Origin of the sequence: Nocardiopsis trehalosi NBRC 14201, assembly GCF_001552555.1 — a bacterium.
GTDB classification, from domain to species: domain Bacteria; phylum Actinomycetota; class Actinomycetes; order Streptosporangiales; family Streptosporangiaceae; genus Nocardiopsis_B; species Nocardiopsis_B trehalosi.
Genome location: NZ_BCRK01000007.1, coordinates 1 through 57,671 on the forward strand (window position 1 = coordinate 1; position 57,671 = coordinate 57,671).

A 57,671-nucleotide genomic window follows, 5' to 3' on the forward strand; every position below is an offset into this window, starting at 1 on the left:
GGGCGGGAAGGGGCGGGGCCACCGCCCGCGCCCCTTCCCGCCCGGAACCGCGGGGTCCCGCGGCGCGCTCCCGTCGGGACTAGCCCTTCAGCCAGCTCATGAGCGGGCGCAGCTCGGCGCCCACCTTCTCGATCGGCTCGTTCTGCTCCGCCTCGCGCCGCTTGAGGAAGTTGGGCCGGCCGGCGTCGAACTCGGCGACGAGCTCGCGCGCGTAGCTGCCGTCCTTGATCTCGCCGAGGATGCGCCGCATCTCCTCGCGGGTCTGCTCGGTCACGACGCGCGGGCCGCGGGTGTAGCCGCCGTACTCGGCGTTGTCGGAGACCGACCAGTTCATCTTCGAGATGCCGCCCTCGTACATGAGGTCGACGATCAGCTTGACCTCGTGCAGGCACTCGAAGTAGGCGACCTCGGGCTGGTAGCCGGCCTCGGTGAGGGTGCTGAACCCGGCCTTGATCAGCTCGGACAGGCCGCCGCAGAGGACCGCCTGCTCGCCGAACAGGTCGGTCTCGGTCTCCTCGGTGAAGGTGGTCTTCAGCGCGCCGGCGCGGGTGCCGCCGATGCCCTTGGCGTAGGACAGCGCCAGCTCCCAGGCGCCGCCGGACGGGTCCTGCTCGACGGCGACGAGGACGGGCACGCCGCGCCCCTCCTCGAACTGGCGGCGGACGAGGTGGCCCGGGCCCTTGGGGGCGACCATGGCGACGTCGACGCCGGCCGGCGGCTCGATCAGGCCGTAGCGGATGCTGAAGCCGTGCCCGAAGAAGAGGGCGTCGCCGTCGTTGAGGTGCGGGGCGATCTCGGTGGCGTAGAGGTCCCGGTGGATGTGGTCGGGGACCAGGATCATGATGAGGTCGGCCTCCTGGGCCGCCTGCGCCGGGGTGGTGACCCGCAGTCCGGCCTCGGCCGCCTTCTCCCGGCTGGCGGAGCCCTCGGCGAGGCCCACGCGCACGTCCACGCCGGAGTCGCGCAGCGACAGGGCGTGCGCGTGCCCCTGGCTGCCGTACCCGATCACGGCGACCTTGCGTCCCTGGATGATGCTCAGGTCGGCGTTGTCGTCGTAGTACATCTCTGCTGCCACTTCGGCTTACTCCTTGGATTTTCGGTGGATCGGTAGAGGTTGCGGTGGCCGGACCCGCCGAGCGCCGCCCCGGTCCGGCCGTCCGCGTCCGGTCAGGCGCTGCGCTCGATCGAGCGCAGCGAGCGGTCGGTGATCGACCGCGGCCCGCGGCCCAGGGCCACCAGACCGGACTTGACCAGTTCCTTGATCCCGAACGGTTCGAGGTTGCGGATCAGCGCGTCGAGCTTCTCGGGTTTCCCGGTGGCCTCGATGACGACGACGTCGGGGCCGACGTCGACGACGTGCGCCCGGAACAGCTCCGCCGTCTGGATGACGTGCGCGCGGCTGCCGGCGTCGGCCTTGACCTTGGCGAGCAGGAGTTCCCTGCGCACCGAGGCGTCGTTGTCCATCTCGACGATCTTGATGACGTTGACCAGCTTGTTGAGCTGCTTGGTCACCTGCTCCAAGGGGTGGCGGTCGCAGTTGACCACGATCGTCATGCGGGACAGGCCCTCGTATTCGGTCGTGCTGACACTGAGGGAGTTGATGTTGAATCCGCGGCGGGAGAACAGCGCGGACGCCCGGGCGAGGATACCCGGGGTGTCTTCCACGAGGACGGAGAGCGTGTGCTGGCTCATCTGGGGTCGCTGCCTTTCTGCGAAGACGCCGTCTTAGTCCTCGTCGTCCCAGTCCGGCGCCATGTCGCGCGCGTACTGGATGTTGTCGTTGCTGATGCCGGGGCCGACCATGGGCCACACCATCGCGTCGTGGTTGACCGCGAAGTCGACGACCACGGGCGCGTCGTCGACGGCCATGGCCTTCTCGATGGTGGCGTCGATGTCCTCGGCGCGCTCGCAGCGCAGGCCGACGCAGCCGTAGGCCTCGGCCAGCCGGACGAAGTCCGGGATGCGGACCTTCTCGTCGCGGGGGGCGGTCTGCAGGTCGGTGTTGGAGTAGCGGCCCTCGTAGTAGAGGGTCTGCCACTGGCGGACCATGCCCAGGTTGCCGTTGTTGACGACGGCGACCTTGATGGGGATGCCCTCGATGGCGCAGGTGGCGAGCTCCTGGTTGGTCATCTGGAAGCAGCCGTCGCCGTCGATCGACCAGACCGCGCGGCCGGGGTCGCCGACCTTGGCGCCGAGCGCGGCGGGCACGGAGAAGCCCATGGTGCCCAGGCCGCCGGAGTTGACGAAGGCGCCGGGGCGCTCGTAGTCGATGAACTGGGCGGCCCACATCTGGTGCTGGCCGACGCCCGCGACGTAGGTGGCCTCGGGACCGACGACCTGCCCGAGGCGCTGGATGACGCGCTGCGGCGACAGGCTGCCGTCGTCGGCGTCCTCGTAGCCCAGGGGGTAGGTCTCGCGCAGCCGGTCGAGCTGGTGCCACCAGGCGGCGTAGTCGCCCTGCCGGCCGGCCTCCTGGTCGTTGCGGACCGCGACGACCAGGTCGGCGATGACCTCGCGGCAGTCGCCGACGATGGGGACGTCGGCGTGCCGGTTCTTGGAGATCTCGGCCGGGTCGATGTCGGCGTGCACGATCTTGGCGCCGGGCGCGAAGGTGTCGAGCCGGCCGGTGACCCGGTCGTCGAACCGGGCGCCCAGGGCGACGATGAGGTCGGCCTTCTGCAGGGCGCCGACGGCGGCGACCCCGCCGTGCATGCCCGGCATGCCGACGTGCTGGGGGTGGCCGTCGGGGAAGACGCCGCGCGCCATGAGGGTGGTGACGACCGGCAGGCCGGCCAGTTCGGCCAGGACCCGCAGTTCGCGGGCGGCCCCGGCGCGCAGGACGCCGCCGCCGACGTAGAGGACGGGCCGGCGGGCCTCGGCGATCATCCGCGCCGCCTCGCGCACCTGCTTGCCGTGCGGCTTGGTGACCGGGCGGTAGCCGGGCAGGTCGAGCCGCGTCGGCCAGGAGAACGCGGTGGAGGTCTGGAGGGCGTCCTTGGCGATGTCGACGAGCACCGGGCCGGGGCGGCCGGTGGAGGCGATGTGGAAGGCCTCGGCGATGGTGCGGGGGATGTCGGCGGCCTCGCGCACCAGGAAGTTGTGCTTGGTGATCGGCATGGTGATGCCGCAGATGTCCGCTTCCTGGAACGCGTCGGTCCCGATGGCGGGGGTCGCGACCTGGCCGGTGATGGCGACCATGGGCACGGAGTCCATGTGGGCGTCGGCGAGTGGGGTCACCAGGTTGGTGGCACCGGGGCCGCTGGTGGCCATGCACACGCCCGGGCGGCCGGTGGCGTAGGCGTAGCCCTCGGCCGCGTGGCCGGCCCCCTGCTCGTGGCGCATGAGGATGTGGCGCACCGCGGCGGAGTCGTAGAGGGGGTCGTAGGCGGGGAGGATGGCCCCGCCGGGAATCCCGAAAACCACGTCGACACCGGCGTGCTCCAGTGACCTGATGAGCGACTGGGCTCCGGTCATCTGCTCGGTCATGTCCAAGATCCTTCGGAGAGGGCTCGTCGTCGGGTGTGTCTGGCAACAAAAAACCCCCCACCGCCGGAATGCGGTTGAGGGGAGCGCGCAGCGGATGACTCGATCAGCGGGCTGCGCGCCGACCAAGTACGAGAATCAGGAAGTTGCTCTGCACGTTGTCAACCATGGCCGAGGGAGCGCCGCCCCGTCAACCGAATCACCGCTTTGTCTCATTGTGTGAGATGTGACGCTCAGCATACGAGTGCGTCCCAGCTCACGAATCGGGACGTAATACTCCGTCAACGCGCCGTCGACGCCCCGTCACACGGCCGGCACCCGCCCACCGGACCGGCCTCCGGGGCGGCGCGCCCCGGAGGCCGGCCGCTACAGCGGGAGGCCGGCCTCGCCGCCGACCAGCGCCTCGACGCCGCCCGCCACCATGGGCCGGGCCACCAGGTAGCCCTGGCCGTACCCGCAGCCCATGGTGCGCAGCTGCTCCAGTTGCTCGGGGCGCTCGATGCCCTCGGCGATCACCTGCATGCCGAGGTCCTGGCCGAGCCGGATGATGGTGTGGGTGAGCAGGGTCACCGTGCCGTCGGAGCCCAGGTCGCCGATGAACGAGGGGTCGATCTTGATGGCGTCGACCCGCAACTGGCGCAGGTGCGCCAGCGACGCGTAGCCCATGCCGAAGTCGTCGATGGCCAGCCGGACCCCCAGGCGGCGCAGCTCCGCGAGGCGCTCGACCGCCTCGCCCGGGTTCTCCAGCAGCACCTCCTCGTCGACCTCGACGGTGAGCACGCCCGCCGGCAGCCCGCTCTCGGCCAGCACGCCCGCCACCGTCGCGACGAACCCCGGCTGCAGGATCTGCTTGACCGACAGGTTCACCGACAGCGCGATGTCCCACTCCGAGGCCCGCCAGACCGCGACCTTGGCGCACGCCTCGCGCAGGATCCACTCGCCCAGCGGGGCGATCAGCCCGGACTCCTCGGCCGGGCCGATGAACGCCTCGGGCATCACCAGCTCGCCGTCGCGCCGCCAGCGCACCAGCGCCTCGACCGCCGTCACCTGCGAGCTCTCCAGGTCGACCACCGGCTGGTACTCCAGGACGAAGTCGCCGTTGGCGAGCGCCTGGCGCAACCGGGTCTGCAGCTCCAGCCGGCCCACCACCCGGGCGTGCATGTCGGCGGCGTAGATCTCCAGCCGCCCGCCGCCGCCCTGCTCCTTGGCGCGGGCCAGGGCCATGTCGGCGTTGCGCAGCAGCTCCCCGCTGTCCATGCCGTGCTCGGCGAACGCCACGCCGGCGCTGGCGGTCAGCACGACCTCGCGGTCGGCCACCTGGAACGGCTCGGCGCTGATCACCCGGGCCAGCCGCTCGGCGAGGTCGACCACCTGCTGGGCGTGCGCCCCCTCCTCGATGAGGACGGCGAACTCGTCGCCGCCCCACCGGGCGAGGGTGACCCCGGAGTCGGTGGTGGCGCGCAGCCGCCGCGCGGCCTGGGCGAGCAGGTAGTCGCCGAAGGTGTGCCCGGCGGAGTCGTTGACCGCGGTGAAGCCGTCGAGGTCCAGGAAGATCGCCGCGACCTCGCCGGTGGGCGCCCCCTCGGACCGCTCGCGGCGGGCCAGCACCTCGCGGCCGCGCTCCTCCAGGTAGGCGCGGTTGGGCAGGCCGGTGATGCCGTCGTGGAAGGTCAGGTGGTTGACCTGGTCCTCCAGCGCCACCTGGGCGCTGATGTCGCGGGTGGTCACCAGCAGCCGGTCGGGCTCGCCGGGCTGCTCGTAGAGCGACGCGGTGGACTCGGTGTGCCGCCAGGTGCCGTCGCCGGAGCGCACCCGGACCCGCAGGTGGATGCCCTCGCCCGCGCCCCCCTGGAACGCCGCCATGGCGGCGCCGACCTGCGGCAGGTCCTCGGGGTGCACGATGGCGGTCACCGGTTCGGCCAGGATGTCGTCGAGGCGGTACCCGAACGCCTCGGCCGCGCCCGGGCTGACGTAGAAGATCCGGCCGTCGTAGTCGAGGATGAGGATGACGTCGCCGCTGTTGCGCGCCAGCTCGTGGAAGTGCCGCTCACGCGTCGAGACCATGCGGGTCAGGGTGGCGTTCTCCTCCAGCAGCCCGCTCACCCGCACCAGCAGCACCAGGACCGCCGAGCCCGCGGCCAGCGGCAGCACCGGCGCGACCCCGTCGAGCCGCAGCCCGCCGATGGTCAGCACCACGGCGGCCACGGCGAGCGCCCCGGACGCCGCGATCTCCGGCGCGAAGCGGTACAGGCCGCGCCCGGTGATCCGCCGCGGCGGCGCCCCCGCGCGGTCGCGGATCAGCCACGGCAGGCTGCCCAGCAGCGCGAACCCCAGGAACCGCACCGGGTACTCGATGCCCCCCGCCAGCGCCACCCCGGTCAGCCGGCTGACGGCGCCGATCAGGTCGGCGCCGCAGATGATGACGAACGCCCCCATGGCCAGCAGCACCGCGCGCCGCGTGCTGTGCGGCGAGGTGAACACCAGCGGCCCCAGCAGGCAGAGCACCGCGATGTCGGCCACCGGGTAGACCAGCGCGAACGCGAGGAAGCCCGCGCCCTCGCCGAGGTCGCTGTAGAGCGGGGCGAACAGCAGCAGCCACACCACCGAGAACACCGCGGCCGCGCACACGTAGCTGTCGGTGAAGTGCCGCATGGCCGTGCGGACCCCGCGCGGCAGCGGCGCGAACCGGACGAACCCCAGGACGAACAGCGGCAGCGCGAACAGCATGAACAGGTCGCCGAAGGTCAGCGACACCGCCGCGTTGGTGCTCAGCAGCCCGGTGACCGCGTAGGTGACCGCGCCGGCGCACCACGCCAGGGCGGCGAAGCCGAGGAAGCGCAGGGCGGCGGCGCCGTCGGCGCCGTCGGCGTTGGCCTCGCCGTCGGCGGAGGTGGCCGCGCGCCGCCGGGCGGAGTAGAGCAGCGACACGGCGGCCGCGCCGGCCGCGAGGGCGGTCGGCCAGCTCCCGAGCCGGGTGGTCAGGGACATCCCCCCGGAGCCGACGAGCGTGCCCAGGGCGTAGAGCAGGGTCACGACCACGATGGCCGCGGGCCAGAGCCGGGATCCGGGCTTCATCGCCGGCCTCCGCTCGATGGGGTGGAGGCGGAGCGGCGGGGGCGTGCCACCGCGACGACGGCCGTGTTCATCTCGTGTGGGGTGCGGCCGCCTCGGCGCTGGAACCGGGATGGCGGCACCCGCCTCCTTCCGGGGTGGGCTCCCGGCGCGGGCACGGGCGCGTGCCGGCGGCCGGGGCGGGGCGGGACCGCGCGGCGCGGACGGAGGCGCGGCGGCGGTGCCGCGGCGCCGGGGCCGGGTGCCGGGCGGTCGGGTGGGCTGTGGCCTTCGACGTGCACCTCCTCCTGCGCGCGGGGCCCGTGGTGGGCGGGCCCGCTGTGCGCCGGCGCACCCCGGTGGCCCGGGGCCGCCTCGTCGTCGGGGCGGCGGCGGAGCGGACGGCCGGGCGCGGTCCGGGCCGACGGGCCGGTCCGCGCGCGGTGCGCCGGTGGGCCGCCCGCCCCGGACCGGGGCGCCGGAGCCGTCCGGGGCCCCGCCCGAACAGGCTATTTCGCCAAGGTCACGCGCAGGTAGAGATGCAGCGGAGACATGGTGACGATACGCTCACCCGCTGTGACCGGCGGGGGTCGGACCCCCGGTCACGCGGCTCCCAGCCGCTCCAGGATCATCTGCCGGGCGCGGCCCGCGTCGGCCTGGCCGCGGGTGGCCTTCATCACCGCGCCGACGAGCGCCCCGGCCGCGGCGACCTTGCCGCCGCGGATCTTCTCGGCGACGTCGGGGTTGTCGGCGATGGCGCGGTCGACGGCGGCGCCGAGGGCGGAGTCGTCGCTGACGACCTTGAGGCCGCGGGCCTCGACCACCTGGTCGGGGTCGCCCTCGCCGTTGAGCACCCCCTCGACCACCTGGCGGGCGAGCTTGTTGGTGAGCGTGCCCTCGGCGACCAGCGCCGCGACCCGCGCCACCTGGGCGGGGGTGATGGGCAGGGCGGCGAGTTCGACCTCGTTCTCGGTGGCCCGGCGCGACAGCTCGTTCAGCCACCACTTGCGGGCGTCGGCCGGCGGCGCGCCGGCGTCGACGGTGGCGGAGACCAGGGCGATGGCGTCGGCGTTGACGAGGTCGCGCAGCTCCTCGTCGGTCAGCGACCACTCGGCCTTGACGCGGGCGCGCAGGGCGGCGGGCAGCTCGGGCAGGCCGGCGCGCAGCTCCTCGACCCAGGCGGGGTCGGGCGCGACGGGCACGAGGTCGGGGTCGGGGAAGTAGCGGTAGTCCTGCGCCTCCTCCTTGCTCCGGCCCGCGACCGTGCCGCCGGTGTTCTCCTGGAAGTGGCGGGTCTCCTGCACGACCCGCTGCCCGGCGTCGAGGACGCCGGCCTGGCGCTCGATCTCGGAGCGCACCGCGCGCTCGACGGAGCGCAGCGAGTTGACGTTCTTGGTCTCGCTGCGGGTGCCCCACTCGGTGGCGCCGACGGGCATCAGCGAGACGTTGACGTCGCAGCGCAGCGAGCCCTCCTCCATGCGCACGTCGGAGATGCCGAGGGAGCGGACGAGGTCGCGCAGCTCGCTCACGTAGGCGCGGGCCACGAGCGGGGCGAGGTCGCCGGTGTGCTCGATGGGCCGGGTGACGATCTCCAGCAGCGGGATGCCGGCCCGGTTGTAGTCGACGATCGAGTACTCCGCGCCGTGGATGCGGCCGGTGGCGCCGCCCACGTGGGCGGTCTTGCCGGTGTCCTCCTCCATGTGGACGCGCTCGATCTCGACCCGGAACTCGCGGGGGCCGTCGGGGGTGTCGACGGTGACGTCGAGGTGGCCGTCGCTGCACAGCGGCTCGTCGTACTGGGAGATCTGGTAGTTCTTCGGCATGTCCGGATAGAAGTAGTTCTTCCGGGCGAACCTGCACCATTCAGCGATCGAGCAGTTGAGCGCCAGCCCGAGCCGCACGGCGCTCTCGACGGCGGTGCCGTTGACCACCGGCAGCGCGCCGGGCAGGGCCAGGCACACCGGGCACACCTGGGTGTTGGGGGCGGCGCCGAACACGGTGGCGCAGGAGCAGAACATCTTCGAGGCCGTACCGAGCTCGACGTGGGTCTCCAGCCCGAGCACCGGCGCGTACCGGCGCATGGCGTCGTCGAAGGCCACCGGAGCGGGGGTCCCGTCCGTGGCAGGGTTCCTCGTTACCGCGCCAACCATCGCCGCACAACCCGTTTCCGTGTCCGAAGCCCCCGCCGCGCTCTGCCTCGCCGCCGGGGGCGCCCACCAGGATCCGTGCCGCACCGACTCCGGGGGCACCTCCGCAAGCCTACCGATGCCGGGGCCGGGGCGGGCACGAACCCGCGCCGGGCCCGCCGTGACGCGGGCCATCCCGGCCCGGTGCGCGCACCAGGTCACAGCACGCACACGATTCGACGTCGCTCGGGCGCACCTTCGAGGCGCTGCGGCACCGCGCGGTTACCCTGGAGAACCGGCCGCACGTCCGCGGCCCCATCCCCCATTCCTTCTCCGCCTGGAGTGCGTCCGCCCATGCCCCGTCTTCTGCGGCGCTGCGCCGCGGTGCTGTGCGCCGCGGCCGCCATCGGCGCGGGCGCCGTCCCGGCCTCCGCCGCCGAGGGCGTCATCCGGGTCGACCCCGCCCCCGTCGCGGGCGCCCCCGTGCGCCTGGCCGACGGCGTGTCCGCCGAGACCGCCCTGTACCGCCTGCTCGTCGACGGCGCGGCGTCGGTACCCGCCTACGGCGCGGCCCTCGGTGACGGCGTCGACGTCGGCGCCGCCTACGACGAGACCGCCTGGACCGCGCCGGCCGCACCGACCCCCGACCCGGGTCCGCTCACCTGGATCGTGCGCAACTCCTATCCGCGGCTCGACCTGGACCGGCTGCGCGCCGAGAGCGGGGTGCCCGGCCTGACCGAGGAGGCGGCGATCGCCGGCACCCAGGCCGCCGTCTGGCACTACACCGACGGCACCGACCTGGCCGCCGCGGGCGGCGGCAACGCGCCCGAGGTCCGTGCCCTCTACGACCACCTCGTGGCCGGCGCGGTCGTCCACGGCGCCGCCACCGCCCCGCCGACGCTGTCGGTCACCCCCGAGCGCGTCGAGGGCGCCGACCCGGCCGACCCCATCGGTCCGCTGACCGTGCGCACCACCGCGGCCGGCCCGGTGGCGGTGTCGGTGCGGGGCGCCCCGGGGGTGCGGCTGACCGACGCGGAGGGCGCGGAGGTCACCCGGGTCGCCGACGGGGCGGAGTTCGAGCTGCGCGTCGACCCCTCCGTGCCCGAGGGGGTGGCCACCGTCTACGCCAGCGCCGAGGACGCCGCGGTGGCGCCCGGTCTGCTGTTCACCGGCCGCGACGGTGTGCAGACCCGGCCACTGGTGACGGCCGGCTCCGCCGTCGCCGAGGCGACGGTCGCGGTGACGGTCGACTGGAGCGCCGCCGCGCCCTCACCGCCGCCCGCCGCCGAGGCGCCGTCCCCCTCCCCCGCCGCGCCGACGGAGTCGCCGTCGGCCCGACCAGAGCCCGCGGCGACGCCGAGCGCCGCCGCGGGCACCGACGGCCGCCGCCCCGAGGGCGGGCTCGCGTTCACCGGCACCTGGGCGGGCGGTCTGCTGGCCATCGGGGCGGGGCTCCTGGCGGTCGGCGCCGCGGCGATGTACGCCGGGCGCCGGCGGCGCTGAGGCGCCGGGGCACGTCACCGGGGGTGGCCGCCGTTCGGTCGGCCCTGCGGAAGGGCGCCGGAGCGGTCCGTAATAGAGTCCGACCGGAATTCGGCGGAGCCCGACAGGGCACCAAGGCCAGAAGGGCAGTGATGCCCGCAGGGGCGCCCGGAAAACCGACAGTGACGAACTATTCAGTGTCAATTCGCTGAAGCCGGTTGGAAGCCCGGAATCGGGTCGCTAGTATCTGGCGGTGCGGTAGTTGACCCCACGCCGTCGCGGCCCCCGCTACCGCGACACGGCGATCAACGCATCACGCCCCCTGGCGTCCGAATCACCTCATTGGCCGAAACCGCACCGGACCTCGTGGAACACACCGCGCGTTCGCGGATGACCACACCGGACGGCCACAGCCGCACCCGTCCGACGTGACGGAACGGCATTGTCCGGTTCCCCTAACATCACCGGGACACAATTTGATCGACACACGACTCCCCCACTCGCGCCGCGGTCGGCGCGTCCTCGCCGTCGCCGCCGCCTCCACCGCGGCCGCCCTGGCGTTCGGCTTCACCGCCGGTCCGGCGTTCGCCGACGGCGCCAAGGGCACCTACACGGACAACGCCCTCAACGGCCCCTCGGTCAAGACCGACCAGGGCGAGGTCAGCACGTCGCTGTTCAACCTCAAGCTCGAAGACGGCACGGTCCTGCAGACCTACTGCATCGACTTCGAGACCGACATCCGCAAGAACGCGGCGTACCAGGAGGACGCCTGGGCGAACTACCCGGGCAAGGGCGCCTTCACCGAGCCCGCCAAGGTCCACTGGATCCTGCAGAACAGCTACCCGACGCTGAGCGCCGCCGACCTCGCGGCGGCCGCCGGTGTCGACGGCCTGAACGACCGGCAGGCCATGGCCGCCACCCAGGCCGCCATCTGGCACTTCAGCAACGGCGTCAACCTGCTGGACGACAACAACGCGAAGGTCAAGGCGGTCTACGACTACCTGATCGAGAACGCGCAGGACCTCCCGCAGACCAGCGAGCCCGACGCGTCGCTCTCGATCACCCCGGCCACCGCCGAGGGCACCGCCGGCAGCACCATCGGCGAGTTCACGATCGAGACCAGCGCCGCGTCCGTGCCGCTGAACGTCGACGCCCCCGACGGCGTCGAGCTGGTGGACCTGGAGACCGGCGAGCCGGTCACCGAGGCCTCCAGCGGCGACAAGCTCGGCTTCGAGGTCCCCGCCGACGCCGCGCCGGGCGAGGCGTCGGTGTCGGCCTCGGTCTCCGCCGAGGTGCACGCCGGCCGCCTGTTCAAGGGCACCGAGGACAAGCCGACCCAGACCCTCATCACCGCCGAGAGCGGCGAGGCCGAGGTCAGCGCCGCCGCGTCGGTCTCCTGGACCGAGGGCACCCAGCCCTCGCCGTCCCCGAGCCCGAGCACGCCGCCGAGCGAGTCCCCCTCGCCCAGCCCGACGCCGAGCGAGACCCCCTCGCCCAGCCCGAGCGAGACCCCGGACGACCGGCCGACCCCCGATGACGACGAGGACCTGCCGCTGACGGGTGCCGCCATCGGCGGGCTCGTCGCCGCCGGTGTCGCCGCCGTCGGTGCCGGTGCCGCCGCCATGTACCTGAGCCGCAAGCGGCGGGGTGCCAACGGCGACTCCATCGACGGGTAGTACCCGCCGGACCCCCGCCTGAGCGGGGGAACGGCGACGCCCGCCGCAGCGCTGCTGCGGCGGGCGTCGTCATGTCCGGGGCCCGCGCGGTCGGCCGGCCCGGTCCCCGCGGGGGCCGGGCCGGCCGCCGGTCACACCGCCATGGGGCTGCGCGCCAGCAGGGGCCCGCCGTCGCGGTCGGCGAGCGCCGCCTCGACGGCCGCGCCCACCCGGTAGGCGCGGTCGTCGGCCAGCGCCGGGGCGAGGATCTGCAGCCCCACCGGCAGGCCGTCCTCGGGCGCCAGCCCGCACGGCACCGACAGCGCGGCGCTCCCCGCCAGGTTGGTCGGGATGGTGCACAGGTCGGCGAGGTACATCGCCATGGGGTCGTCGGTGCGCTCGCCGATGGGGAACGCCGTGGTGGGCGTCGTGGGCGAGACCAGCACGTCGACGTTGGCGAACGCGGCGTCGAAGTCGCGCTTGATCAGCGTGCGGACCTGCTGCGCCGACCCGTAGTAGGCGTCGTAGTAGCCGCTCGACAGGGCGTAGGTGCCCAGGATGATGCGCCGCTTGACCTCGGGGCCGAACCCCTCGGCGCGGGTCAGCGCCATGACCTCCTCGGCGCTGCGCGTGCCGTCGTCGCCCACCCGCAGGCCGTAGCGCATGGCGTCGAACCGGGCCAGGTTGGACGACGCCTCGCTGGGCGCGATGAGGTAGTAGGCGGCGAGCGCGGCGTCGAAGCTCGGGCACGACACCTCGACCACCTTGGCGCCCAGCGCCTCCAGCAGCTCCACCGCCTCGTGGAAGCGGCGCAGCACACCGGGCTGGAAGCCCGCGCCGTCGAACTCCCGGATGACGCCGACCCGCATGCCGGCGACGTCGGCGCGCCGGGCGGCCTCGACCACCGGCGGGACCGGGGCGTCGACGGAGGTGGAGTCGCGCGGGTCGTGGCCGGAGAACGCCTCGTGCAGCAGGGCGGCGTCGAGGACGTTGCGGGCGAACGGACCCGGGGTGTCGAGCGACGACGCGAACGCGATCAGGCCGTAGCGCGACGACCCGCCGTAGGTGGGCTTGGCGCCGACGAGCCCGCACACCGCGGCCGGCTGGCGGATGGACCCGCCGGTGTCGGTGCCGGTGGCCAGCGGCGCCTCGAACGCGGCGACGGCCGCCGAGGAGCCGCCGGAGGACCCGCCGGGGATGCGGGAGAGGTCCCACGGGTTGCGGGTGGGGCCGTAGGCGGAGTTCTCGGTGGAGGAGCCCATGGCGAACTCGTCCATGTTGGTCTTGCCGAGGATGACCAGGCCGGCCTCGCGCAGCCGCGCGGTGACGGTGGCGTCGTAGGGGGGCCGCCACCCTTCGAGGATGCGCGACGCGGCCGTGGTGGGCATGTCCTTGGTGCTGAACACGTCCTTGTGGGCGACCGGGACGCCCGCGAGGGGGCCCAGCTCGGCGCCGTCGGCGCGGCGGGCGTCGACCGCCCGCGCCTGGTCGAGCGCGGTGTCGCGGTCGACGTGCAGGAACGCGTTCACCTCGGGGTCGACCTCGGCGATGCGGTCGAGGTAGGCGGTGGTGGCCTCGACGGAGGAGGTGTCGCCGGCGCTGATGGCGGCGCCGAGTTCGGCCGCGCTCATGCGGATGAGGTCGGTGGCGGTCACTCCTCCTCCCCCAGGATGCGCGGCACGCGGAAGCGCTGGTCCTCGACCGCGGGCGCGCCCGCCAGCGCCTCGTCGGGGCTCAGCCCCGGCAGGGCGACGTCGGCGCGGTGGACGTTGGTCAGCGGCAGGGCGTGCGAGGTCGGCGGGATGTCGCCCTGGGCGACCTCCTGCACCTTGGCCACAGCCGAGAGGATCTCGTCGAGCTGGGCGGCGAGCCGGTCGAGCTCGTCCTCGGGCAGCGCCAGCCGCGACAGCCGGGCGAGGTGGGCGACCTCATCGCGGGTGATGGCGGACATGTTCAACAAACCGTTTCTTCGGTGGATGCGGACGCGTCAATCCTATGGCCGCCCGGTGCGGGGCGTCGTCGGACGCGGGGCGGCGCCCGCCGCCAGCGCCGCCTACACGGCGCCGCCTACACGGTGCCGGAGGGCTCCTCGGCGCGGCGGCCGCGCCCGAGGTTGCGCAGCAGCCAGCCGGAGACCTCGGCGGCCTCCAGCGGCGGGGCGAAGAACCGGCCCTGCGCGGCGTGGCAGCCCATGGCCCGCATGGCCTCGGCCACGGCCTCGGTCTCGACGCCCTCGGCGACGGCGCGCATGCCCAGCGTGCCGACGAGGTCGACCGCGGACTCCACGATGACCCGGCCGTCGGGGTCGGCGACGCTGCGGCGGACGAAGGACTCGTCGATCTTGATCTCCTCGACCGGCAGGCCCTTGAGCCGGGCGAGGGTGAAGTAGCCGGTGCCGAAGTCGTCCAGGGACAGCGACACCCCGAGGTCGGCGAGGGCGAGGATGGTGGGGGTGACGGCGTCGGCCTCGGCCACCATGACGCGCTCGCTGATCTCCAGGCGCAGGCCCTCGGGGCTGACGCCGTGGCGGCGCAGCCCGGCGGCGACGATGTCGGGCAGGGTGGGGTCGAGGAGTTCGCGCGCCGAGAGGTTGATCGCCACAGGGATGTGGAACCCCTCGGCCCGCCAGTGGGCGATCCGCGGCAGGGTCTGCTCCATGACCTCGTGGGTGAAGCTGCGCATCAGGTAGGACTGCTCGACCATGGGGACGAACTCCTCGGGCGGGAGCACGCCCCGCTGCGGGTGCCGCCAGCGCACCAGCGCCTCCAGGCCCACCGCGCGGCGGTCGGCCAGGCTCACCTTCGGCTGGTAGAACATCTCGAGCTCGCCCTCGACCAGGGCCCGCCGCAGCTCGCCGAACAGGCTGAGCCGGGCGGTGGAGTTGCGGTCCTTGTGCGGCGCGTACAGCTCGACGCCGGTGCGCCGCTCCTTGGCGACGTACATGGCGACGTCGGCCCGCTGCATGAGGAGTTCGAAGTCGGGCGCGTGGTTGGGGTAGAGCGCGATGCCGACGCTGGCCTCGATGTCGAAGTCCATGCCGTCGAGCCGCATGGGCTCGGCCAGCGACACCCGCAGCCGGGTGGCGACCTCGCGCGCCGACGCGGCGTCGCGCACCTGCGGGAGCAGGACCGCGAACTCGTCGCCGCCCAGGCGCGCCACCAGGTCGCCGGGGCGGACGCTGTGGGTGAGCCGGCGCGCCACGGTCTGCAGGAGGCGGTCGCCGGTGGGATGGCCGAGGGTGTCGTTGACCTCCTTGAACCGGTCGAGGTCGAGCAGCAGCAGGCCGACGCGCTGCTTGCGCTGCTCGGCGTCGGCCAGCGCCTCCTGGGTGCGCACGATGAGCAGTTTTCGGTTGGCCAGCCCGGTGAGCTCGTCGTGGTTGGCCTGGTGCTCGCGCTTCACCGACAGGGTGGCGCTGGTGTAGAGGGCGACCAGGGGCAGCGAGAACAGCGGGACCAGCCACACGGAGTGGGCCATGGCGACCACGACGAGCGGGGCGAGGCTGAGCAGCACCCCGTTGACGAAGAGCCGCTGGCCGAGGTCCTTGCCGAGCACGGTGTGCAGCGGCGCCCGTTCGTGCATGGCGATCGCGCACTCGACCAGCACCAGGTTGGTGATGAAGTAGGCGGCGGTGGCGAGGGCGACGACGAGGAGTTCGGGGCCCTGCGGCACCCACGGGACCGGGACGGGGCCGGGGGTGAGCACGCGCAGGACGAAGTCGGCGCCGCCGAAGGCGAGCACGTACTGGGCGATGTTGAACGCGGTGCGGTGCGGCGCGTGGCCGCGCGCGATGCCCGCGATGACCGTGGCGACGGCCTGCACCACCCCGGCGACCGGCAGGCCGTAGGAGATGAGCAGCGCGAAGGAGAACGGCAGCGAGGTGGGGGCGCCGCCCTCGGAACCGGTGTGGGGGGTGGCGATGGGGCGGAGTTCGCCGAGGATGACCATGCACAGGGTGACCCAGACCAGCGGCTCGCGGGCCAGCTGCTCCAGCCGGCCGACGCCGAAGACGTAGACGGACACGCCGAGGAGCGCGCAGCCCGCCACGGTGGTGCTGGCGAGGTAGAGCCACAGCGGTGTCCCGATCCGGGGTCCCAGGTCCCTGGTGCTGGTGGCATCCAACATAGACGTCCTCAGGGGGTGCTCATGGGAGTCGGCACCGGGCGGGGACGTCCCCCTCCCGGTGCCGCTCCGCGCGAGATCTTCGTTCACGGTCACCGCTCCGGTCACCCCCATGACCGTCGCGGCTCGGCTGCGAGTGTGCGGTGCGCCCGGCCGGCCCTCGATTCAGCTTACGTGGCTTCATCACCGGGTGTCGCCGAACGGGAACTATAAGTGAGGCGCCCGTCGCCTGGGAGAATCGCCCGATTCGATCCAGAATACTGCGACAGGTAGCCTAGTGATCGCACATCGTAGAGGCCAGAGGGCGCGGTTGACCAGCGGCGGGGCCCGGCACCGTGGACCGGGCCCCGCCGCTGGTCACGCGTCCTCCTCCGGGGTCAGCCGCAGCTCCGTGGCCGCTTCCGGCCCTTTGTCCAGCAGGACCTTGAACCCGGCCTCGTCGAGGATGGGCACCCCGGCCTTGACCGCCTTGTCGTACTTGGAGCCCGGGCTCTCGCCGACCACCACGAACCCGGTCTTCTTGGAGACCGAGCCGGAGACCCGGCCGCCCCGGACGGCGATGGCCTCGGCGGCGTCGTCGCGGCTGAAGTCGGTGAGCGACCCGGTGACCACCACGGTCACCCCCTCCAGCGGGCGCGGGCCGGCCTCGGCGGCCCCTTCGTCGGCCATGCGCACCCCGGCCGCCCGCCACTTGCGGACGATCTCGCGGTGCCAGTCGACGGCGAACCACTCGCGGATCGAGCGGGCGATCGTGGGGCCGACGCCGGTGACCGACGCCAGCTCCTCCTCGCTCGCCTGCTCGATGGCGTCGAGCGAGCGGAAGTGCCGGGCGAGGTCCTCGGCCGCGCGCGGGCCGACGTGCCGGATGGACAGCGCCACCAGCACCCGCCACAGCGGGCGGCTCTTGGCCTGCTCCAGCTCGTCGAGCAGCTTCTCGACGGTCTTCTTGGGCTCGCCCTTCTGGTTGGCGAAGAAGGTGACGACCTTGGGGTCGCCGGTCTCGGGGTCGGTCTTGGGCTCCCCGGTGTCGGGGTCGAGCACGTGGGTGCGGATGGGCAGCAGGCGCTCGACGGTGAGGTCGAACAGGTCGCCCTCGTCCAGCAGCGGGGGCTCCTGCGGCTCCAGCGGCCGGGTGAGGGCGGTGGCGGCGACGTAGCCGAGCGCCTCGATGTCGAGCGCCTTGCGGCCCGCGATGTAGAACAGGCGCTCGCGCAGCTGGGCGGGGCACGACCGGCTGTTGGGGCAGCGCAGGTCGACGTCGCCCTCCTTCTGCGCGCCGAGCGGGGTACCGCACTCGGGGCAGGTGGTGGGCATCTCGAAGGCGCGCTCGGTGCCGTCGCGCCGGTCGACCACGGGGCCGACGATCTCGGGGATGACGTCGCCGGCCTTGCGCAGGACGACGGTGTCGCCGATGAGCACGCCCTTGCGGGCGACCTCCTGGGCGTTGTGCAGCGTGGCGTACTCGACCTCCGAGCCGGCCACCCGCACCGGCTCCATGACGCCGTAGGGGGTGACCCGGCCGGTGCGCCCGACGTTGACCCGGATGTCGCGGAGCCGGGTGGTGACCTCCTCGGGCGGGTACTTGTAGGCGATCGCCCAGCGGGGCGCCCGGCTGGTGGAGCCGAGCCGGCGCTGCACCGAGATGTCGTCGACCTTCACGACGACGCCGTCGATCTCGTAGGCGGGATCGTGCCGGTGCTCGGCGTAGTGGTCGACGTAGCCCTGGACCTCGTCCAGCGTGGCGACGACGCGGTAGCGGTCGCTCACCGGCAGCCCCCAGGCGCGCAGCGACTCGTAGGCGTGCGACTGGTGGGTGAAGGCGACCCCCTCGTAGGCGCCCACGCCGTGCACGAGCATGCTCAGCGGGCGGGTGGCGGTGACGCGGGGGTCCTTCTGCCGCAGCGACCCGGCGGCCGCGTTGCGCGGGTTGGCGAACGGCGGCTTGCCGTCGTCGGCCAGGCGGGCGTTGAGCGCGGCGAACGCCTCGCCGGGCAGGAACACCTCGCCGCGGACCTCCAGCAGCGGCGGGACCGGCAGGGTGGAGCCGTCGAGCCGCTCGGGGATGTCCTTGATCGTGCGGACGTTGAACGTGATGTCCTCGCCGACCCGGCCGTCGCCGCGGGTGGCGGCGCGCTCCAGGCGGCCGTCGCGGTACACCAGGTCGACGGCGAGGCCGTCGATCTTCAGCTCGCACAGGTAGGCGTGCACCGCTATCTCGTTCTCGACCCGGTGCGCCCACGCGCGCAGCTCCTCGGAGTCGAACGCGTTGTCGAGGCTCTGCATGCGCACCAGGTGCTCGACCGCGGCGAAGTCGGTGCTGATGGGGGCGCCGACCTTCTGGGTCGGGGAGTCCTGGGTGGCCAGGGAGGGGTGGCGGTCCTCGATGGCGCGCAGCTCGGCCATGAGGGCGTCGTACTCGGCGTCGGAGACCACGGGGGTCCGCATGTAGTAGCGGTAGCTGTGGTCGTCGATCTCGCGGCACAGCTCGGTGTGGCGTTCGCGCACCTCCGCGGGGACCGGATCGACGGAGGTCGACTCTTCGGCGCTCACCCGGGCACGTCCTTTCGTCTCATCGCCGCGGCTCGTCACGCAGCACCCGGGCCGCGTCCCGGCAGGCGGCCAGGGCGGCGCGGGCGTGCGCCGGGGAGGCGCCCGCCAGCCCGCACGCGGGGGTGAGGACCACCGCGCGCGTGGCGAGCTCCGGCGCGAACCCGAGACGGTTCCACAGCTCACGTACTGGTCCGACGGTATCGGCCGGGTCGGACGAAACCGCGCCGGTACTCGCCACCACACCGGTAAAAAGACCGGCCCCGGCCTCGATCGCGACCCCGATGTGGTCGTCGGCGGCGCGGGTCAGCAGGGTCGCGTCGAGGCCGATGGCGCGCGCCCCCGACCGGCGCAGCAGGTCGATGGGGACCCCGGCGGCGCAGCAGTGCGCCATCGGGACCGCCCCGGCGTCGGTGACCGCGCCGAAGAGGGCGCGCAGCCGCTCCTCGGCGGTCACCCGGTCGACGGCGCGCAGCCGGGAGTAGCCGCTGGCGGTGGGGATGCCGCCGGTCAGCACGGCGGGCAGCGACGGCTCGTCGACCTGGACCAGCAGGTCGGCGCCCGGGACGCGGCGGCGCACGTCGGCGACGTGCGCGCGGACGCCCTCGACCAGGGCGGCGCACAGGTCGGCGACCGCGCCGTGGTCGGCGAGCAGCCGCTCGCCCGACCGCAGCTCGATGCCGGCCGCCAGCGTCCACGGCCCCGCCACCTGCACCTTGAGCGGTCCGCGGTAGCCGCCCGCGTGCCGCTCCAGGGCCTCCAGGTCGTAGGAGAGGTGGCTGGCGGCGCGGGTGAGGTCGCGGCCGGGGCGCTGCACGACCCGCCACCCCGAGGGCTGCACCTCGATCGGGAACTCGGGGAGGAGCGCGCCGGTGCGGCCGATGATGTCGGCGCCGGCGCCGCGGCCGGGAAGTTCGGGCAGGTGCGGCAGGTCGGGGAGTTCGCCCAGGACGGTGCGGACGGCCTCGTCGGGGTCGTCGCCCGGGTAGGACCCCACGCCGGTCGCGGCGGTCGCTGGCCAGGGATAGGGGTGCTCGTCGGTCACGAGGCCCAAGGTTAGAGCACCCCCGGCGGCCGCCCGCCCCGCCCGCGCCGGTCAGCCGCGCGCGGCCGCCCCGCTGCCCCCGCCGCCGGGCGCGCGGCCGACGGTGAGCAGGAACGTCACCACGGTGAGGAACCGGCCGGTGCGCGCCCGCTCCTGCTGCTCGGCGGTCCACGCCGCGGCCTCCGCGTCGGTCACCGCACCGGTGGCGCGGGCGGCCGCCGCCGCGCCCGTGGCGACCGGCAGCAGCTCCGGCTCGGTGAACACGGTGCTGTGCGCCTCGACCCGCACGTCCGTGAAGCCGGCGTCGAGCAGCAGCCGGCGGGACGCGCGGGCCGCCCACGGCGCCGCGGTGGACTCGGCGTGGGCGCGCAGCACGCGCAGCGTCAGGTCGCGGTCGGCGGCGTCCATCGCCGTCAGGTCCCAGTCCTGCCCGACGAGGACGGCCGTGCCGCCGGGCGCGAGGACCCGGCGGGCCTCGGCGACGGCGGCGGCCGGGTCGGCCAGCGCGTGCAGGAGGCGCTCGGCGCGGTAGCCGGCCGCGGTCCCGTCGGGCAGGGGCAGGCGGGCGGCGTCGCCGGCGCGGAACTCGGCGCGGGGGGCGCGGGCACGGGCGACGGCCAGCATGTCCTCGTCGGTGTCGACGCCGATCACGCGGACGCCGCGGTCGGTCAGCTCCCGGGCCGCCGTGCCGGGGCCGCAGCCCGCGTCGACCACGAGGTCGCCGGGGCCGGCGGCGAGGAGGTCGTGGCCGCGGGCGCGCAGCGCCGCGGTGTCGGGGCGGGCGTCGACCATGTCGAGCAGGGCCGCGAGCGGGGGCACGGTCGGGTCGGCGGGGTGGGACGTGTCGGGTGCCATGGGGCCTCCACGGGTCGGGCGGCGGCCGCGCGGGCCGCCGGGGCTTGCCGTCGCGGACAGCCTGCGGCTTAATGTCGACGTGAAGTCAACTTCGGACGGGGACCTGTCCATCGGCGAGGTGGCCGCCCGGTTCGGCGTGGCCGCCCACGTGCTGCGGCACTGGGAGTCCGTGGGCCTGCTGGCGCCGCGCCGCGTCGGGGGCCGGCGCCGCTACACGGCCGACGACACCGTGCGCGTGGCGGTGATCCTGCGCGGCAAGGAGGCCGGGTTCGGCCTGGACCGGCTGCGGGCGGTCCTGGCGGCCGACTGCGCCGAGGCCCGGCGCGCGGTCATGGCGGAGCACCTGGCCGAACTGGACGCGCGGATCGAGCGCGCGCGCACGGCACGGGACCTGCTCGCCCGCGCCCTCGACTGCGACCACGCCGACGTGGCCGACTGCCCGCACTTCCGGGAGTTCATCGAGGGGCGGGACGCGGCGGCCGCGCGGGCGTCCGCCGAGGGGCGCGGGCAGGCGCCGCTGTTCGCGCCGCTGGGGGCGGCGGGGTCAGGCTGAGGGGACCCGGTCGCCGCGGGGGGCGGAGCGGGCGCGGCGGCGGCGCAGCACGGCGACGGCCGCGAGGACCGCGAGCACGACGGCCGCGGCGCCCGCCGCCAGGGCCGGCGACTCCAGGAACAGGCGCCACCAGACGGCGACGACCGCCAGCCCGCCGAGGCTGTAGATGGCGGCCCACAGGGCGCAGCCCGGGAGCATGGCGGCGAGGTAGCGGGGGAAGGACATGCGCATGGCGCCGGCGGCGGCGTGCACCGCGGTCTGGATGCCCACCGTGGCGTAGGAGAGCGTGACCACCGGCGGGCCGAACCGGTTGATCAGCCGTTCGGCGCGCCGCAGCCGGTCGCCCAGCCGGGCGCCGAGCCGCGAGCGGTGCAGACCCGCGCCCACCCCGCGGCCGATCCAGTACGTGGCCTGGGTGCGCAGCAGCACGATCACGAAGAGGACGGCGTAGACGATCCAGAAGGGCTGCCCCCTCAGGAACTCGTACTCCATCGCGCCCTCCGCTCCCCGGTCCGGCAACTATGTTATGCCTAACCTAACTTCGGCGACAGGGGAGGTGGGCCGCCCAGCGGGTCGGCCGCGCCACACCCGCCCGGCCGGGCCGGCGCGTGTCGACGCGGACCGGCGCGGCCTCAGCCCGCCGCGGCCCCCTCGGACAGCCGCGCCGTCGCGGAGATGGTGGCCGACCCCAGCACGGTGTCGCCGTCGTAGAGCACGGCCGCCTGGCCGGCCGCCACGCCCGCGGCGGGGGTGTCGAGCCGGAGGGTGAGCACGCCGTCGCGCTCCCAGGCGCGGCACGGGTGGACCTCGCCGTGCGCGCGGAGCTGCACCGCGCAGGCGGTGGGCTCGGTCAGCGGGGCGCAGCCGCTCCAGACCGGGCGCTCGGCGGTGATCTCGTCGACCCGCAGCGACTCCCGCGGCCCCACGGTGACGCTGTTGTCGACCGGCTCGATCGACAGCACGTAGCGCCGGTCGGGCGCCCCGCCGAGGTTCAGCCCCTTGCGCTGGCCCACCGTGAAGCGGTGCGCGCCGTCGTGCGTGCCCAGCACCGCGCCGGACTCGTCCTTGATGGGGCCGGGGGTGGCGCCGAGGCGCCCGGAGAGGAAGCCGGAGGTGTCGCCGTCGGCGATGAAGCAGATGTCGTGGCTGTCGGGCTTGTCGGCCACCGCCAGGCCGCGGCGCTCGGCCTCGGCCCGGACCTCGGCCTTGGTGCAGTCGCCCAGCGGGAACATGGCGTGGTCGAGCTGGTCGCGGCGCAGGACCGCGAGCACGTAGGACTGGTCCTTGGCGAGGTCGACGCTGCGCCGCAGCCGGCCGTCGACCAGCCGGACGTGGTGGCCGGTGCACACCGCGTCGAAGCCCAGCGCGACCGCCCGGTCGAGCACCGCCGCGAACTTGATCTTCTCGTTGCACCGCAGGCACGGGTTGGGGGTGCGCCCCGCCGCGTACTCGGCGACGAAGTCCTGCACCACGTCGCGGTCGAACTCCTCGGCCATGTCCCAGACGTAGAACGGGATGCCGATGACGTCCGCGGCGCGGCGGGCGTCGCGGGAGTCCTCGACCGTGCAGCACCCGCGGGCGCCCGTGCGGTAGGAGCGCGGGTTGGCGGACAGGGCGAGGTGCACCCCGGTCACGTCGTGGCCGGCCTCGGCCGCGCGCGCGGCCGCCACAGCGGAGTCGACGCCGCCCGACATGGCGGCCAGTACACGGAGTCTCTGAGCGGTCATAGCCCTCCCAGCCTATGCGCTCGGGCGACCCGCCGAGGACCGCCGCGCACCCCGCCACCGGTGGCGCGGCCACCGCCGCGCTCTGCGAAAATCGGTGCATGGCTCTGTTCCGTCGCCGTCGATCCCCGCAGTCCGAGTACGCCGTGGCCGTGGACGAGTTCTGGGCCGCGTGGCCCGAACTCCGCGGGCCGCTGGCCGCCGCCGTCGACGCGGGGACCCCCGTCGCCGGCGCGGCCGCCGACCGGCTCACCGAGCGGGTGACCCGCATCCACCCCGCGCTGACGTGGGAGGTGGCGCCCGCCCCCGAGCCCGGCCCGGGGCCGCTCGACGACCTCGGTGACCTCGGCGACGGATCCGACGACCCCGACGTGCTCATGGCGCGCATGGCGGAACTGGACGACCCGCTGGCCTCGCTGGGCGGCTCCCCCGCCTACACGCTCACCCTCAGCGCCGGCCGCGACGACGACGCCCGGGTCCTGGCCGAGCGGTGGGTGCGCGCCGCCCCCGACGAGCCCGGCTGGCGGTTCCGGCCCGCGGTGCCCGCCGACCACGACCGGCTGGGCCGCCCCTACACCTGGGACGGCCACGAGCTGGACCTGGCGCACTGCACGGTCGCGCTCCGGGTCGACCAGCGCCAGGGCCGGATCGAGGCCGGCGTCTACCACCCCGACTTCATGTTCCTGCCCGAGGACGCCCGCGCCGGCGTGGCCGAGCATGTCGTGATGCTCGCCCTGGGCGAGGACGACTACGTGCGCTGGATCGGCGCGGTCGCCCCGCTGGTGGAGAAGCCGCTCGACCCGCTGCCGCCCACCTCCATCCCGGCGGTGGTGCACCAGCTCGGCGGGGCGCTCGGCGGCGGCTGGGTGACCCTCCAGGGGCGGGTGCCGCTGCGCGGCGCCATCCGGATCGCGGTCCGCCGGCCGCTGCACCGGCGCGACTTCCCCGCGCTGAGCCTGTACGTGCACGTGGTCCTGCCCTACACCCACGCCGACGACGACCGGCTGCCCGCCGAGCCCTCGGCGTCGGCGCTGGAGGCGTTCACCGAGCGCCTGCGCGACCTGCTGGGCGACGACGGCGCGCTGTTCGCCCACCAGACCGTCGGCGGGCAGCGGCGGCTGCACTTCTACCTCGACCCCGACTCCGGGGTGCTGCCCGAGCTGGAGGAGGCGGTCCGCTCCTGGTCCGAGGGGCGCGCCGCCCTCCAGAGCCGGCTCGACCCCGAGTGGACGGTCATCACCCAGGTGCTGCGCCCCATCGAGCGCCAGCTCGGCCAGTAGCCGCACCGGCGGCCCGCCCCAGGCGGGCCGCCCGGGCCGCCCCGGCCGCCCGGTTCTAGCGGCGCCGTTCGCGCGCGGCGCGCGCCCGCGCCACGGCCGGGCCGATCGCCTCGCCCAGCGCGGCGGCGTCGCCGTCGGTCGACCCGCGGCCCAGGGAGAACCGCAGGGAGCTGCGGGCGGTGTCGGGGTCGGCGCCCATGGCCAGCAGCACGTGGCTGGCCCGCGCCACGCCCGCCGAACACGCCGACCCGGTGGAGCACTCGATCCCCCGGGCGTCGAGCAGCATCAGCAGTGCGTCGCCCTCGCACCCGGGGAAGGACAGGTGGGAGATCCCGGGCAGGCGGTGCTCCGGGTCGCCGTTGACCACGACATCGGGGACGGCGGCGCGCACGGCCGCCTCCAGGCCGTCGCGCAGCCCGGCCAGCCGGGCGGCGTGCCCGGCGCGCTCGGCGACCGCCAGCCGCACCGCCGTGGCGAACCCGCGCAGCAGCGGGACGGCGAGGGTGCCCGACCGCACCTCGCGCTCCTGGCCGCCGCCGTGCAGCACGGGCACCGGGTCGACGCCGCGCGCCAGCAGCAGCGCGCCCGCGCCCACGGGCCCGCCCAGCTTGTGCCCGGAGACGGTCAGCGCGGCGGCCCCGGTGGCCGCGAAGTCGACGGGTTCGACGCCGACGGCCTGCACGGCGTCGGTGTGCAGGGGGATGCCGTACTCACGCGCGACGGCGGCCAGTTCGGCGACCGGCTGCACGGTGCCGACCTCGTTGTTGGCCCACATGACCGACACCAGGGCGACGCCGCCGGGGTCGCGTTCGATGGCGGCGCGCAGCACGTCGGGGTGGACGCGGCCGAGCCGGTCGACCGGGAGCTCCTCGTACACGGCGCCCTGGTGGTCGGCGGTCCACTTCGCGGGGTCGAGGACCGCGTGGTGCTCGACCGCGCCGACGAGGACGCGCCGCCGGGCGGGGTCGGCGCGGTGCCGCGCCCAGTACAGCCCCTTGACGGCGAGGTTGTCGGCCTCGGTGCCGCCCGCGGTGAACACCACCTCGTGCGGGGTGGCGCCGAGCGCGTCGGCGACGGCCTCGCGCGCCTCCTCGACCACCCGGCGGGCGCGGCGGCCCGAGCCGTGCAGCGACGACGCGTTCCCGAGCCGCCCGAACTCCTCGGTCATGTCCGCGAGCGCCTCGGCGCGGACCGGGGTCGTGGCTGCGTGATCCAGATACACCATGGCCCCCCAAGGATAGGCGGCCCCCGCCCCCGCCCGGCCCGCCGCCCCGGCCGACGGAGAAGTCCGGCGGCACGTGCAACGCCGGGGGCGGCGCCGGACATGTAGTGGCGAACCCCTCCCCCATCCGACGACGAAAGGGACCCCCGTGGAATTCGAGGTCCCCCCGCCCGACCCCCGCCTCCGCGGCTTCGAGCGGATCTACCTCCGCCACCGCGACGACCTCCTGCGCTACGCGCTGCGCCGCACCGGTGGAGCCGACGAGGCGGCGGACGTGGTGGCCGACACCTTCCTGGTCGCGTGGAACCGCGCGGCCGAGCTTCCCGACGACGACTCCCTGCGGCCGTGGCTCTTCGGCGTCGCCCGCAACGTGCTCGCCAACCGGGCGCGGGGCGAGCGGCGCCGCACCCGGCTGGCCGAGCGGCTGCGCGGCGAGCTCGCCGTCACCGAGGCCGTGCCGCCCGCCGATCCCGGCATGGTCGACATCGGCCGGGTCTTCCGCACCCTCCCCGACCTCGACCGCGAGGTGCTCGCCCTCACCGCCTGGGAGGGCCTCGACCCCGCGGGTGTCGCCCGCGCGCTCGGCTGCTCCCGCGCCACCGCCCGGGTCCGGCTGCACCGGGCGCGGCGCCGCTTCGCCCGTGCGCTCCGCGCCGCCGGGCTCACCCCCGCCGGAACCGTTCTCACCCCCGCCCACGCGACGGCCGATTAGAAAGGCCCACCATGACCGCGCCCGAGAAGCTCGACCACACACTGCGCGCCCTGGCCCCCCGGATCGACCGGCTGCCCCCCGCCGACCCCGCCACCGCCGCCGACGCCGTCGCCCTGCTGGCCCGCGACGCCGGCGCCGCCGCCCCCGCACCGCGCCGCGACCGGGTCCGCGCGCGCTCCGGCGCCCGTCGCCGCATCCTGATCGGCACCCCGCTGGTGGCGGCGGCCGTGGCGGCCTCCGTGCTCGGCGGCGCCGTCCTGTCGCCGGACTCCCTCTTCGGCCCCGACCCGGCCGGCGCCCTGGAGATCACCGAGGACGGCGACTACGTCGTCGCCGAGGTCGTCGACCCCCGGGCCGACGTCGAGACCTACGCCGCCGAACTCGCCGAGTACGGCCTGGACGTCCGGCTCGACCTGCTGCCCACCCTCGACCCCGCCCTCGCCAACACGCTGCTCGGCGGCTCCTGGGAGGGCCGGCCGGAGGGGGAGCCCCAGGTCGACATCGCACCCGCCGACTGCAACGCCGACCCCGCCGACCGGTCCGGCTGCCCCACGGTGATCCGCATCCCCAGGGACCAGCCCGGCACCGTCGAGATCTACGTCTACCGCGCGGCCGAGCCCGGGGAGGTGTGGGACGCCACGCACGTGCCCGCCGACCCCGAGGACATCGGGCTGATCGACGAGGGCGTGCTGGAGGGCGGCACGGTGGCCGACGCCCGTCGGCTCCTCGACGCCACCGGCGTCTCCGCGGACTTCTACGCCGGCCACCCGGACGAGGAGACCGGCGAGGTCCACATCGTGTCCGACTCCCGCCTCGACCCGGCCGAGATCCCGGGCGACCAGTACGTGGCGGCCGTCACCTACCGGCACCACACCGGGCACGTCGACCTGGCGGTCACCCCCGACCCGCCGCACGAGGTCGAGGACTGGCGCTTCAACGGCATGATCGTCGGCCAAGCGGACGGCTGAGGACCGACGCCGGAGCGCCGCGGTCCGGGGGCGTGCCCCGGCCGCGGCGCTCCGGCCGTGCGCGTCGCGCTACTTGCGCTTGGTGATCTCCTCGGTGAGGCGGGGGGCCACCGTGTGCAGGTCGCCCACCACACCGAAGTCGGCCAGCTCGAAGATCGGCGCCTCGGGGTCCTTGTTGACCGCGAGGATGTTCTTCGAGGTCTGCATGCCCGCGCGGTGCTGGATGGCACCGGAGATGCCGAGCGCCACGTACAGGTTCGGGCTGACCGTCTTGCCGGTCTGGCCCACCTGGAACTGGTTGGGGTACCAGCCGGAGTCGACGGCGGCGCGCGAGGCGCCCACGGCCGCGCCCAGGGCGTCGGCCAGGTTCTCCACCACCGAGAAGTCGTCGGAGCCCACGCCGCGGCCGCCGGAGACCACGATCGCGGCCTCGGTCAGCTCGGGGCGCTCGCCCTTCTCCTCGGCGACGCGCTCGACGACCTTCGCGCCCTTGGCGGCGTCGGAGACCTCCACCGCCACGTCCTCCTGGGCGGCGGCGCCCTCGGCGGGCTCGGGGGTCACGGCGTTGGGCCGCACGGCGATGACCGGGACGCCCGTGCGCACCTTGGCGTGGGTGATCGTGGAGCCGCCGAACACGCTGTGCTCGGCCACCAGCTCGGCGGTGACGTCGACCACGTCGGTCAGGACGCCGGAGCCCAGCTTGACGGCGGTGCGCCCGGCGATCTCCTTGTTCTCGGCCGTGGCCGACACCAGGACGGCGGCGGCCGACGTGTCGCCGACCAGCTTCGCGAGCAGCTCGGCCTTGGGCGCCACGACGTAGTCGCCCAGCTCGGCCGGTGCGACGTAGACCTTGGCGGCGCCGTACTCGGCGAGCCGGGCGCGGCCCGCGTCGGCGCCGTCGCCGATCCACACGGCCGCGGGCTCGCCGATGCGGCGGGCGACCGTGAGCAGCTCGGTGGTGACCTTCTTGACCTCTCCGTCGACGTGGTCGACGAGGACGAGGACCTCAGCCATGTTGTGAATCCCTACTTTCGTTCCCCGCTCGCGGACCTAGATGAACTTCTTCTCGGCGAGGAAGTCGGCGGCCTTGACCCCGCCGTCGCCCTCGTCCTTGACGACGGTCCCCGCGGCACGCGGCGGCGCGGCGGTGAAGTCGAGGGTCTCGGTCGTGGCGGCGGCCAGGCCGACCTTGCCCGTGTCGATGCCGGCGTCGGCGGCGGACAGCTTCTGCACCGGCTTCTTCTTCGCCTGCATGATGAGCTTGAACGACGGGTAGCGCGGCTCGTTGATCTTCTCGACCACCGACACCACGGCCGGCAGCTGCGCCTGCACGACGTCGTAGCCGTGGTCGGTCTGGCGGTGGATGGTGATGGCGGAGCCGTCCACCTCGACCTTGCGCGCGAAGGTGAGCTGCGGCAGGCCGAGGTACTCGGCCAGGGCCGCGCCGACGACGCCGGTGCGGGCGTCGGTGGACTCCGAGCCCAGGACGACCAGGTCGTAGGAGACCGTGCCGAGGGCCTGGGCGAGCGCGTAGGCGGTCTGCAGGGAGTCCGACCCGTGCAGGGCGTCGTCGACGAGGTGCACCGCCTTGTCGGCGCCCATGGACAGCGCCTTGCGGATGGAGTCGGTGGCCTGGTCGGGGCCCATCGTGAGGATGGTGACCTCGCCGCCGTGCTTCTCCTTGAGGAGCAGCGCCTCCTCGATCGCGTACTCGTCGAGCTCGTTGATGACGCCGTCGGACGCGGCGCGGTCCAGCGTGTTGTCGTCCGACGAGAGTTTCCGCTCGGTCGCCGTGTCCGGGACCTGCTTGACCAAAACGACGATATCCATGGCCGGTGGCCGACCTCCCTGCGCTCCCATGCCCCGTCCGCTCGGACGGCGCGGACGCCTCGCGCGCCCGTGGCCCCTAAGGGTGCCAGTTGACCGAATGTCATTCGGTAGCGGGGTCGGCGTTCACGTCACGCCGCCCGCACTTCGATGGTTACGGCTTCCCCTCCGATGTTACTGACTGGTAGCACCAGGGCAAGCGAAACCCCGCGTCCGGGGTGTGGGACACGTCTCGTCGCTGGTCCCGGACGCGGCGCGCGTCAGCCGAACCAGCCGGAGGGGCCGCTGCCCAGCAGCACCCAGGCGGGCGCCGCGCTGATGCCGTAGGAGACCACCAGCATCGCCAGCAGCACGGTGACGACGATGGAGCCCCAGTAGACGTAGACGTTGCGGATGCCGATCTTGCCGACCAGCCGCACCGCCTCGCGGCGGGTCCCACTGCCGTTGGGGCCGAGGAAGCTCAGCAGCACCGTGACGCACAGCGCGTACGCCCCGATGTGGTTGGCGACGAAGTTGTCGGTGACCAGCCCGACGACCATGCCGACGATGATGCCCACCAGCAGGTAGCCCACCCCGTACAGCAGGGTCCGGCCCAGCGTGCGCAGGAACGCCCACGGCATGCTGAGCGCGATGACCATGCTGTCGGAGCTGCGCGGGCCGCGGGTCTGCAGCCGCCGCGCGTGCTCGGTCTTGACCATGTGGAAGGCGCCCAGCACCGACGCCGACAGCAGCCCGATCAGCGCGCCGACGGCGGGCACGGTGAGGCAGAGCCCGGCCACCAGGACCAGCAGCGGGATGAGGATGAGCGACGGCAGGCGGCGCGGCTCGTCCTCGGCGTAGCCGTCGTCCTCGTCGTCGTCGCCGCCGAGGTAGTCGCTCAGCCGGTCGCCGCCCGAGCGGCCGAACCGGGCGAACAGCCCGCCGCGGCCCTCGCGCTCGCCGTCCTCGTCCTCGTCCTCGTCGAAGGGGACGGTCGACCGGCCCCGGCCCTCGTCGACGGGGGTGAGGATGTCGCGGAACTCCTCGGGCCGCAGCGTGGAGTTGAAGAACGCCGTCTGCGGCGCCCGGGGGTCGTCGTCGGGCTCGTCGTAGTCGAGCCGGCCCGTGGCGGGACCGTCCGGGTCGACCGCCATCGTGCGGTCGGCTCGCTGCGGCTCCACCGCCATGGTGCGGTCGGGGCGGTCGGGTTCGACCGCCATCGTCCGGTCGGGGCGGTCCGCGGCGTCCGGGTCGACCGCCATGGTGCGGTCGGGGGCGGCCTCGGCACCGGCCGCCATCGTGCGGTCGGCGCCGCCGGCGCGCGGCGGGGTCCCGGGGACGTCGGGGGCGTCGGCGCCCCACCCGGCGGCGGAGGCGGCGAGCGCGCCGGCCCCCGCACCGGCGGCCGCGCCCGCGGCCGCGGCGCCGAACCCGCCGCCGGAGTCGCGGTCGCGGTCGGCGTCGCGGTCGGGGACGGAGCCCTGGACGGTGTGGTGGGCGGTCAGCCCCGACCCGGCGTAGGAGGCGATGTCCTCGCTCCACGGCAGGTCGAGGTTGAGGCGGCCGGTGGCGGCGACGAGTTCGGCGGCGGTGGGCCGCGCCGACATGTCGCGGGACACCGCGCGCATGACCAGCGGCTTCAGCTCCGCGGGCATGCCGTCGACGTTGATCTCGCCGTTGAGGATGCGGAAGAAGATGACCTCGAAGGAGCCCGCACCGTAGGGGGCGTGGCCGGTCGAGGCGAAGGCCACCGTGGAGCCCCACGCGTGGACGTCGGTGGCCGGGCCGAGGTCGGTGCCCTCGATGACCTCGGGCGACAGGTAGCTGGGGGTGCCGACGAACGTGCCGGTCTGGGTGAGCTTGGCGCCGTCGACGGCGTGCGCAATGCCGAAGTCGATGACGATCGGCTCGCCGTTGGAGATGATGACGTTGCCGGGCTTGAGGTCGCGGTGGATGACGTCGGCCGCGTGGATGGCGTCGATCGCGCGGGCCAGGCCGGTCACGAACCGGGTCAGGGCGCGGCCGCGCAGCGGGCCGTGGTCGGTGACCGTGGAGTCGAGCGTGGGCCCCGGGATGTACTCGGTGACCACCCAGGGGAGTTCGGCCGTGGTGTCGGCGTCGATCACCTCGGCGACGTGCCGGCTGTGGACCCGGCGCATGGTCTCGACCTCGCGCGCCAGCCGGGCGCGGGCGATGTGGTCGCCCGCGACCTCGGAACGGAGGACCTTGATGGCGACCAGCCGGTCCTGCCGAGGGTCTACGGCTTGGTACACAACGCCCATACCGCCCTGACCGATACGCCGCCGGATCAGGTAGGGGCCGATGCGTGCCGGCAGCTCCTCACCCTCGGGGAAACCTGCCGTCATTGCCATAGCGAATTCATCCCCTCAAACCCCGCATACCACCTCAGCCTATCGGCCGCGGCCGGTCGGGTTCCGCGCCGGAACGCGGCCCTCGGCCGGTCCGTACGCCTCGTGATCTCCACAGCAACCAAAGTCCGGGGCCCGCAGGGGTACGGAGGACCACCGCGGCGCGCTCCGGATGCGAGCCGGCCGAACCGCCCATCGGCGGGAGGCCGACGGCTTCCCGGATCGCGCTCCGGACGGCGTTTCGAGCGACCACACGAGTATGACGGAAAAAGCGGCGGCGCGGTTCCGCGCGGGCGCCCGGCGGCGGCCTGTTCCGGCCGTGGCGGGCCCCCGCCGCCCGCCGCGGCGCGGGGCGGGCGGCGGGCACCGTCACTCCGCGGGGACGCCCAGCCCGTCGATCACCTCGGCGCCGGGCAGCTCCGCGAGCACCGCGCCCGGCACCACGAGCTTGGACGCCCGCAGCCCGCTGCCCACCACGACGTGCGCGGCCTCCACCACAGCGCTGTCGACGAGCACCGGCCAGTCGGCGGGCAGCCCGATCGGCGTGATGCCGCCGTACTCCATCCCGGCGGCCTCGACCGCGTCCTCCTGGCGGGCGAACGACGCCTTGCGCGCCCCGAGGTGCCGGCGGGCGACCCCGTTCACGTCGGCGCGGGTGGTGGCCAACACCACGCACGCCGCCATGCGCGTCTGCCCGCCGCGCTTGGCCGCGACGATCACGCAGTTGGCCGACGCCCCCATGGGGATGCCGTAGGCGTCGCAGCAGGCCGCGGTGTCGGCGAGCCCGGGGTCGATCTCGGCGACGAGCAGCTCGCTCACCGGGGTGGCGTGCTTCCACCCCTCGACCGCGGCCGCCACGGGCGCCGCCAGCAGGTCGCCGCGCTCGGCGGCCGGTCGGGTCTGCAATCCCCACATGGCCGGTGTCCTCCGTCTGATGATGGTCGGGTGTCGCTGGTGGTCGGGTGTCGCGGTGGCCGTCAGCGGCCGGTGAAGCGGGCCTTGCCGGGCCCCTCCTCGGCGAAGGAGCGCATGCCCTCCTTCTGGTCCTCGGTGGCGAACAGCGACGCGAAGTGCAGCCGCTCGATCTCCAGCCCGGTGGCGAGGTCGGTCTCCAGCCCGCTGTCGACGGCCTGCTTGGCCGCGCGAAGGGCCAGGGCCGGGCCTTCGGCGTAGCGGGCCGCCATGGCCACCGCTGCTGCGTAGACCTCGCCCGCCGGGACGACGGAGTCGACCAGGCCGATCGCCAGCGCCTCCTCGGCGCCCACGTGCCGCCCGGTGAAGATGAGGTCCTTGGCGCGCGCCGGGCCGACCAGGCGCGGCAGCCGCTGGGTGCCCCCCGCGCCGGGGATGACGCCGAGCAGGATCTCCGGCTGGCCGAGCCGGGCGTCGTCGGCGGCCACCCGGAAGTCGGCGCACAGCGCCAGTTCCAGCCCGCCGCCCAGCGCGTAGCCGGTGACGGCGGCGACGACCGGCTTGGGGATGCGGGCCACGGCGGTGAACGACTCCTGGAGGGTGCGGGAGTGGGCGGCCATCTCGGCGTAGCCCATCGCCGCCATCTCCTTGACGTCGGCGCCGGCGGCGAACACCCGCTCGCCGCCGTAGAGCACCACGGCCCGCACCGCGTCGTCGGCCGCGACGGCCTCGGCCGCCGCGCCGATCTCCCGCTGCATCCGCGCGTCCAGCGCGTTCATCTTCGGCCGGTCGAGCCGGATCACCGCCACAGCGGGGGTGTCCGGATCGGCCGTCACCCGCACGAGTTCGCCCACGTTCGCCCGCCTCTCACGCGCAACTGTCGTCCCCCGGTGTCTACCACGGCGGGGGCCCCGCGCGCGCTCTAGGCCAGCAGCGGGGTCCAGGTGCCGAGCGCGAGGGAGAGGCCGTGGGCGGCGGCGAGGACGGCCGCCGTCCCGGCGACCAGCGCGGTGTCGGCGGGCCGCCACGGGCTGGTGCGCGCGTGGCCGCGGGGCTGCCCGCCGCCGAACCCGCGGGCGTCCATCGCCATCGCCAGCAGGGTCCCGGTCCGGATCGACCGCACGAGCAGCGCGAACACCTTGCCCGCCGAGATCGTGACGGCCGCGACCGGGTTGCGCCCGGCCTCCAGGCCGCGGGCCCGCCGCGCCCGGCCGAGCGTCCGCCACTGCCCGGCGAGCAGCGGGACGAGCCGCAGCGCCGCCAGCACCCCCATGGCCGGCCGCTCGGGGACGCGCAGTCGCTGCACCAGCGCGTCGGCGAGGTCGGTGGGGTCGCTGGTCAGCCCGACGAGCATGCCCGGCAGCGCGATGGCCGGCAGCCGCAGGGCGGCCCCCAGCGCCTCCTGCGGCCCGCCCTCGCCGAACAGGAGGGTGACCAGTCCGACCGACGCCGACATGAGCAGCAGCGGCAGGCCGAGGCCGAGCAGCAGCCGCCCGGGCAGCCGGGCGAACGGCACCGCGGCGAGTCCGGCGGCCAGGACGGCGCCCGCGGTGACCGCGTCGACGACCGGCACCAGCGCCACGGCCACCAGCAGCGCGGCGACCACCTTGGCCGCCGGGTTGGCGCGCGGCAGCCCGGCGGGGGCCGGCGCCGACGGTCCGCGGCCCGCCTCCGGGCCGGCGGCGGGCGCGGTCACGGGGTCCCCCCTGCGGCCGGGCGCGGCCCGGAGGCGGCGGCCGGGGCCACCCGGCCGGCGCGGACCCGCAGCTCGACGTCCGCCAGCGCCCGCAGCAGGGGCGCGTCGTGGGTGGCCAGGACGAGCGCGCGCCCCTCGGCGCGCAGCTCGGCCAGCAGCTCCACCAGCTCGGTCCAGGTGGTGGTGTCCTGGCCGAACGTCGGCTCGTCCAGCAGCAGCGCGTCGGGCGCGTGCCGCGGCCCGGAGCTGAGCGCCGTGGCCACCGACAGCCGCCGCTTCTCCCCGCCGGAGAGCGTGAACGGGTGGACGTCGGCGAGGCGGTCCAGGCGCAGCCGCTGGAGCAGGGCGTCGGCGCGCGCGTCGGCCTCCTCGCGGGTGCGCCCCGCGCGCAGCGGGGCGAACCGCAGCTCGTCGCGGACGGTGCCGGTGACGAACTGGTCCTCGGCGTGCTGGAACACCGTGCCGACGTGCCGGGCCAGCAGGCGGGCCGGCCAGCGCGCCAGGGGGCGGGCGTCGGCGGCGGCGAGCGGCCCGCGCGGGACGACGGCGCCCTGGTCGGGCCGGGCCAGCCCGGCGAGCAGGGTCAGCAGGGTGGACTTCCCGGCCCCGTTGGGCCCGGTGAGCGCGGTGGCCGTACCGGCCGCGACGGAGGCGTCGGCGGCGTCCAGCAGGGGCCGGTCGGGGCCGGCGGCGGCGTGCACGCCGAGCCGGGCGGGCGGGCGGACCGTGCAGGCGGCGGCGCTGATCAGCTCGGGGCCGCCCGGGGCGGGCGAGACGGCCGGCGCCGGTTCGCGGCCGGGGATCCACACCCCGCGCGCCGCCAGGCGGGCGCCGTGCGCGGCGAACACCTCGGCGGGCGGGCCGTCGGCGGCCACCCCGCCGCCGGGCTCCAGCACGACGACCCGGTCGACCAGGCCGCGCCCGTCCGCGCCGCCGGCGCCGACCACGTCGGCCACCCGGTGCTCGACGAGGATGAGGGTGGCCTCGGTGGACGCGGCCAGGTCCGCCAGGACGCGGCGGACCAGCGCGGCGCCCTCGGGGTCGAGGTTGGCGGTCGGCTCGTCCAGCAGCAGCAGGCGCGGCCGCAGCGCCAGGGCGCCGGCCAGCGCCAGGCGCTGCTTCTCGCCGCCCGACAGCGCGGCCGTCGGCCGGTCGGGGCCGTAGGGGAACCCGACCCCGTCGAGGGCGGCGCGCACCCGCGCCCAGATCTCGGCGCGCGGCAGCCCGAGGTTCTCCGGGCCGAACGCGACGTCGTCGCCGGCCCGCGCCATGACGAGCTGGGTCTCGGGGTCCTGGCCGACCAGGCCGGTGCGGCCGCCGTCCGGACGGGCGCCGTCGACCGCCAGCCGCCCCTCCTCCTCGCCGGTGACGGCGCGGCCCTCGCCCACCAGCCCGGCGAGGGCGTGCAGCAGGGTGCTCTTGCCGGCGCCCGACGCGCCCAGCAGCAGCACGCGCTCGCCGGGCTCGACCACCAGGTCGACCCCGCGCAGCGCCCATTCGGCGCGCCCGGAGTGGCGCCACCCCCAGCCGGACAGGTCGACGCGCGCGCCCCCGCCGCCGCTCACCCCGCGGCCGACGGGAACGGGGCGAGCGCGCCGGTGCGCGCCAGGGCCGTGGTCAGCAGCCGCCCGCCGACACCGGCGATGACGGCGGCGCTGGCGATCACGATGACGCCGTAGGCGACCTGGAAGGACAGCGGCAGCGCGTAGTAGTACTGCACGTTGTCCCAGATGGCCGGGGAGACGCCGGCCGCCGCTGCGGCGAGGACGGCCCAGCCCATCCCCCAGCGGCGGTAGCGCCCGGCGGCGAACACCAGCTCGGGCAGCGCCCCCTGGGCGACGCCGGCCAGCACCACGAGCACGCCCCACTGGGTGCCCAGCACCATGGACACGCACGCGGCGGCGGTGGAGGTGAGCACGGCGGCACCCGGCTTGCGGATGATCAGCCCGCCGAGCACGCCGGGCAGCAGCCACACGCCGTAGAGCACGGCCTGGGCGGGCGGGAAGAAGACGAACAGCGGTTCGGTGGCCGACCAGACCAGGTTCCACAGCCAGAACACGACGCCGATGGCGACGCCGAGGACGGCGGCGACGACGGTGTCGACCGTGCGGAACCGGTGCCCCCGCCCGGTGGTGGTGGGCGGTGTGTACTTCAACGGGTGTCCCTTCGCGTCGTTCGGACGGAGGGCCCAGGCCAAGAGCGCCGCCGGCCGCGGCGGTGTGCGCGCACACCACGGCGGGATCCGGTGGCGGGTCCACGACTTCCTTCGCTGGCATGACCCAGATCAGGTGTGTGAGGGTCTGCGGCCGGGGCCGCACTCTCAGCGCCGTAGCGCTCCCCTGTCGGTTTCCCCCCATTATGGGGGCCCGTGGCCGCATCCGGTCAAGCGCGCGGCGCCCCGCCCGGCGGCGGCCGGACGGGGCGCGGGTGCGTAACGGTCCCGGTCAGCGCAGCGGCATCGCGGTACCGGTGGCGTCGGGCGGCGCCGGGACCACGACCAGGCCCACCTCGGCGGGGTCGGCCAGCAGCGGGTGGCGCGGCAGGATGCGCACCGTGTAACCGCAGGTGCCGGCGCGCGCCAGCGGCACGGTGCCGCGGTAGCGCACCAGCGGGCCCTCGCCCGACTCGGGGGTGAGGGCGGTCACCGCCGGGTCGACGATCCGGTCGTCGGCGGAGACCCGGCCGATGGCGACCTGCACGTCGACGTCGGCGGGGGTGAGGTCGCCCAGCACCACGGTGGCGCCCACCGCGAACTCCCCGCCGACCTGCGGCGGGCCGGCGCCGTCGGCGACCTCGACGTGCTCGATGCGCACCCCCGGCCAGGCGCGCCGCACCCGCCGCTTCCACGCGGCCAGCTCGCGGGCGCCGTCCATGTCGGAGGCGAGCAGCGCGCGCGAGGACAGCGCGGCGGGCCGGTACAGCCGGGTGACGTAGTCCTGCACCATCCGGGTGGCGAGCACCTTGGGGCCGAGGGAGACGACGGTGTGCTTGACCATCTCCAGCCACCGCTTGGGCAGGCCGCCCTCGTCGTGGTCGTAGAACAGCGGCGCGACCTGCTCGTCGACGAGGTCGTAGAGCGCCGCGGCCTCCAGCGCGTCGCGCCGGTCGGTGTCGGCGACCCCGTCGGCGGTGGGGATGGCCCACCCGTTGGAGCCGTCGAACCACTCGTCCCACCAGCCGTCGCGCACCGACAGGTTCAGCCCGCCGTTGAGGGCCGACTTCATGCCCGAGGTGCCGCACGCCTCCAGCGGGCGCAGCGGGTTGTTCAGCCACACGTCGCAGCCCTGCACCAGCGACCCGGCGAGCGCCATGTCGTAGTCGGGCAGGAAGACGATGCGGTGGCGCACCCGGGGGTCGTCGGTGAACCGGACGATCTCCTGGATGAGCCGCTTGCCGCCCTCGTCGGCGGGGTGCGCCTTGCCGGCGATGACGATCTGGATCGGCCGCTCCGGGTGCAGCAGCATCCGGGTCAGGCGCTCGCGGTCGCGCAGCATGAGGGTGAGGCGCTTGTAGGACGGCACCCGGCGGGCGAAGCCGATGGTGAGCACGTCGGGGTCGAGCACGTCGTCGACCCAGCCCAGTTCGGCCTCGCTCGCCCCCCGCTGCCGCCAGGACCGCCGCAGCCGGGCGCGCACGTCGTCGACGAGCCGGCGGCGCAGGGTGCGCCGCATCTCCCACAGCTCGGCCTCGGAGCCGTCGGTGACCTTGCGCCAGCCGTCGGCGGCGGCGAACTCCCCGGAGTCGGGGACCAGCCGCCGGGCGAGCTCCTGGGCCTCCTCTGCCACCCAGGTGCGCGCGTGCACGCCGTTGGTGATGGAGGTGATGGGCACCTCGGCGCTGTCGAAACCCGGCCACAGCCCGCGGAACATGCCGCGGCTGACCGCGCCGTGCAGCCGGCTCACGCCGTTGACCCGCTGGGCCAGCCGCATGCCCATGACCGCCATGTTGAACACGGCGGGGTCGCCGTCCGGGTAGTCCTCGGCGCCCAGTTCGAGCACCCGGTGGGCGGGCAGCCCGGACACCACCGACGCGTCGCCGGAGAAGTGCCGCTCGACCAGTTCGCGGGGGAAGCGGTCGATGCCCGCGGGCACGGGGGTGTGGGTGGTGAAGACGGTGCCGGCGCGGGTGGCCTCGACGGCCTCGCCGAACGCCAGCCCGCCCTCGCCCATGTACTCGCGGACCCGCTCCAGGCCGAGGAACCCGGCGTGGCCCTCGTTCATGTGGAACACCTCGGGCTCGGGGTGGCCGGTGGCCGCGCAGAACGCGCGCACGGCGCGCACCCCGCCGACGCCCAGGAGCAGTTCCTGGCGCAGGCGGTGCTCGGTCGTCCCGCCGTAGAGGCGGTCGGTGACGCCGCGGAGTTCGGGCGGGTTGCCCTCGTGGTGGGCGTCGAGGAGCAGCAGCGGCACCCGGCCGACGTCGACCACCCACACGTGGGCGGCGAGCACCAGGCCGCCGGGGAGTTCGAGGCCGATGCGCACGGGCTCGCCGCCGGGCCCGCGCAGCTGGGTCATGGGCAGCCCCCGCGGGTCGATGGCCGGGTACTCCTCCAGCTGCCAGCCCTCGGGCGAGAGGGTCTGCGAGAAGTACCCGTGCTGGTAGAGCAGGCCGACGCCGATGAGCGGCACGCCGAGGTCGCTGGCGCTCTTGAGGTGGTCGCCGGCCAGGATGCCGAGGCCGCCGGAGTACTGCGGCAGGGCGGAGGTCAGGCCGTACTCGGCGGAGAAGTAGGCGACGGCGGCGGGCGGCGGCGCGCCGGGGTCGGCGTCGCGGTGCTCGTCGTACCAGCGGCGGCCGGTGAGGTAGCCGTCGAGGTCGGCCTCGGCGGCCCGGAGCCGGGCCAGGAAGTCGGGGTCGGCGGAGAGTTCGGCGAGGCGGTCGGTGTCGACCTCGCCGAGCATGCGGTACGGGTCGTGCCCGGAGGCCGCCCACACGTCGGGGTCGACCGCGGCGAAGACCTCGCGGGTGGCCCGGTGCCACGCCCAGCGGAGGTTGGCCGCGAGACGGCCCAGGGGGGCCAGCTCGTCGGGGAGGACGGTACGGACGGTGAACCTGCGAATGGCCTTCACGCAGCGTGAGGCTAGCCAATGCGGGGCCGCCGCGCGAGCCCCCGGAGCGGGTTTCGGCGAGATGCGCCGCGAAAGGACCCGATACCGCAGGGGGAGACGGCGGCATAACCCGGTACCACTATCCGGCGCGTCGCCCGCTAAACACGCGATGTCCATCCGGGAACGCTCCCACCCCGCGTGAACACCGAGAACGCCGCACAATATTTACCTGGCCGAAACCACGGAGTCTTTGAGGCCGGTGAGACTCGCGTCCGATATGCGAGGAACGACCTTGTTGCGGGCATCCCTGCAGGCCAGTACGGCCCAGGGCAAGTGTGACGACTCTCACAAAAATATCGGCGCCCGGACTGTCGGAGAGTGCCGGTTCGGGCATGACGATAGACAGAAGAGCGCGTCGTATCCGGACGTCCGGAAGTCCCCGTGTGCGGCTTTTCGGGCGCACACGACCGTCCTCCCCAATTGTCGGCGCGCGGACAACCGGAATACCCCGATTCACCCGAACCGCGACATTTTTGGTGCCACTTGTGATTGGACGCTTTCCTATTCTGGACGTTTCCCCGGTACCCGACCACGGCACCGCCGCGGCCGCCGCCGGAGAGACCGTCCCCATCAGTGCGACCGTGATCCGCGAGGGCCACGACGCCCTGGGCGTCGGCGCCGTCCTCTACGACCCCCGGGGGCGCCGCGGCCCCCTCGTCCCCATGCGCGAACTCGCGCCCGGCACCGACCGCTACGGCGCCGACGTGGTCCTGCCCGAGGAGGGCCGCTGGTCCTTCGCCGTCGAGGCGTGGAGCGACCCCGTCGCCACCTGGCGGCACAACGCCGGCATCAAGGTCCCGCTCGACCAGGACGTCCCGCTGATGATGGAGGAGGGCGCGCGGCTGTTCGAGCGCGCCGCCCGCCGGGTGCCCCGCCGCCCCTCCCTGCTGGCGGTCGCCGCCGTCCTGCGCGACGAGACCCTGCCCGCCGCCGAGCGCCTGCGCCGCGCCACCGCGCCCGAGGTGCTGGCCGACCTCGCCCCGGTCGCCCCGCGCGACCTCGTCACCCGCTCCCGCCGCTTCCCCCTGGCCGTCCACCGCCGCCGGGCCCTGTTCGGCTCCTGGTACGAGTTCTTCCCCAGGTCCGAGGGCGCCGTGCTCGACGGCGACGAGGGCGAATGGCGCTCCGGCACGTTCGCCTCCGCCGCCAAGCGGCTGCCCGCCATCGCCGACATGGGCTTCGACGTCGTCTACCTGCCGCCCATCCACCCCATCGGCCACTCCTTCCGCAAGGGCCGCAACAACAGCCTGCGGGCCGGCCCCGGCGACCCCGGGTCGACCTGGGCCATCGGCTCGCACGAGGGCGGCCACGACGCCGTCCACCCCGACCTGGGCACGCTCGCCGACTTCGACGCGTTCGTGGCCGAGGCGCACGAGCACGGCCTGGAGATCGCGCTCGACCTCGCCCTCCAGTGCTCCCCCGACCACCCGTGGGTCGCCGAGCACCCCGAGTGGTTCACCGTGCGCGCCGACGGCAGCATCGCCTACGCCGAGAACCCGCCCAAGAAGTACCAGGACATCTACCCGCTCGACTTCGACCGCGACCCCGAGGGCCTGTACGCCGAGGTGCTGCGGGTGGTGCGGCACTGGATGGCCCACGGGGTGCGGATCTTCCGGGTCGACAACCCGCACACCAAGCCCGTCGCGTTCTGGGAGCGGCTGCTCGCCGAGATCGCCGCCACCGACCCCGACGTGCTGTTCCTCGCCGAGGCGTTCACCCGCCCGGCCATGATGCACACCCTCGCCAAGGTGGGGTTCCACCAGTCCTACACCTACTTCACCTGGCGCAACACCAAGGAGGAGATCGAGGACTACCTGACCGAGCTGTCCGGCGAGGCCGCCGCCTACATGCGGCCCAACCTCTTCACCAACACACCCGACATCCTCAGCGAGTACCTGCAGCACGGGGGCCGGCCGGCGTTCGAGATCCGTGCCGTCCTGGCGGCGCTGCTGTCGCCGACGTGGGGCGTGTACTCCGGTTACGAACTGTGCGAGAACCGCGCGGTCCGGCCGGGCAGTGAGGAGTACCTCGACTCCGAGAAGTACCAGTACCGGCCCCGCGACTGGGCCGCGGCGGAGGCGTCGGGGGCGACCATCACCCCGCTGATCCGCCGGCTCAACGCCCTGCGCCGCGCCCACCCGGCGCTGCAGGAGCTGCGCAACCTCCGGTTCCACCACGTCGACCAGCCGGAACTCGTCTGCTTTTCGAAGCGGCTTCCGAGGGCAGGGGAAGAGGGCGGGGACGACGTCGTCCTCGCCGTCGTGAACCTCGACCCGCACCACGCGCACGAGGCCACGGTCTGGCTCGACCTGCCCGCCCTCGGATTCCCGCCCGACTCCGCCGTCTCCGTCACCGACGAGCTGACCGGAGACGCCTACCGCTGGGGAGCGGCGAACTACGTCCGCCTCGACCCGCACGTCCAGACCGCACACGTCTTCACAGTCGCCTCCGCGGACGCGCCCCGCCGGCCCTAGCCGCAGCCCGCCCGCCAAGCGCTGGAACAGTCCACAGGTGGAGTAGTCGTGACCACACCCGAGCCGGTACCAGGCATCCGTCCCACGCCCTCTGCTGCCGTGCCCGACACGTTCACCCACGAGAAGCCACGCGATCCCTACTGGTACAAGCACGCCGTGTTCTACGAGGTGCTCGCCCGCGGCTTCTACGACTCCAACGGCGACGGCACCGGTGACCTCCGGGGCCTCATCGAGAAGCTCGACTACCTGGAGTGGCTGGGCATCGACTGTATCTGGCTACTCCCGCTGTACGAGTCCCCCCTGCGCGACGGCGGCTACGACATCTCCGACTACATGAAGATCCTGCCCGAGTTCGGGCAGATCGCCGATTTCGTGGAGCTGGTGGACGAGGCCCACCAGCGCGGCATCCGGGTCATCGCCGACCTGGTCATGAACCACACCAGCGACCAGCACCCGTGGTTCACCGCCTCCCGCGAGGACCCCGACGGACCCTACGGCGACTTCTACGTCTGGTCCGACACCACCGACCGCTACACCGACGCCCGCATCATCTTCGTCGACACCGAGCAGTCCAACTGGACCTACGACGAGGTGCGCGGCCAGTACTACTGGCACCGGTTCTTCTCCCACCAGCCCGACCTCAACTTCGAGAACCCGGCGGTGCAGGAGGCCATCCTGGAGGTGCTGCGGTTCTGGCTGGACCTCGGCATCGACGGGTTCCGCCTGGACGCCGTGCCCTACCTCTACGAGCGCGAGGGCACCAACTGCGAGAACCTCAAGGAGACCCACGAGTTCCTCAAGCGGGTCCGCGCCGAGGTCGACCGCCTCTACCCCGACCGGGTGCTGCTGAGCGAGGCCAACCAGTGGCCGGCCGACGTGGTCGACTACTTCGGCGACTTCGACTCCGGCGGCGACGAGTGCCACATGAACTTCCACTTCCCGCTGATGCCGCGGATGTTCATGGCGGTGCGCCGCGAGCAGCGCTACCCGATCTCGGAGATCCTCGCCCAGACCCCGAAGGTCCCCGACAACTGCCAGTGGGCGATCTTCCTGCGCAACCACGACGAGCTGACCCTGGAGATGGTCACCGACGAGGAGCGCGACTACATGTACGCCGAGTACGCCAAGGACCCCCGGATGCGCGCCAACGTGGGCATCCGGCGGCGGCTCGCGCCCCTGCTCGACAACGACAAGAACCAGATCGAGCTGTTCACCGCCCTGCTGCTGTCCCTGCCCGGGTCGCCGGTGCTGTACTACGGCGACGAGATCGGGATGGGCGACAACATCTGGCTCGGCGACCGCGACGCGGTGCGCACGCCCATGCAGTGGACGTCCGACCGCAACGCCGGTTTCTCCCGCTGCGACCCCGCCCGCCTCTACCTGCCGCTGATCATGGACCCGATCCACGGCTACCAGGCGCTCAACGTCGAGGCGCAGCGCGACGACCCCGGGTCGCTGCTCAACTGGACCCGCAAGATGATCCAGATCCGCAAGCGCCACCCGGTGTTCGGCACCGGCGACTTCACCGAACTGCACGCCAGCAACCCGAGCGTCTTCGCGTTCGTCCGCGAGTACGGCGACGACCGGATGCTGTGCGTCAACAACCTCTCGCGCTTCGCGCAGCCCGTCGAACTCGACCTGCGCCGGTTCCGCGACGTCACCCCCATCGAGTGCATGGGCGGCGTGCGCTTCCCCGCCATCGGGGAGCTGCCGTACCTGCTGACCCTGCCCGGGCACGGCTTCTACTGGTTCCAGCTGCCGCCCGTGGAGGAGGCGGACGGTCCGGCGACCGACGACCGCAATCCGCAAACGACGCCGAAACCCGCGACGGCCATCCGCGCGCGGTCCGCGGCCGACCGGGCGGAGGCCGCGGCGAGCGGCGTGGCCGCCGCGGGCGCGGACCACCGCACCAGGGCGGCGGGCACCGCGTCCGCCGCCGACGCGGCGGGCCTCGGCGAGAAGGGGAACAGGCCACTCTGACATGACACGGCTTGAGCAGCTCCTGGCCGACTGGATACCGCGGCAGCGGTGGTTCGCGGGGAAGGGGGTACCGATCGGGGACGTGCGCATCGAGGACGAGTACACCCTCGTCCCCGGAGAACCCGGGCTGCGCCTGCTCGTCGTCGACGTCGACCAGCGCGGTGCCCACTCCCGCTACCAGGTGCTGCTCGGACTGCGCCCGCCCGGCACCCTGCCCGCCGACCTCGTGCACGCCGCGATCGGCGAGTGCGAGGTCGACGGCTCCGGCGCCCGCGCCGTCTACGACGCCACCCACGACCCCGACCTCACCGCCGGACTGCTCGACCGGATCGCCCGCGGGACCCCCCGCGGGCCGGTCCGGTTCCGCCGGCTGCCCGGCACCGCCGTGCGCACCGGGCTGCGCAGCCTGGTGCTCACCGGCGAGCAGTCCAACACCTCGCTGGTCTTCGGCGAGGAGTACGTCCTCAAGACCTTCCGCCGGCTGTGGCCGGGGCACAACCCCGACCTGGAGCTCACCGCCGCGCTCGCCGGGTCGCCCTTCGTGGCCCGCCCGCACGGCTGGATCGAGGTCGACCTCGACGAGGGCGGCCGCCGGGTGCCCACCACCCTGGCCATGCTCCAGCGGTTCCTGCGCGGCGCCACCGACGGCTGGGTGCTGGCCGCCATCAGCGTCCGCGACCTCTACGCCGACCTCGGGACCGCGCCCGGCGACGCCGGCGGCGACTTCGCGGGCGAGGCCGAACGGCTGGGCGCCGCCACCGCCGCCGTGCACCGCTCGCTGGCCCGCGAGCTGCCGACCGACGTCCTGGACGCCGACGCGCTGCGCGGCCTGGCCGGCGCCATGGTCGAGCGGCTGCGCGCGGCCGCCGCCGAGGTCCCCGACCTGGAGCCCTACACCGACACCCTGCGCGCCGCCTACGACGCGTTCGCCCGGCTGGAGGAGCCGCTGCCCGTGCAGCGCGTCCACGGCGACTACCACCTCGGGCAGGTCGTACGCGCCGACACCGGGTGGGTGCTGCTCGACTTCGAGGGCGAACCCGCCGTGCCCGTCGGCGAGCGGCAGCGCCCGTCCAGCCCGCTGCGCGACGTCGCCGGCATGCTGCGCTCCTTCGACTACGCCGCCCGCCACCAGCTCATCGGCCACGCCGACGAGCAGCGGCTGGTCCCGGTGGCGCGGGCCTGGGCGCGCCGCAACCGCGACGCGTTCTGCGCCGGCTACGCCGACGGCGGCGGCGTCGACCCCGAGAAGCACCGCACGGTGCTGCGCGCCTTCGAGTACGACAAGGCCGTGTACGAGGTGATGTACGAGGCGCGCAACCGCCCCTCGTGGCTGCGCGTCCCCCTCGACTCCATCGCCGCCCTGTCGGCGTGACCACCCCCGGGCGCCGGTCCGCCGCCGGCGCCCCGGCGGCGCCGGGCCGTGCCCCGCCCGCGGCCGCGCGGCCCCGTCAAGCCCACGACCACCGGGAACACCATGAGTGACGACCTCCACGACCGGATCGACCGCATCGTCTCCGGACACCACCACGACCCGCACGCCGTCCTCGGCGCCCACCCGACCGCGGACGGGGTGGCCCTGCGCGCCCTGCGCCCGCTGGCGGAGTCGGTGCACGCGGTGCTCGACGACGGCCGCCGCGTCGAACTGCGGCACGTGCGCGCCGGCGTGTTCGCCGCGCTGCTCCCGGGGACCGAGGTCCCCGGCTACCGGATCGCCGCCCGCTACGCCCCCGACGGCCCCGAGGTCGTCACCGACGACCCCTACCGCCACCTGCCCACCCTGGGCGAGCTCGACCTGCACCTCATCGGGGAGGGCCGCCACGAGGAGCTGTGGCGGGTCCTCGGCGCGCACACCCGCACCTACCCGTCGCCGCGGGGCGACGTCAGCGGGACGGCGTTCGCGGTGTGGGCGCCCGGCGCCCAGGGCGTGCGGGTCATCGGCGACTTCAACCACTGGGACGGCACCGCCCACCCCATGCGCTCCCTGGGCTCCTCGGGCGTGTGGGAGCTGTTCGTGCCCGGCGTCGGCGACGGCGCCCTGTACAAGTACCAGGTGCTGGGCCGCGACGGCGTGTGGCGCGACAAGGCCGACCCGCTCGCCTTCTCCGCGCAGGTGCCGCCCGCGACCGCCTCGGTCGTGTTCACCTCCGGCCACACCTGGACCGACGACGCCTGGCTGGCCGAGCGCAAGACCCAGGAGTGGACCCGCCGCCCGATGAGCGTCTACGAGGTCCACCTGGGCTCGTGGCGGCCCGGGCTGAGCTACCGCGAACTCGCCGTCGAGCTGGTCGACTACGTCCGCGAGACCGGGTTCACCCACGTGGAGTTCCTGCCCGTCGCCGAGCACCCGTTCGGCGGGTCCTGGGGCTACCAGGTGACCTCCTACTACGCGCCCACGTCGCGGTTCGGCTCCCCCGACGACTTCCGGGCGCTGATCGACGCCCTGCACCGGGCCGGGATCGGCGTCCTGCTCGACTGGGTGCCGGCCCACTTCCCCAAGGACGCGTGGGCCCTGGCCCGCTTCGACGGCGGCCCCACCTACGAGCACCCCGACCCGCGCCGCGGCGAGCACCCCGACTGGGGGACGCTGGTGTTCGACTACGGGCGCCCCGAGGTGCGCAACTTCCTCGTCGCCAACGCCCTGTTCTGGCTGGAGGAGTTCCACGTCGACGGGCTGCGGGTGGACGCCGTGGCGTCCATGCTCTACCTCGACTACTCGCGCGCCTCCGGCGCCTGGGAGCCCAACCGGTACGGGGGCCGGGAGAACCTGGAGGCGCTGGAGTTCATCAAGGAGCTGAACGCCACCGCCTACCGCCGCAACCCCGGCATCACCATGATCGCCGAGGAGTCCACCGCCTGGCCCGGGGTGTCGCGCCCCACCGACGGCGGCGGCCTGGGGTTCGGGTTCAAGTGGAACATGGGGTGGATGCACGACACCCTGGAGTACCTCGGCCGCGACCCCGTGTACCGGGGGTACCACCACAACGAGATCACGTTCTCCATGGTCTACGCCTACAGCGAGAACTACCTGCTGCCGCTGTCGCACGACGAGGTCGTCCACGGCAAGCGGTCGCTGCTGTACAAGATGCCCGGCGACGCGTGGCGGCGGTTCGCCGGGCTGCGCACGCTCCTCGGCTACATGTGGGCCCACCCCGGCAAGCAGCTGCTGTTCATGGGCGGCGAGATCGGCCACGGCGACGAGTGGTCGCACGAGGACGGCGTCCAGTGGTGGCTGCTCGACCACGCCCCCCACCGCGGGGTGCGGGCGCTGGTGGCCGACCTCAACCGCGTCTACCGCGAGCGCCCCGCCCTGTGGGAGCTGGACTGCGCGCCCTCCGGGTTCACCTGGATCGACGGCGGCGACGCGGCCGGGAACACGCTGTCGTTCCTGCGGCACGGCGACGACGGCTCGGTGCTGGCGTGCCTGGTGAACTTCTCCCCCGAGCCGCACCGCGACCGGCGGGTGGGGCTGCCCGTGGCCGGCCCGTGGCGGGAGGTCCTCAACACCGACGCCGCCGCCTACGGCGGCAGCGGGGTGGCCAACCCCGCCGTCGTCGAGGCCACCCCCGACCCGTGGAACGGCCAGCCCGCGTCGGCCGTGGTGACCTTCCCGCCGCTGGCCACCGTCTGGCTGGAACGCGCCGGGTAGCGCCGGGTGGCACCGCGCCGCCGCCCCGCCGCCGGGGCCCGCCCGGGGGCGGGACGGCGCGCGGGGCGCGCCGTAGGCTGGGGCGGCACCGTCCGCGTCGAAGGGAGGCCCCATGGCCGAACCCGCCCGGGCGCCCGTGGTCCGCGTCAGCGGCGCGGCGTCCCGCTCCGTCCCGCCCGAGATCGCGCACTTCACCGTCGCGGTGTCGGTGGCCGACCGCGACCGCGGCGCCGCGCTGCGCCGGCTCGCCGAGCGGGCGGCGGAGCTGCGCGCGGAGATCACGGCGGCCGGCGACACCGTCGAGGAGGTCGCCACCGGGCCGATGAGCGCCCGCCCGCAGCAGGACCAGCGCGGCCGCGACCGGGCGTTCCGCGCCGGGGTCGCCCTGCACGCCACCGCCGCCGCCGACCCCGAGGCGCTGGGCCGGCTCCTGCCGCGCCTGGCGGCCCGCGCCGAGACCACGGTGACCGGGCCGTACTGGGCGCTGCGCCCGGACTCCGCCGTCCACCGCCGGGTCCGGACCGAGGCCGTGGCCGCCGCCGTCGAGCGGGCCCGCGACTACGCGGCCGCCCTGGGCGCCCGGCTCACCGGGGTGCTGGAGGTCGCCGACCCCGGCACCGGCGGCACCCGGCCGTCCCCGGCGATGTTCCGCAACGAGGCGGCCCGGGGCGGCCCGGGGCCCGAGGAGACCGCGCTGGAGCTGGAGCCCCGCCCGGTCGAGGTCTCCGCCGAGGTCGAGGCCGCGTTCACCATGTCCGAACCCGACCTCGGCGGCTGAGCCGGCCGGCGGCTACTTCTTGTACTCGGAGATGTCCATGGACGCCGCGATCTCGTCGTAGACCGCGGAGTAGCGGGTGTCGGCCGACCACACGTAGACCGCCACGTCGCTCGTGGGCAGGAACCACAGCCGCACCTCGAACGTGTCGTCGTTCTCGCAGGTCACCTCCCACACCCGGTGGTGGGACTTGAGGCCGTCGGCGTGCGTGGTGAGCGCGTTGGGCTCGGAGGTGATGCGCGCCCCGCTGACCCCCACCCCGCCGTCGGCGGCGGTCGCGGCGCTGCGGCAGGCGTCGGGCTCGGCCGCCCACCCGTCCTCGGCGTTGAACGCGTCGCCCTTCTTCGGCCAGTCGGCCGGGTCGCGGTCGGCGGCGTGCGGGAGGACCTGGACCGCGCCGTAGGCGCAGTCGTTCTGGCCGGGCGGGCGCATGCACAGCCGGCCGTCGGCGTTGTCGACCGCCCAGTCCTCCGGCGCGTTGATCCGGACGCCCTCGACGTCCACCCCGGAGAACCCCTCGGGCGCGGGCGCCTGCGCCGCGGGGACGGCCTCGCTGTAGCCGCCCTCCAGGCCGGCCGCCTCGCCGCCCTCGGGGGCGCCGCCGCCCCCGCACGCGGCCGCGGCCAGGGCGACCGCGGCGGCGGCCGCGCCCGCTCGGACACTGGCCGCGCCCCTGCTGAACCGCACTCGACCGGACGTCCCGGGCATGGGATTCCCTTCTGAGTCCACGATGACCTCACCGACGATAGCGGGAGAAACCGGCCACACGCGCCATCCCCCGGGGCGCGGGCGAACCACTAGCCTGAGGACATGGTGGATGTCGCGAAGCTGCTCGAACCCGTGTCCCAGGCCCGCCGCCGGCGCACCGCGCCGCTCGTCCTCGAACTCGACCTCACCGACGGACTCGCCGACGAGGCCCCCGCCGACCCGGTGGGCCGACTCCTCGCCAAGCGGCACCAGCGGCTCACCGACGTCGTGCAGGCCATCCGCCGCGGCGCCCACGACGACCGGGTCGCCGCGCTCGTCGCCCGCATCGACGGCCGCCCCCTGGGCTTCGCCCGGGTGCAGGAGCTGCGGGCGGCCGTCGCCGCCTTCCGCGCCGCCGGCAAGCCCGCCGTGGCCTACAGCGAGTCGTTCGGCGACTTCGGCCCCGGCACCGTCCCCTACTACCTGGCCACCGCCTTCGGCGAGATCGCGCTGATGCCCACCGGCACCCTCGGCCTGACCGGGCTCGGCATCACCACCACGTTCGTGCGCGGCGCCATCGACCGGCTCGGGCTCGACTACGAGGTCGGCGCCCGCCACGAGTACAAGAACGCCGTCAACACCCTGACCGAGCGCGGCTACACCGAACCCCACCGCGAGGCCACCGGCCGCATCGTCGCCTCCCTCACCGAGCAGGTCGTCGAGGGGATCGCCGAGGGGCGCGGGCTCACCCCCGAGCGGGTGCGCGAGCTCACCGCACGCGGCCCCCTGCTGGCCGGCGAGGCGCTGGAGGCCGGCCTGGTCGACCGGCTCGCCTACCGCGACGAGGTCTACGGCGACCTCCTCGGCCGCTTCGGCGGCGACGACGGCGCCCGGCTCCAGTTCGCCACCCGCTACCACCACCGCCGCTCCGCCGCCGCCCGGCTGCCCGCCGCGAGGCGCGGTGGGCACATCGCGCTCATCTCCGGCGTCGGCACCATCAGCAGCGGGCGCAGCCGCCGCTCCCCGCTGGGCGGCGGCGCCACCATGGGCGCCGACACCGTCGCCGCCGCCTTCCGCGCCGCGCGCCGCGACCGCGACGTGCGCGCCGTGGTCTTCCGCGTCGACAGCCGCGGCGGTTCGGCCGTCGCCTCCGACGCCATCCGCCGCGAGGTCGCCCTCACCAGCGAGGCCGGCACCCCGGTCGTGGTGTCCATGGGCGACGTCGCCGGGTCCGGCGGCTACTACATCGCCCTGGGCGCCGACGCGATCGTCGCCCAGCCCGGCACCCTGACCGGGTCCATCGGCGTGCTCCTCGCCAAGCCCGTGCTCGGCGGGATGCTGGGCCGGGTCGGCATCACCAGCGACTCCGTCGAGGGCGCCCCGCACGCGGGCATGTTCGGCACCGACCGGAAGTTCACCGACGACGAGTGGGCGCGCGTGGACGCCCTGCTCGACGCCGTCTACGACGACTTCACCGCCAAGGTCGCCGCCGCCCGCGGCATGACCCGCGACCAGGTCCACGAGGTCGCCCGGGGCCGGGTGTGGACCGGCCGCGACGCCCGGGACAACGGGCTGGTCGACGAGCTCGGCGGCCTGGAGACCGCTGTGCGGCTGGCCCGCGAACGCGCCGGGGCGCCCGGCGCTCGGCTGCGCCACTACCCGGCCGCGGGGCCACTGGACCGCCTGGTGCCCAGCGAGTCCAGCGAGGACCGGGCCGCCGCGCCCGGCACCGCGTTCGACGCGTGGGGTCCGCTGGCCGGTGCCGCGGCCCGGCTGGGCCTGCCGTCCGCGGGCCCGCTGGCCATGCCCGGCGCCTGGGAGATCGGGTGAGCGCGTTCACCGAGGCCATGTCCCGGTTCGCCACCGGGGTGGCCGTGGTCACGGTGCGCGACGGCCGCGACGACATCGGCAGCACCGTCAGCTCGGTGGCGTCGGTGTCGGCCGACCCGCCCACGGTCATGGTGGGCGTGCTGGCGTCGAGCTATCTGGCCGAGGTCATCGACGCCACCGGCGGGTTCGCGGTGAACGTCCTCGGCGCCCGGCACCGGGCCCTGGCCGGGCGGTTCGCCGCCGAGGGGCGGCCCAGCGCCCGGCTGCTGCTGGCCGCCGAACCGCACCGCCGGGGGGAGCGCACGGGCGCGCTGGTGCTCGACACCGCGGTCGCGGCCCTGGAGTGCGCGGTGCGCACCCGGGTCGACTCCGGCGACCACGCGGTCTACCTGGCGGCGGCCGAGCCGGTGCCGGGCGTGGGCGCGGCGGACGACGGCGACGGGCCGCTCGTCCGGTTCAACGGGCGCTACCGCACGCTGGGCTGAACGCAACTCTCTAGAGAGGTCGCGGTCGGGTATCCGCGGGTGAGCCAAGTGTGCCCGCGCGCGCTAGTGCCGCGGGCGGCCGAGCGCGCGTCCAATGGAGCCATGGACGGCTTCTACACGGTTCTGGGGATCCTCGCGGTCGGGCTCGTCCTGGCCATGATCCTGTGACCCACGCGCCCCTCGTCGGACGGACCGCACACGGAAGCCGAGCACCCGCGGTGCTCGGACGGCGGAGGTCCGGGGGCCCGTTCGACCGGGCCCCCGGCTCCCCGTCCCGGCACGGCGGAGGCTAGGCCAGTCCGGCCTGCTGGAGCCAGTCGGCGGCCACGTCGTCGGCCTCCTCGTGGTCGACCTCCACCCGCTCGTCCAGCTCGGTGAGGTCCTCGGTGGTCAGCTCCGCCGACACCGCGTTCAGCGCGGCGCGGGCGGTCTCGTCCACGGCGTCGCCGTAGATCAGCGGGGTGACGTTCTGCGACCCGAACAGGTTCTCCGGGTCCTCCAGCGCGACGAAGTCGCCGGTGGTGAACACCGCGTTGGTGGTGAACAGGTTCGCGGCCTGCACGTCGCCGTTGGTCAGGCCCTCCACGAGCAGGTTGCCCTCCAGCGGGGTGAAGTCGCCGAACTCGACCCCGTACACCTCGGCCAGGCCGGGCACGCCCTGGGTGCGGGTCTCGAACTCGGCGGGCGCCCCGAGGGTGAGGTCGCCGGCCACGTCGGCGAGGTCGGCGAGCGTCCGCAGGCCGTGGGCCTCGGCGGTCTCGCGGGTGACCGTGACGGTGTCCTTGCTCTCCGCCTCGGCCGAGTCGAGGATCTCCAGCCCCTCGGGCAGGGCGGCGCGGATCGCCTCGTTGGTGGCCTCGGTGTCGCCGGAGGAGGCATCGGGGTCGAGGTGGAACAGGATCGCCCCGTTGTACTCGGGGAACACCGACAGGTTGCCGGACTCGATCTGGTCGTAGTAGACCTCCCGGCTGCCGATGTCGAACTGCTTCTCCACCTCCACCCCCTGGGCCTCCATGGCCTGGGCGTAGATCTCGGCGAGCAGGATGCTCTCGGGGAAGTTGGCGGAGCCGACGACCACGGCGCCGTCGCCCCCGCCCTCCCCACCGCCGCCGTCCTGGTAGGGGTCGCCCCCGCCGCAGGCGGTGGCCGCCAGGATCAGGGGGACTCCGGCGATCGCCAGCCGCTTCGCTGTGCGCATGACGTACCTTCCTTGCAGTGAGCGGTGGAACCTCCGCCGACCGGGTCAGCCGGTGGCGGCCGGGCGCGCCCGCAGCCCCCGCGCCACCACGAGGCGGCGGAGCAGCGCGAACAGCCCGGTGACGACGAGGGCGAGCAGGACCACGAGCAGCGAACCGCCGAGGATCATCTCGATCTCCCGGCGGGACTGGCCGTCGACGATGAACCGGCCCAGCCCGCCGATCCCCACGTAGGCGGCGATGGTCGCGGTCGACACCACCTGGATGGCGGCGGTGCGCATGCCCAGCAGGATGAGCGGCAGGGCGAGCGGCAGCTCCAGCCGGAGCAGCACCTGGGCGCCGCGCATGCCCATGCCCTGCGCGGCGTCGCGCAGCAGCGGGTCGACGCCGCGCACGCCCTCGTAGGTGTTGACCAGGATCGGCGGCACGGCCAGCGCGACCAGCGCCACCTCGACGGGGAACAGGCCCAGCCCCATGCCGAGGACGACCAGGGTCAGCACGCCGATGGTGGGCAGCGCCCGGCCGACGTTGGCGACGGTGATGGCGGCGAAGCCGCCGCGTCCGGTGTGCCCGGTGACCAGGCCGACGGGCACCGCGATCAGCGCGGACACCACCAGCGCGAGGACCGAGTACAGCACGTGCTCGCCGAACCGGACGGGGATGCCGCCCGATCCGGTCCACTGCTCGGACCGGGTGAACCAGTCGAGGACGTCGAGGATCACGCGTCCTCCCCTCGGGCGGCGGGCGCGGCCGGCGGCGCGGCGCTCCCGGTGTCGGGTGCGGTCGGCGGCGCGTCGCGCCGGGCTGCCCGGCGCGACCGGGAGGTCGCCCCGGTCTCGCGGCCGCGCGTCCAGGGGGTGAGCCACCGCTGCAGCAGCACCAGCAGCCCGTCGGCGAGGAAGGCCAGGGCGACCGACAGCAGCACCCCGACCACCACGGGCGCCGCGAAGTTGCGGCGGAACCCGTCGGTGAGGATGATCTGCCCGAGCCCGCCCAGGCCGACCAGGGAGGCGACGCTGACCATGCTGATGGTGGCGACCGTGGCCACCCGCAGCCCGGCGATGATGACCGGCAGCGCCACGGGCAGCTCCACCCGCACCAGCCGGCGCATCGGCGAGAACCCCATGGCGGTGGCCGCCTGGCGCACGTGGTCGGGCACCTGGTCGAGGCCGTCGACCACGTTGGGCACCAGGATGGCCAGCGTGTACAGCGCCAGCGGGATGATCGCCGTCCACGGGCTGAACCCGGTGTAGGGCAGGAGCAGGAAGAACAGCGCCAGCGACGGCAGCGCGTAGAGCACGTTGACGCCGGTGAGCACCGCCGGGTACCAGCGGGGCCAGCGCGCGGCGGCGACGCCGAGCGGCAGCGCGACGGCCAGCCCCAGCAGCACCGGCGCCACCGACAGCTGCACGTGCTCCAGCAGGCGGGGGGCGATGGGGTCGTCGATGTTGGACAGCGCCCAGTCGGCGACCTCGCCCACCTGGCCGGCGAACCGCGGGGGCAGGCCGATCGGGCCGGCGGCGTCAGGCACGGCCGTCCACCGCCGCCCGGCCGTCGGCCTCGCCGACCGCCCAGATGGCGGTGCCGAGGTCGGTCTGCGCGACCGCGCCGACGACCGTGCCGTCGGCGTCGACCCCGACCGCGCGGCCGGCGGGCGAGAGCACCGCGGCGTCCAGCGCGGCGCGCAGGGAGTCGGTCGGGACGGAGAAGGTGTGGCCGTAGCCGACCAGGTCCAGGTCGGCCACCGGGCGGTCGCCGTCGGCGCCGGCGAGGACGTCGGCGGCCACCCAGCCGAGCGGGCGGCGGTCGGCGTCGATGGCGAGCAGCCAGGGTTCGCCGGTGGCGGCGGCGGTCTCGCGCGCCCGGCGGGCGGGCGCGGCGGCCTCCACCAGGACGTCGCTGCGCAGCGACAGGGCGCTGGCGGGGAAGAACGACAGGCGCCGCACCCCGCGGTCGTAGCCGATGAACTCCTCCACGAACGCGTCGGCCGGTTCGGAGAGCAGGCGTTCGGGCGGGGCCACCTGGGCGAGCCGCCCGCCGGGGCGGAACACCGCGATGGCGTCGCCGAGCTTGACGGCCTCGTCGATGTCGTGGGTGACGAAGACGATGGTCTTGTGCAGTTCCTTCTGCAGGCGCACCAGTTCGTCCTGCAGGCCGGCCCGCACCAGCGGGTCGACGGCGCTGAACGGCTCGTCCATGAGCAGGATGGGCGGGTCGGCGGCCAGGGCGCGGGCCACGCCCACGCGCTGCTGCTGGCCGCCGGAGAGCTGGTGCGGGTAGCGGCGGGCGTGCTCGGGCGGCAGGCCGACCAGCTCCAGGAGTTCGCGGGCGCGGCCGCGGGCCTCGCCGCGCGACCTGCCCAGAAGCAGCGGGACCGTGGCGATGTTGTCCTCGACGGTGCGGTGCGGGAACAGCCCGGCCTGCTGGATGACGTAGCCGATGGAGCGGCGCAGCGCGGCGGGTTCGCGGGCGCGGACGTCCTCGCCGTCGATGGCGATGGTGCCGCCGGTGGGCTCCACCATGCGGTTGATCATGCGCAGCGCGGTGGTCTTGCCGCTGCCCGAGGACCCGACCAGGACGGTGGTCCGCCCGGTGGGGACCTCCAGGTCCAGGTGGTCGACGGCGACGGTGCCGTCGGGATACCGCTTGCTGACGCCCTCGAAGGTGATCATGGGGCCGGTCACGTCTCCGTTCAGGGCGTCGTGCGCCGCTCGGTCATGAGGTCGCTTTTTCCCGGGTTCTCCGGGGGGTAAACACGGAATTTTCCGGACACCCGCCGACCGTCGCAGCAGCGTACCGGGCCGGGGCGGCGAACGCACCGTCCACCGCGGCGCGGCGCCCGGCCTACCGGTGCGCGGCCACCCAGGCCGGCAGCTCGGCCAGTCCGTCGAGGACGGCGTCGGCGCGGGCGGCCTCGGGGCGCTCGGCGTGCAGGTGGCCGAGGATGCCGCGGCGCAGCAGGACGGTCCGCATCCCGGCCTCCCGGGCGGGGAGCACGTCGTTGTCGACGCGGTCGCCGACGTAGAGGATCTCCTCGGGGCGGGTGCCGCAGACCTCGCGTACACGCGTGAAGAACGCGGGGTCGGGCTTGGCCACCCCCCAGTCGTCGGAGACGTGGATCTGGTCGACCGGCAGGTCCATGGCGCGCAGCGCCGGCCCGGCGGCGGTGGGCTGGTTGCCCGCGACGACGAGGGCCAGGCCCATGGCGCGCAGTTCGGCCAGCGCGGGGCGCACGTCGGGGTAGAGGTCGTCGGCGTCGAAGTTCTCGCGCAGCGACTCGGGCTCCTCGGCGAGCCAGGCGGCGGACTCGGCGTCGAGGCGGAACCCGGGCCGCACCAGGTGGAACGCGTCGACGAGCGGGCGTCCCTCGGCGAGGACGGCGCCCAGCAGCCCGAAGAAGGCGAGCCGCGGCACGCCGAGCCGGTCGGCCCACCGGCCGAAGATGCGGGTCTCGTCCACCAGGGTCTCGCCGACGTCGAACACCACACTGGAAATCGTCACAAAGTGGACGCTAACACGGTTCGGCGGGGCTGATCGGGACGGCGCCGGTGTGGACGTCGTCACGGCCGCCCGGCGCCGCGGGCGGGCGCAGGACGGCGAACGCGTCGGTGATCTCCAGGCGCCGGGCGCGGAAGCGGAAGAGGGCGGCGGGGCGGCCGCCGGAGCGGCCGGAGGGCACCGAGCGGCCGGTCTCCTCGATCTGGCCGCGGCGCAGCAGCACCCGGCGCAGGTTGGTGGCGGCGACGTCGTGGCCGAGCGCGGCGCGGTAGTGGCGCGACAGCTCCGACATGGTGAACTCCGGCGGCGCCAGGGCGAAGCCGATGTTGGTGTAGGAGAGCTTGGCGCGCAGCCGGCGGCGGCCGGAGTCGACCATGGCGGCGTGGTCGAACCCCATGGGCGGCAGGTCGGCGGCCGGGTGCCAGGCGGTGTCGGCGGGGATGACCGGGTCGACGTCGGCGGGCACCAGGCCGAGGTAGGCGGTGGCCAGGACGCGTCCCTGGGGGTGGCGGTCGGGGGCGCCGCGGGTCTCCAGCTGCTCCAGGTGGGCGAGGTCGCGGACGTCGACCTTCTGCGCGAGCTGGCGGCGGACGGATTCGCCCAGCCCCTCGGCCGGGCCCAGCCGCCCGCCCGGCAGCGCCCAGGCGCCCTCGAACGGCGGCAGCGCGCGGCGCCACAGCAGCACGGCGAGCCGGCCGGCGCGGATCTGCAGGACCACGGCCAGCACCTCGTGGGAGGCCATGGCCGGGAGCGGCGCGACCCCGGGTCCGGCCGGGATGCGCCCGATGTCGCCGTCGATGTCTGCCCCTGTCCCTCCCATGAAGACCATGTTAGGCTTTCCCGAGTTTTGGCCTGCAAGGCATAAACTGGGTGCGGACGTTCCGCCGCAACCACGAGGCCGCCGACGGGCTCCCCCCGCCGGCGACACGCCGAAAGAAGACACTGACATGGCAACGGTCACCGCTCCGGCGGACAGCATGACCATGGACGCGTGGGCCGCCGAGGTCCGCCGCCTGGCGAAGGCGCGCGACGCCGTGATCCTCGCCCACAACTACCAGCGCCCCGAGATCCAGGACGTCGCCGACCACACCGGCGACTCGCTCGCCCTCTCCCGGCTGGCGGCGACGGTCGACGCCGGCACGATCGTGTTCTGCGGCGTGCACTTCATGGCCGAGACCGCCAAGATCCTCGCGCCGGAGAAGACGGTGCTGCTCCCCGAGCCGCGCGCGGGCTGCTCGCTGGCCGACACCATCACCGCCGAGGACGTGCGCGCCTGGCGCGCCGAGCACCCCGACGCGGTCGTGGTGGCCTACGTCAACACCTCGGCCGCGGTGAAGGCCGAGACCGACGTCTGCTGCACCTCCTCCAACGCCGCCGACGTCGTCCGGTCGATCCCCGAGGACCGCGAGATCCTGTTCCTGCCCGACCAGTTCCTCGGCGCCCACGTCAAGCGGGTCACCGGCCGCGACAACATCCGCGTGTGGATGGGCGAGTGCCACGTCCACGCCGGCATCGACGGCGGCACCCTGCGCGAGCGGGCGGCGGCCGACCCCGACGCCGAGCTGTACGTCCACCCCGAGTGCGGCTGCGCCACCTCGGCGCTCTACCTGGTCGGCGCCGGCACGGTGCCCGCCGAGCGGGTCAAGGTGCTGTCGACCGGCGGCATGCTCAGCGCCGCCGAGCGCACCACGGCCGGCAAGGTCCTGGTCGCCACCGAGACGGGCATGCTGCACCAGCTGCGCGCGGCCAACCCGACCACCGTGTTCGAGCCGGTCAACCCGCGCGCCGAGTGCCACTACATGAAGATGATCACCGCCGACCGGCTGCTCACCGCGCTGCGCGACGGCACGACCGAGATCACCGTCGACCCGGCGACCGCCGCGCGGGCCCGCCGGTCGGTGGAGCGCATGGTCGCGATCGGCGCCCCCTCGCGGGGCGGCGAGTGATGAGGTAACAGGAATCTCACCTTCCCGCCACAGCTCGCCCGGCGGCCGGACAGGACGGCCTCCACCTCGCTAGCGTGATCCGGACAACTCCGGCTTATCGCCACGCCGGAGCACGCGTGTCGCGCTTGGGGGAGGGGACGTGACCACGCACGCCGACACCGGGCGTCACCATGCCGATTCCGGGGCGGAGGTCGCGGCGCTGCTGCGCGCCGGCGGCGGCCACGGCCGCTGCTACGACGACTTCGCCCCGGACCTCTACCGCTACTGCTGGACCCTGACCGGCCCCGCCGGGCCCGAGGGCGAGGACCCCGCGGCCGATGCCGTCCACCAGGCGCTGCTCGCCGCCGCGCACCTCGTGGGCGACCTCGCCGACCCCGCGGAGCTGCGCCCGTGGCTGTTCGCGCTGGCCCGCGCCGCCGCCCGGCGGCGCGGGTTCGC

General features: G+C 74.7%; 45 protein-coding genes and 1 riboswitch (1 of these 46 running past the window's edge). Of the genes, 15 read left to right on the forward strand and 30 right to left on the reverse strand.

The genetic code is table 11. The features are described 5' to 3' along the window. Positions 1–79: 79 nt before the first annotated feature. The 5 genes from ilvC to gatB form a co-directional block, all read right to left on the reverse strand. Complete coding sequence (gene ilvC / locus NT8_RS02320; RefSeq protein ID WP_174549508.1) at positions 80–1,075, reverse strand: ketol-acid reductoisomerase; 996 nt, start codon at positions 1,073–1,075, stop codon at positions 80–82. 92 nt (positions 1,076–1,167) lie between these two features. Next, entirely contained in the window at positions 1,168–1,692 is a 525-nt protein-coding gene (gene ilvN / locus NT8_RS02325) for an acetolactate synthase small subunit (protein ID WP_067963708.1), read from the reverse strand. 33 nt (positions 1,693–1,725) lie between these two features. Then, the gene (locus NT8_RS02330; RefSeq protein ID WP_281203369.1) at positions 1,726–3,492 is read right to left on the reverse strand and encodes an acetolactate synthase large subunit; all 1,767 of its coding nucleotides are present in this window, start codon (positions 3,490–3,492) and stop codon (positions 1,726–1,728) included. Between the two features lie 357 nt (positions 3,493–3,849). Further along, positions 3,850–6,558, reverse strand: coding sequence for a putative bifunctional diguanylate cyclase/phosphodiesterase (locus tag NT8_RS02335; RefSeq protein ID WP_067963712.1), 2,709 nt, complete (start codon positions 6,556–6,558; stop codon positions 3,850–3,852). A gap of 578 nt (positions 6,559–7,136) precedes the next feature. Beyond that, on the reverse strand, positions 7,137–8,684 hold the full coding sequence (gene gatB / locus NT8_RS02340; protein WP_067963714.1) for an Asp-tRNA(Asn)/Glu-tRNA(Gln) amidotransferase subunit GatB: 1,548 nt from the start codon (positions 8,682–8,684) through the stop codon (positions 7,137–7,139). A 330-nt stretch (positions 8,685–9,014) separates the two neighbouring features. Here gatB and NT8_RS02345 point away from each other — a divergent pair, with 330 nt between their 5' ends. Both NT8_RS02345 and NT8_RS02350 read left to right on the forward strand, forming a co-directional pair. Continuing rightward, entirely contained in the window at positions 9,015–10,163 is a 1,149-nt protein-coding gene (locus NT8_RS02345; protein ID WP_067963717.1) for a thioester domain-containing protein, read from the forward strand. A 455-nt stretch (positions 10,164–10,618) separates the two neighbouring features. Continuing rightward, entirely contained in the window at positions 10,619–11,818 is a 1,200-nt protein-coding gene (locus NT8_RS02350; protein WP_067963722.1) for a thioester domain-containing protein, read from the forward strand. 131 nt (positions 11,819–11,949) lie between these two features. Here the strand turns inward: NT8_RS02350 and gatA are convergent, their stop codons facing one another. The 6 genes from gatA to NT8_RS02380 all read right to left on the reverse strand — a co-directional run bounded on the left by gatA (position 11,950) and on the right by NT8_RS02380 (position 20,366). Next, positions 11,950–13,428 (reverse strand): Asp-tRNA(Asn)/Glu-tRNA(Gln) amidotransferase subunit GatA, encoded by a 1,479-nt coding sequence (gatA, locus tag NT8_RS02355; RefSeq protein ID WP_067963811.1) that lies wholly within the window; start codon positions 13,426–13,428, stop codon positions 11,950–11,952. 20 nt (positions 13,429–13,448) lie between these two features. Then, positions 13,449–13,748 carry an Asp-tRNA(Asn)/Glu-tRNA(Gln) amidotransferase subunit GatC gene (gatC, locus tag NT8_RS02360; RefSeq protein ID WP_067963725.1) on the reverse strand — a complete coding sequence of 100 codons (300 nt, stop codon included), beginning with the start codon at positions 13,746–13,748 and terminating at the stop codon, positions 13,449–13,451. Positions 13,749–13,864: 116 nt separating this feature from the next. Further along, positions 13,865–15,922 carry a putative bifunctional diguanylate cyclase/phosphodiesterase gene (locus NT8_RS02365; protein WP_067963728.1) on the reverse strand — a complete coding sequence of 686 codons (2,058 nt, stop codon included), beginning with the start codon at positions 15,920–15,922 and terminating at the stop codon, positions 13,865–13,867. Between the two features lie 354 nt (positions 15,923–16,276). Further along, positions 16,277–18,469 carry an NAD-dependent DNA ligase LigA gene (ligA, locus tag NT8_RS02370; RefSeq protein WP_067963731.1) on the reverse strand — a complete coding sequence of 731 codons (2,193 nt, stop codon included), beginning with the start codon at positions 18,467–18,469 and terminating at the stop codon, positions 16,277–16,279. A gap of 19 nt (positions 18,470–18,488) precedes the next feature. After that, positions 18,489–19,511, reverse strand: a complete 1,023-nt coding sequence (locus NT8_RS02375) for a methionine synthase (RefSeq protein WP_067963813.1) — start codon at positions 19,509–19,511, stop codon at positions 18,489–18,491. Positions 19,512–19,562: 51 nt separating this feature from the next. Further along, the gene (locus tag NT8_RS02380; RefSeq protein WP_067963733.1) at positions 19,563–20,366 is read right to left on the reverse strand and encodes a methyltransferase domain-containing protein; all 804 of its coding nucleotides are present in this window, start codon (positions 20,364–20,366) and stop codon (positions 19,563–19,565) included. Between the two features lie 79 nt (positions 20,367–20,445). On the opposite strand from NT8_RS02380, the gene NT8_RS02385 reads away from it, so the two are divergent. Further along, positions 20,446–20,919, forward strand: coding sequence for a MerR family transcriptional regulator (locus NT8_RS02385; RefSeq protein ID WP_245646000.1), 474 nt, complete (start codon positions 20,446–20,448; stop codon positions 20,917–20,919). On the opposite strand, the gene NT8_RS02390 is transcribed toward NT8_RS02385, so the two are convergent. Continuing rightward, on the reverse strand, positions 20,911–21,411 hold the full coding sequence (locus NT8_RS02390; RefSeq protein ID WP_067963736.1) for a DedA family protein: 501 nt from the start codon (positions 21,409–21,411) through the stop codon (positions 20,911–20,913). The genes NT8_RS02385 and NT8_RS02390 overlap by 9 nt on opposite strands. 140 nt (positions 21,412–21,551) lie before the next feature. After that, positions 21,552–22,646 carry a tRNA 2-thiouridine(34) synthase MnmA gene (gene mnmA / locus NT8_RS02395; protein WP_281203370.1) on the reverse strand — a complete coding sequence of 365 codons (1,095 nt, stop codon included), beginning with the start codon at positions 22,644–22,646 and terminating at the stop codon, positions 21,552–21,554. A 98-nt stretch (positions 22,647–22,744) separates the two neighbouring features. Here mnmA and NT8_RS02400 point away from each other — a divergent pair, with 98 nt between their 5' ends. Then, a complete protein-coding gene (locus NT8_RS02400) occupies positions 22,745–23,923 on the forward strand; it encodes a DUF695 domain-containing protein (protein ID WP_067963815.1) in 1,179 nt (392 codons plus the stop codon). 55 nt (positions 23,924–23,978) lie between these two features. Here NT8_RS02400 and NT8_RS02405 read toward each other — a convergent pair whose 3' ends face one another. Beyond that, a complete protein-coding gene (locus NT8_RS02405; protein WP_067963741.1) occupies positions 23,979–25,148 on the reverse strand; it encodes a cysteine desulfurase family protein in 1,170 nt (389 codons plus the stop codon). Between the two features lie 145 nt (positions 25,149–25,293). Between NT8_RS02405 and NT8_RS02410 the strand changes: the two genes are divergently transcribed. Both NT8_RS02410 and NT8_RS02415 read left to right on the forward strand, forming a co-directional pair. Beyond that, positions 25,294–25,857 (forward strand): RNA polymerase sigma factor, encoded by a 564-nt coding sequence (locus NT8_RS02410; protein WP_067963744.1) that lies wholly within the window; start codon positions 25,294–25,296, stop codon positions 25,855–25,857. 11 nt (positions 25,858–25,868) lie between these two features. Continuing rightward, positions 25,869–26,825 (forward strand): hypothetical protein, encoded by a 957-nt coding sequence (locus NT8_RS02415; protein WP_067963748.1) that lies wholly within the window; start codon positions 25,869–25,871, stop codon positions 26,823–26,825. Between the two features lie 69 nt (positions 26,826–26,894). On the opposite strand, the gene NT8_RS02420 is transcribed toward NT8_RS02415, so the two are convergent. The 9 genes from NT8_RS02420 to glgP all read right to left on the reverse strand — a co-directional run bounded on the left by NT8_RS02420 (position 26,895) and on the right by glgP (position 38,677). Next, entirely contained in the window at positions 26,895–27,839 is a 945-nt protein-coding gene (locus tag NT8_RS02420; protein ID WP_067963751.1) for an electron transfer flavoprotein subunit alpha/FixB family protein, read from the reverse strand. A gap of 36 nt (positions 27,840–27,875) precedes the next feature. Further along, positions 27,876–28,655 carry an electron transfer flavoprotein subunit beta/FixA family protein gene (locus NT8_RS02425; protein ID WP_067963754.1) on the reverse strand — a complete coding sequence of 260 codons (780 nt, stop codon included), beginning with the start codon at positions 28,653–28,655 and terminating at the stop codon, positions 27,876–27,878. 257 nt (positions 28,656–28,912) lie between these two features. Beyond that, entirely contained in the window at positions 28,913–30,997 is a 2,085-nt protein-coding gene (locus tag NT8_RS02430) for a serine/threonine-protein kinase (RefSeq protein ID WP_067963755.1), read from the reverse strand. A 372-nt stretch (positions 30,998–31,369) separates the two neighbouring features. Then, complete coding sequence (locus tag NT8_RS02435; RefSeq protein ID WP_067963758.1) at positions 31,370–31,915, reverse strand: YbaK/EbsC family protein; 546 nt, start codon at positions 31,913–31,915, stop codon at positions 31,370–31,372. A 62-nt stretch (positions 31,916–31,977) separates the two neighbouring features. Continuing rightward, the gene (locus tag NT8_RS02440) at positions 31,978–32,766 is read right to left on the reverse strand and encodes an enoyl-CoA hydratase/isomerase family protein (RefSeq protein WP_067963761.1); all 789 of its coding nucleotides are present in this window, start codon (positions 32,764–32,766) and stop codon (positions 31,978–31,980) included. A 68-nt stretch (positions 32,767–32,834) separates the two neighbouring features. Beyond that, positions 32,835–33,608 (reverse strand): energy-coupling factor transporter transmembrane component T, encoded by a 774-nt coding sequence (locus NT8_RS30245; protein ID WP_174549509.1) that lies wholly within the window; start codon positions 33,606–33,608, stop codon positions 32,835–32,837. Next, positions 33,605–35,173, reverse strand: a complete 1,569-nt coding sequence (locus NT8_RS30250) for an ABC transporter ATP-binding protein (protein WP_067963764.1) — start codon at positions 35,171–35,173, stop codon at positions 33,605–33,607. Before NT8_RS30250 ends, NT8_RS30245 begins: the two co-directional genes overlap by 4 nt. Then, entirely contained in the window at positions 35,170–35,763 is a 594-nt protein-coding gene (locus tag NT8_RS02455) for an ECF transporter S component (RefSeq protein ID WP_067963768.1), read from the reverse strand. The genes NT8_RS30250 and NT8_RS02455 overlap by 4 nt, the downstream gene beginning before the upstream one ends. 89 nt (positions 35,764–35,852) lie before the next feature. Further along, positions 35,853–35,959: riboswitch (TPP riboswitch) on the reverse strand. A gap of 93 nt (positions 35,960–36,052) precedes the next feature. Beyond that, a complete protein-coding gene (glgP, locus tag NT8_RS02460; RefSeq protein ID WP_067963772.1) occupies positions 36,053–38,677 on the reverse strand; it encodes an alpha-glucan family phosphorylase in 2,625 nt (874 codons plus the stop codon). Positions 38,678–39,201: 524 nt separating this feature from the next. Between glgP and NT8_RS02465 the strand changes: the two genes are divergently transcribed. The 5 genes from NT8_RS02465 to NT8_RS02485 all read left to right on the forward strand — a co-directional run bounded on the left by NT8_RS02465 (position 39,202) and on the right by NT8_RS02485 (position 47,594). Next, positions 39,202–41,190 carry an alpha-1,4-glucan--maltose-1-phosphate maltosyltransferase gene (locus NT8_RS02465; RefSeq protein ID WP_174549510.1) on the forward strand — a complete coding sequence of 663 codons (1,989 nt, stop codon included), beginning with the start codon at positions 39,202–39,204 and terminating at the stop codon, positions 41,188–41,190. Positions 41,191–41,238: 48 nt separating this feature from the next. Then, on the forward strand, positions 41,239–43,170 hold the full coding sequence (treS, locus tag NT8_RS02470; RefSeq protein ID WP_394326558.1) for a maltose alpha-D-glucosyltransferase: 1,932 nt from the start codon (positions 41,239–41,241) through the stop codon (positions 43,168–43,170). A gap of 1 nt (position 43,171) precedes the next feature. Then, positions 43,172–44,542, forward strand: a complete 1,371-nt coding sequence (locus NT8_RS02475; protein WP_067963774.1) for a maltokinase N-terminal cap-like domain-containing protein — start codon at positions 43,172–43,174, stop codon at positions 44,540–44,542. 102 nt (positions 44,543–44,644) lie between these two features. Continuing rightward, on the forward strand, positions 44,645–46,816 hold the full coding sequence (gene glgB / locus NT8_RS02480) for a 1,4-alpha-glucan branching protein GlgB (protein WP_067963822.1): 2,172 nt from the start codon (positions 44,645–44,647) through the stop codon (positions 46,814–46,816). A gap of 112 nt (positions 46,817–46,928) precedes the next feature. After that, positions 46,929–47,594, forward strand: a complete 666-nt coding sequence (locus tag NT8_RS02485) for an SIMPL domain-containing protein (protein WP_067963777.1) — start codon at positions 46,929–46,931, stop codon at positions 47,592–47,594. Between the two features lie 12 nt (positions 47,595–47,606). Here NT8_RS02485 and NT8_RS02490 read toward each other — a convergent pair whose 3' ends face one another. Beyond that, positions 47,607–48,299 carry a hypothetical protein gene (locus NT8_RS02490; protein WP_067963780.1) on the reverse strand — a complete coding sequence of 231 codons (693 nt, stop codon included), beginning with the start codon at positions 48,297–48,299 and terminating at the stop codon, positions 47,607–47,609. 102 nt (positions 48,300–48,401) lie between these two features. On the opposite strand from NT8_RS02490, the gene sppA reads away from it, so the two are divergent. Both sppA and NT8_RS02500 read left to right on the forward strand, forming a co-directional pair. Next, positions 48,402–50,108, forward strand: coding sequence for a signal peptide peptidase SppA (gene sppA, locus NT8_RS02495; RefSeq protein ID WP_067963783.1), 1,707 nt, complete (start codon positions 48,402–48,404; stop codon positions 50,106–50,108). Further along, positions 50,105–50,593: a flavin reductase family protein gene (locus tag NT8_RS02500; protein WP_067963786.1), complete on the forward strand. Its 489-nt coding sequence runs from the start codon at positions 50,105–50,107 to the stop codon at positions 50,591–50,593. Before sppA ends, NT8_RS02500 begins: the two co-directional genes overlap by 4 nt. A 289-nt stretch (positions 50,594–50,882) precedes the next feature. Here NT8_RS02500 and NT8_RS02505 read toward each other — a convergent pair whose 3' ends face one another. The 6 genes from NT8_RS02505 to NT8_RS02530 form a co-directional block, all read right to left on the reverse strand. Beyond that, complete coding sequence (locus NT8_RS02505; RefSeq protein ID WP_067963789.1) at positions 50,883–51,791, reverse strand: ABC transporter substrate-binding protein; 909 nt, start codon at positions 51,789–51,791, stop codon at positions 50,883–50,885. A 45-nt stretch (positions 51,792–51,836) separates the two neighbouring features. Then, positions 51,837–52,511, reverse strand: a complete 675-nt coding sequence (locus NT8_RS02510) for an ABC transporter permease (protein WP_067963791.1) — start codon at positions 52,509–52,511, stop codon at positions 51,837–51,839. Then, positions 52,508–53,320 carry an ABC transporter permease gene (locus NT8_RS02515; RefSeq protein WP_394326559.1) on the reverse strand — a complete coding sequence of 271 codons (813 nt, stop codon included), beginning with the start codon at positions 53,318–53,320 and terminating at the stop codon, positions 52,508–52,510. The genes NT8_RS02510 and NT8_RS02515 overlap by 4 nt, the downstream gene beginning before the upstream one ends. Then, complete coding sequence (locus NT8_RS02520; protein WP_067963823.1) at positions 53,313–54,461, reverse strand: ABC transporter ATP-binding protein; 1,149 nt, start codon at positions 54,459–54,461, stop codon at positions 53,313–53,315. The genes NT8_RS02515 and NT8_RS02520 overlap by 8 nt, the downstream gene beginning before the upstream one ends. A 172-nt stretch (positions 54,462–54,633) precedes the next feature. Then, a complete protein-coding gene (locus tag NT8_RS02525) occupies positions 54,634–55,290 on the reverse strand; it encodes an HAD family hydrolase (RefSeq protein WP_245646001.1) in 657 nt (218 codons plus the stop codon). 10 nt (positions 55,291–55,300) lie between these two features. After that, complete coding sequence (locus NT8_RS02530) at positions 55,301–56,029, reverse strand: NUDIX hydrolase (protein WP_067963827.1); 729 nt, start codon at positions 56,027–56,029, stop codon at positions 55,301–55,303. A 205-nt stretch (positions 56,030–56,234) separates the two neighbouring features. Here NT8_RS02530 and nadA point away from each other — a divergent pair, with 205 nt between their 5' ends. Both nadA and NT8_RS02540 read left to right on the forward strand, forming a co-directional pair. Then, on the forward strand, positions 56,235–57,233 hold the full coding sequence (gene nadA, locus NT8_RS02535; protein WP_067963793.1) for a quinolinate synthase NadA: 999 nt from the start codon (positions 56,235–56,237) through the stop codon (positions 57,231–57,233). 139 nt (positions 57,234–57,372) lie between these two features. Further along, positions 57,373–57,671: the beginning of an RNA polymerase sigma factor gene (locus tag NT8_RS02540; protein WP_067963795.1), read on the forward strand. The gene runs 1,111 nt beyond the window's last position; only the first 299 of its 1,410 coding nucleotides appear in the window; its start codon is at positions 57,373–57,375; its stop codon lies off the right edge, out of view.

What these genes read in the sequence shown, in the direction of transcription:
- nadA (WP_067963793.1), top strand. Translation starts at nt 56,235, where the DNA reads ATGGCAACGGTCACCGCTCCGGCGGACAGCATGACCATGGACGCGTGG.
- NT8_RS02365 (WP_067963728.1), bottom strand. Translation starts at nt 15,922, where the DNA reads ATGTTGGATGCCACCAGCACCAGGGACCTGGGACCCCGGATCGGGACA.
- glgB (WP_067963822.1), top strand. Translation starts at nt 44,645, where the DNA reads ATGAGTGACGACCTCCACGACCGGATCGACCGCATCGTCTCCGGACAC.
- NT8_RS02485 (WP_067963777.1), top strand. Translation starts at nt 46,929, where the DNA reads ATGGCCGAACCCGCCCGGGCGCCCGTGGTCCGCGTCAGCGGCGCGGCG.
- mnmA (WP_281203370.1), bottom strand. Translation starts at nt 22,646, where the DNA reads ATGACCGCTCAGAGACTCCGTGTACTGGCCGCCATGTCGGGCGGCGTC.
- NT8_RS02405 (WP_067963741.1), bottom strand. Translation starts at nt 25,148, where the DNA reads ATGGTGTATCTGGATCACGCAGCCACGACCCCGGTCCGCGCCGAGGCG.
- gatB (WP_067963714.1), bottom strand. Translation starts at nt 8,684, where the DNA reads ATGGTTGGCGCGGTAACGAGGAACCCTGCCACGGACGGGACCCCCGCT.
- NT8_RS02380 (WP_067963733.1), bottom strand. Translation starts at nt 20,366, where the DNA reads ATGGCACCCGACACGTCCCACCCCGCCGACCCGACCGTGCCCCCGCTC.
- NT8_RS02505 (WP_067963789.1), bottom strand. Translation starts at nt 51,791, where the DNA reads ATGCGCACAGCGAAGCGGCTGGCGATCGCCGGAGTCCCCCTGATCCTG.
- sppA (WP_067963783.1), top strand. Translation starts at nt 48,402, where the DNA reads ATGGTGGATGTCGCGAAGCTGCTCGAACCCGTGTCCCAGGCCCGCCGC.
- NT8_RS02415 (WP_067963748.1), top strand. Translation starts at nt 25,869, where the DNA reads ATGACCGCGCCCGAGAAGCTCGACCACACACTGCGCGCCCTGGCCCCC.
- NT8_RS02530 (WP_067963827.1), bottom strand. Translation starts at nt 56,029, where the DNA reads ATGGCCTCCCACGAGGTGCTGGCCGTGGTCCTGCAGATCCGCGCCGGC.
- NT8_RS02425 (WP_067963754.1), bottom strand. Translation starts at nt 28,655, where the DNA reads ATGGATATCGTCGTTTTGGTCAAGCAGGTCCCGGACACGGCGACCGAG.
- gatC (WP_067963725.1), bottom strand. Translation starts at nt 13,748, where the DNA reads ATGTCCGCCATCACCCGCGATGAGGTCGCCCACCTCGCCCGGCTGTCG.
- NT8_RS02345 (WP_067963717.1), top strand. Translation starts at nt 9,015, where the DNA reads ATGCCCCGTCTTCTGCGGCGCTGCGCCGCGGTGCTGTGCGCCGCGGCC.
- NT8_RS02390 (WP_067963736.1), bottom strand. Translation starts at nt 21,411, where the DNA reads ATGGAGTACGAGTTCCTGAGGGGGCAGCCCTTCTGGATCGTCTACGCC.
- NT8_RS02520 (WP_067963823.1), bottom strand. Translation starts at nt 54,461, where the DNA reads ATGATCACCTTCGAGGGCGTCAGCAAGCGGTATCCCGACGGCACCGTC.
- NT8_RS02420 (WP_067963751.1), bottom strand. Translation starts at nt 27,839, where the DNA reads ATGGCTGAGGTCCTCGTCCTCGTCGACCACGTCGACGGAGAGGTCAAG.
- NT8_RS02430 (WP_067963755.1), bottom strand. Translation starts at nt 30,997, where the DNA reads ATGACGGCAGGTTTCCCCGAGGGTGAGGAGCTGCCGGCACGCATCGGC.
- NT8_RS02335 (WP_067963712.1), bottom strand. Translation starts at nt 6,558, where the DNA reads ATGAAGCCCGGATCCCGGCTCTGGCCCGCGGCCATCGTGGTCGTGACC.
- gatA (WP_067963811.1), bottom strand. Translation starts at nt 13,428, where the DNA reads ATGAGCGCGGCCGAACTCGGCGCCGCCATCAGCGCCGGCGACACCTCC.
- NT8_RS02475 (WP_067963774.1), top strand. Translation starts at nt 43,172, where the DNA reads ATGACACGGCTTGAGCAGCTCCTGGCCGACTGGATACCGCGGCAGCGG.
- ilvN (WP_067963708.1), bottom strand. Translation starts at nt 1,692, where the DNA reads ATGAGCCAGCACACGCTCTCCGTCCTCGTGGAAGACACCCCGGGTATC.
- NT8_RS02490 (WP_067963780.1), bottom strand. Translation starts at nt 48,299, where the DNA reads ATGCCCGGGACGTCCGGTCGAGTGCGGTTCAGCAGGGGCGCGGCCAGT.
- NT8_RS02435 (WP_067963758.1), bottom strand. Translation starts at nt 31,915, where the DNA reads ATGTGGGGATTGCAGACCCGACCGGCCGCCGAGCGCGGCGACCTGCTG.
- NT8_RS02400 (WP_067963815.1), top strand. Translation starts at nt 22,745, where the DNA reads ATGGCTCTGTTCCGTCGCCGTCGATCCCCGCAGTCCGAGTACGCCGTG.